This is a genomic window from Ruegeria sp. F11 (assembly GCF_056533855.1).
In genome coordinates, this window is the sequence record NZ_JBQFOW010000021.1 from 1 (window position 1) to 42,880 (window position 42,880).

35 protein-coding genes and 1 pseudogene are annotated in these 42,880 nt (G+C 56.9%); 21 read left to right on the forward strand and 15 right to left on the reverse strand.

The window, feature by feature from the left end:
• Positions 1 to 754: phage terminase large subunit (gene terL, locus ACR0NJ_RS19730; RefSeq protein WP_480818801.1), on the forward strand; the 754-nt coding region annotated here is incomplete at its 5' end.
• A gap of 310 nt (positions 755 to 1,064) precedes the next feature.
• On the opposite strand, the gene ACR0NJ_RS19735 is transcribed toward terL, so the two are convergent.
• A complete protein-coding gene (locus ACR0NJ_RS19735; RefSeq protein ID WP_480818802.1) occupies positions 1,065 to 1,718 on the reverse strand; it encodes a GntR family transcriptional regulator in 654 nt (217 codons plus the stop codon).
• On the opposite strand from ACR0NJ_RS19735, the gene ACR0NJ_RS19740 reads away from it, so the two are divergent.
• The 12 genes from ACR0NJ_RS19740 (at position 1,717) to ACR0NJ_RS19795 (ending at position 15,999) form a co-directional block, all read left to right on the forward strand.
• Positions 1,717 to 3,018 (forward strand): Gfo/Idh/MocA family protein, encoded by a 1,302-nt coding sequence (locus ACR0NJ_RS19740; protein WP_480818803.1) that lies wholly within the window; start codon positions 1,717 to 1,719, stop codon positions 3,016 to 3,018. The two genes, ACR0NJ_RS19735 and ACR0NJ_RS19740, sit on opposite strands and share 2 nt — an antisense overlap.
• Positions 3,019 to 3,110: 92 nt before the next feature.
• Positions 3,111 to 4,121 (forward strand): TRAP transporter substrate-binding protein DctP, encoded by a 1,011-nt coding sequence (gene dctP / locus ACR0NJ_RS19745; protein WP_170429695.1) that lies wholly within the window; start codon positions 3,111 to 3,113, stop codon positions 4,119 to 4,121.
• Between the two features lie 30 nt (positions 4,122 to 4,151).
• Positions 4,152 to 4,727, forward strand: coding sequence for a TRAP transporter small permease (locus tag ACR0NJ_RS19750; RefSeq protein ID WP_480818804.1), 576 nt, complete (start codon positions 4,152 to 4,154; stop codon positions 4,725 to 4,727).
• On the forward strand, positions 4,724 to 6,019 hold the full coding sequence (locus ACR0NJ_RS19755; RefSeq protein ID WP_170328647.1) for a TRAP transporter large permease: 1,296 nt from the start codon (positions 4,724 to 4,726) through the stop codon (positions 6,017 to 6,019). Before ACR0NJ_RS19750 ends, ACR0NJ_RS19755 begins: the two co-directional genes overlap by 4 nt.
• Positions 6,019 to 7,911, forward strand: a complete 1,893-nt coding sequence (locus ACR0NJ_RS19760; RefSeq protein ID WP_480818805.1) for a bifunctional sugar phosphate isomerase/epimerase/4-hydroxyphenylpyruvate dioxygenase family protein — start codon at positions 6,019 to 6,021, stop codon at positions 7,909 to 7,911. Before ACR0NJ_RS19755 ends, ACR0NJ_RS19760 begins: the two co-directional genes overlap by 1 nt.
• Before the next feature lie 8 nt (positions 7,912 to 7,919).
• Complete coding sequence (locus tag ACR0NJ_RS19765) at positions 7,920 to 8,735, forward strand: citryl-CoA lyase (RefSeq protein ID WP_480818833.1); 816 nt, start codon at positions 7,920 to 7,922, stop codon at positions 8,733 to 8,735.
• The gene (locus tag ACR0NJ_RS19770; RefSeq protein ID WP_480818806.1) at positions 8,725 to 9,912 is read left to right on the forward strand and encodes a Gfo/Idh/MocA family protein; all 1,188 of its coding nucleotides are present in this window, start codon (positions 8,725 to 8,727) and stop codon (positions 9,910 to 9,912) included. Before ACR0NJ_RS19765 ends, ACR0NJ_RS19770 begins: the two co-directional genes overlap by 11 nt.
• Entirely contained in the window at positions 9,902 to 10,576 is a 675-nt protein-coding gene (locus ACR0NJ_RS19775; protein WP_480818807.1) for a hypothetical protein, read from the forward strand. Before ACR0NJ_RS19770 ends, ACR0NJ_RS19775 begins: the two co-directional genes overlap by 11 nt.
• On the forward strand, positions 10,569 to 11,759 hold the full coding sequence (locus ACR0NJ_RS19780; RefSeq protein ID WP_480818808.1) for a Gfo/Idh/MocA family protein: 1,191 nt from the start codon (positions 10,569 to 10,571) through the stop codon (positions 11,757 to 11,759). Before ACR0NJ_RS19775 ends, ACR0NJ_RS19780 begins: the two co-directional genes overlap by 8 nt.
• 154 nt (positions 11,760 to 11,913) lie before the next feature.
• Entirely contained in the window at positions 11,914 to 12,828 is a 915-nt protein-coding gene (locus ACR0NJ_RS19785; protein ID WP_480818809.1) for a sugar phosphate isomerase/epimerase family protein, read from the forward strand.
• Positions 12,809 to 14,218, forward strand: coding sequence for an aldehyde dehydrogenase family protein (locus ACR0NJ_RS19790; protein WP_480818810.1), 1,410 nt, complete (start codon positions 12,809 to 12,811; stop codon positions 14,216 to 14,218). The genes ACR0NJ_RS19785 and ACR0NJ_RS19790 overlap by 20 nt, the downstream gene beginning before the upstream one ends.
• Complete coding sequence (locus ACR0NJ_RS19795; protein ID WP_480818811.1) at positions 14,218 to 15,999, forward strand: thiamine pyrophosphate-binding protein; 1,782 nt, start codon at positions 14,218 to 14,220, stop codon at positions 15,997 to 15,999. Before ACR0NJ_RS19790 ends, ACR0NJ_RS19795 begins: the two co-directional genes overlap by 1 nt.
• 636 nt (positions 16,000 to 16,635) lie before the next feature.
• Here the strand turns inward: ACR0NJ_RS19795 and ACR0NJ_RS19800 are convergent.
• Positions 16,636 to 18,042, reverse strand: a complete 1,407-nt coding sequence (locus tag ACR0NJ_RS19800; RefSeq protein WP_480818812.1) for an SLC13 family permease — start codon at positions 18,040 to 18,042, stop codon at positions 16,636 to 16,638.
• 502 nt (positions 18,043 to 18,544) lie between these two features.
• Entirely contained in the window at positions 18,545 to 20,563 is a 2,019-nt protein-coding gene (locus ACR0NJ_RS19805; RefSeq protein WP_480818813.1) for a S9 family peptidase, read from the reverse strand.
• A gap of 406 nt (positions 20,564 to 20,969) precedes the next feature.
• Between ACR0NJ_RS19805 and ACR0NJ_RS19810 the strand changes: the two genes are divergently transcribed.
• Positions 20,970 to 21,521, forward strand: coding sequence for a DUF2799 domain-containing protein (locus tag ACR0NJ_RS19810; RefSeq protein WP_480818814.1), 552 nt, complete (start codon positions 20,970 to 20,972; stop codon positions 21,519 to 21,521).
• Positions 21,522 to 21,580: 59 nt separating this feature from the next.
• Here ACR0NJ_RS19810 and ACR0NJ_RS19815 read toward each other — a convergent pair whose 3' ends face one another.
• Together ACR0NJ_RS19815 and secD are read right to left on the reverse strand one after the other, a co-directional pair.
• Positions 21,581 to 22,108: a DUF805 domain-containing protein gene (locus ACR0NJ_RS19815; RefSeq protein WP_480818815.1), complete on the reverse strand. Its 528-nt coding sequence runs from the start codon at positions 22,106 to 22,108 to the stop codon at positions 21,581 to 21,583.
• Positions 22,109 to 22,606: 498 nt separating this feature from the next.
• Complete coding sequence (secD, locus tag ACR0NJ_RS19820) at positions 22,607 to 25,180, reverse strand: protein translocase subunit SecD (RefSeq protein WP_480818816.1); 2,574 nt, start codon at positions 25,178 to 25,180, stop codon at positions 22,607 to 22,609.
• Between the two features lie 613 nt (positions 25,181 to 25,793).
• On the opposite strand from secD, the pseudogene ACR0NJ_RS19825 reads away from it, so the two are divergent.
• Positions 25,794 to 25,996 (forward strand): annotated as a pseudogene (locus tag ACR0NJ_RS19825) (IS6 family transposase); the annotation flags it as partial.
• Between the two features lie 65 nt (positions 25,997 to 26,061).
• Here ACR0NJ_RS19825 and ACR0NJ_RS19830 read toward each other — a convergent pair.
• Both ACR0NJ_RS19830 and ACR0NJ_RS19835 read right to left on the reverse strand, forming a co-directional pair.
• The gene (locus ACR0NJ_RS19830; RefSeq protein WP_480818817.1) at positions 26,062 to 26,370 is read right to left on the reverse strand and encodes a hypothetical protein; all 309 of its coding nucleotides are present in this window, start codon (positions 26,368 to 26,370) and stop codon (positions 26,062 to 26,064) included.
• Positions 26,371 to 26,533: 163 nt separating this feature from the next.
• Positions 26,534 to 27,427: an EamA family transporter gene (locus tag ACR0NJ_RS19835; protein ID WP_480818818.1), complete on the reverse strand. Its 894-nt coding sequence runs from the start codon at positions 27,425 to 27,427 to the stop codon at positions 26,534 to 26,536.
• 107 nt (positions 27,428 to 27,534) lie between these two features.
• Here ACR0NJ_RS19835 and ACR0NJ_RS19840 point away from each other — a divergent pair, with 107 nt between their 5' ends.
• A complete protein-coding gene (locus ACR0NJ_RS19840; protein ID WP_480818819.1) occupies positions 27,535 to 28,038 on the forward strand; it encodes an Lrp/AsnC family transcriptional regulator in 504 nt (167 codons plus the stop codon).
• A gap of 246 nt (positions 28,039 to 28,284) precedes the next feature.
• Here the strand turns inward: ACR0NJ_RS19840 and ACR0NJ_RS19845 are convergent, their stop codons facing one another.
• The 4 genes from ACR0NJ_RS19845 to ACR0NJ_RS19860 form a co-directional block, all read right to left on the reverse strand.
• Positions 28,285 to 28,599 carry a carboxymuconolactone decarboxylase family protein gene (locus ACR0NJ_RS19845; RefSeq protein ID WP_480818820.1) on the reverse strand — a complete coding sequence of 105 codons (315 nt, stop codon included), beginning with the start codon at positions 28,597 to 28,599 and terminating at the stop codon, positions 28,285 to 28,287.
• 18 nt (positions 28,600 to 28,617) lie between these two features.
• On the reverse strand, positions 28,618 to 29,052 hold the full coding sequence (locus tag ACR0NJ_RS19850; protein ID WP_480818821.1) for a pseudoazurin: 435 nt from the start codon (positions 29,050 to 29,052) through the stop codon (positions 28,618 to 28,620).
• 29 nt (positions 29,053 to 29,081) lie between these two features.
• Positions 29,082 to 30,179 carry a GTP 3',8-cyclase MoaA gene (gene moaA / locus ACR0NJ_RS19855; protein ID WP_480818822.1) on the reverse strand — a complete coding sequence of 366 codons (1,098 nt, stop codon included), beginning with the start codon at positions 30,177 to 30,179 and terminating at the stop codon, positions 29,082 to 29,084.
• An 82-nt stretch (positions 30,180 to 30,261) separates the two neighbouring features.
• Complete coding sequence (locus tag ACR0NJ_RS19860; RefSeq protein ID WP_480818823.1) at positions 30,262 to 32,931, reverse strand: molybdopterin-dependent oxidoreductase; 2,670 nt, start codon at positions 32,929 to 32,931, stop codon at positions 30,262 to 30,264.
• A gap of 114 nt (positions 32,932 to 33,045) precedes the next feature.
• On the opposite strand from ACR0NJ_RS19860, the gene ACR0NJ_RS19865 reads away from it, so the two are divergent.
• A complete protein-coding gene (locus tag ACR0NJ_RS19865; RefSeq protein WP_480818824.1) occupies positions 33,046 to 33,750 on the forward strand; it encodes a response regulator in 705 nt (234 codons plus the stop codon).
• Here the strand turns inward: ACR0NJ_RS19865 and ACR0NJ_RS19870 are convergent.
• Positions 33,723 to 36,503: an ATP-binding protein gene (locus ACR0NJ_RS19870; RefSeq protein WP_480818825.1), complete on the reverse strand. Its 2,781-nt coding sequence runs from the start codon at positions 36,501 to 36,503 to the stop codon at positions 33,723 to 33,725. The genes ACR0NJ_RS19865 and ACR0NJ_RS19870 overlap by 28 nt on opposite strands.
• Positions 36,504 to 36,540: 37 nt before the next feature.
• Between ACR0NJ_RS19870 and torT the strand changes: the two genes are divergently transcribed.
• Positions 36,541 to 37,482, forward strand: coding sequence for a TMAO reductase system periplasmic protein TorT (gene torT, locus ACR0NJ_RS19875; RefSeq protein WP_480818826.1), 942 nt, complete (start codon positions 36,541 to 36,543; stop codon positions 37,480 to 37,482).
• Positions 37,483 to 37,937: 455 nt separating this feature from the next.
• Here torT and ACR0NJ_RS19880 read toward each other — a convergent pair whose 3' ends face one another.
• The 3 genes from ACR0NJ_RS19880 to ACR0NJ_RS19890 form a co-directional block, all read right to left on the reverse strand.
• A complete protein-coding gene (locus ACR0NJ_RS19880) occupies positions 37,938 to 39,536 on the reverse strand; it encodes a hypothetical protein (RefSeq protein ID WP_480818827.1) in 1,599 nt (532 codons plus the stop codon).
• A 498-nt stretch (positions 39,537 to 40,034) separates the two neighbouring features.
• A complete protein-coding gene (locus ACR0NJ_RS19885; protein ID WP_480818828.1) occupies positions 40,035 to 40,337 on the reverse strand; it encodes a chorismate mutase in 303 nt (100 codons plus the stop codon).
• Complete coding sequence (locus tag ACR0NJ_RS19890) at positions 40,330 to 40,956, reverse strand: TetR/AcrR family transcriptional regulator (RefSeq protein ID WP_480818829.1); 627 nt, start codon at positions 40,954 to 40,956, stop codon at positions 40,330 to 40,332. Before ACR0NJ_RS19890 ends, ACR0NJ_RS19885 begins: the two co-directional genes overlap by 8 nt.
• A gap of 86 nt (positions 40,957 to 41,042) precedes the next feature.
• Between ACR0NJ_RS19890 and ACR0NJ_RS19895 the strand changes: the two genes are divergently transcribed.
• The 3 genes from ACR0NJ_RS19895 (at position 41,043) to ACR0NJ_RS19905 (ending at position 42,577) form a co-directional block, all read left to right on the forward strand.
• Positions 41,043 to 41,432: a hypothetical protein gene (locus ACR0NJ_RS19895; protein WP_480818830.1), complete on the forward strand. Its 390-nt coding sequence runs from the start codon at positions 41,043 to 41,045 to the stop codon at positions 41,430 to 41,432.
• Positions 41,433 to 41,579: 147 nt separating this feature from the next.
• Positions 41,580 to 41,903 (forward strand): anthrone oxygenase family protein, encoded by a 324-nt coding sequence (locus tag ACR0NJ_RS19900; protein WP_480818831.1) that lies wholly within the window; start codon positions 41,580 to 41,582, stop codon positions 41,901 to 41,903.
• A 32-nt stretch (positions 41,904 to 41,935) separates the two neighbouring features.
• A complete protein-coding gene (locus tag ACR0NJ_RS19905; RefSeq protein ID WP_480818832.1) occupies positions 41,936 to 42,577 on the forward strand; it encodes a LysE family translocator in 642 nt (213 codons plus the stop codon).
• The last annotated feature ends 303 nt before the right edge of the window (positions 42,578 to 42,880 follow it).

Sequence of the window (42,880 nt, forward strand, 5' to 3'; positions counted from 1 at the left end):
TCCACTTGGGCGCGGAAGGGTCATGCGCCGCAAACCGGGTGATCTCCTGTGCCCGTCCCGTTTGGATCAGGACACGCTGGATACCAAGCGTCGTGAAATGGGCGCAGCTGTGTTCAATTGCCAGTATCAGCAGAACCCGATTGCGCCAGACGGATCGCCGCTGCGCTGGGAGTGGTTCGGCACCTATGAGACCGTCGAAGATCGTCGCTGGTTCCAACTGGTTGTTCAAAGCTGGGATACGGGGATGTCTGCGGATCCCCGGTCCGACTTCTCGGTCTGTACGACCTGGGGGTTCCGAGAAAATGCGTGGTGCCTTCTCGACGTCTGGCGGGGGCAGGTGGACTACCCAGACCTGAAAGCCAAAGCACTGCAGCTTGTCGGTCGCTGGGATCCGGATCGTGTTCTGATCGAAGATGCCGCTTCTGGCAAACCGCTTCTGGACGAGTTATTTCGTGATGACCGTCGGCGCTATGAACGCATCAGACCTGACAAGGACAAGGAAACCCGGTTCCAGTCCGCGTGCGGTCCGGTCGAAGAGGGCAAGGTGTATCTGCCTGCAGACGCGCCCTGGCTGGCGGCGTTCAAACGGGAACTGCAGTCCTTTCCACGCGGTCGCAATGACGATCAGGTCGACAGCTTTGCCCACTTTCTGAACTGGTCCAAGGGATTGGGGTTCTATCGGGCGCTAGGTCATGATCATCAGATAAACATCGAACGTCGCGAGCGCCGTCACGAGCGGATCAGACGGCGGTAGAACATAAACCAAAGTTCGAGGCCGGTAGTCGGCCTTGAACCGCCCCGGCGAACCTTGGTCAGTGGGCACGAACGGCGGAAACCGGACCTTCTCTGCATCTGCAAACCCATCCATATATCGATGAGCGAGCAGACATTCGGACTGGCTCACGCTGCCGGTCGGTAATGATCGACGATCAGGACGGAAACGGACTTGGGCAATGTGGCATATCCGCTGCATCAGCCCCTAAGAAGCAGCCATTGAACCGAACTGCAGTAAGAAGTATCGTCAGCCCAGCCTTGAAGGTGAAGCACGCAATCAGCATGCCGCCTTACATAGCCTCCAACGTGTGGGTGAGGCCGTTACGGATGTGATCTTCCAACAGTTTCTTGGCAGTGCCCGCGTCTCTGGCCAGCGCGGCATCGAACATGCCCTTGTGCTCCTTGACCGCCTCTTCGCCGCGATAGGTCAGCACGAGCATCTGATACCGCAGATACTTGTCGTAGATGATCGAGTGCAGAGACAGAAGGTTCTTGGAGTTGCAGGCCGCGATCATCGCTTGGTGAAACTCCCAATCATATCGTTTCCAGGTTTCTTTCTCGGACTCGTCGCCCGTGAGAAGCTGCTGTTCCATCAGGTGCAGTTTGTGGTGTGCGGCAACGAGGTTGCCTTCCCAATCCGTGTCGCCATTCGCAATGGACAATTCCAACGCGTGGCATTCCAACAGGACTCGCAGCTCTGAAATCTCGGTCAGGTCTTCTCGTGAAACCGGCGTGACCAGGAAACCCCGTTGCTCGGGAGCTTCGACAAATCCGTCGCTGGCGAGCCTGTTCAGCGTTTCACGAAGTGTCGAAAGGCTTGCCGAGTAGCGTTCCTTCAAGGCGTCCAGCTTCAGTTTGGAGCCGGGCTGCAGCTCCCCAAAGATGATGTCCCGCTTGATGCGCTGATAGGTGCTTGCACCTATCGTAGACGGCTGTTTCGCCATGCGTTTCACCCGATATTATCAGTTTCCTCGTTCAATTAGCATTTTTCAGAGACATCAGCAATCCAATCTGATGTATGGTAAAAATAAAAATATCATACATTATTGCGGAATCGTGAAAACCCAAATACGGTCGTGGCCAAGTTGGGCAATGCAGCCCGGTCGCAAACATCGGGTTCGGGATTTTCCAGACCCTCCGGAAGGAAGCAAAGTGTCTCAGAACTTTCGCATCGCCATTGTCGGCATTGGCCTTGTTGGACGCCGCCACGCAGACGCTATCCGAGCTTTGCGCCACGTTGATCTTGTCGCGGTAGTTGATACCAGCGTCGAAGGACGTGCGTACGCAGTTGAACACGGGGTCGCATGTTACGAGACCCTCGAGGAAATGTTTGCAAATCAGACGCCGGACGGAACTGTTCTTGCGACCCCGACCACGCTTCATGTTGATCAAGGCTTAACCTGTGTTCGACATGGCTGTCCCGTTCTTGTCGAAAAACCGATCGCCGTGGAAGCCGCCGCTGCACTGGAGCTTGTCCAAGCAGCGGAGAAGGCCAATGTACCACTGATGGTCGGACATCATCGTCGACACAATCCTCTGATCCGGTCGGCTAAGGAAGCCATTGTCGATGGGAAGATTGGAGATGTGCGCGCTGTGCATGCGAATTGCTGGTTCTATAAGCCAGACGAGTATTTTGATGCTGCGCCTTGGAGAAAGAAACCCGGTGCAGGGCCCATCTCGGTCAATCTTGTCCACGATGTGGATCTGCTGCGGTACCTGGCCGGAGAAGTCGTGACCGTTCAGGCTCAGTCGGCTTCATCGCAGCGGGGTTACGACAACGAAGATGTCGCCGGCGCGCTTTTGACGTTTGAAAGTAGGGCGATTGGGACCATAAGTGTATCCGACAGCATCGTTGCTCCATGGAGCTGGGAGATGACGTCTCAGGAATATCCAATCTATCCTTCGACCACCGAGAGTAGTTACATGATCGGTGGTTCTCATGGTTCGTTGTCTGTTCCCGATCTTCGCCTGTGGAGCTACCAGAGAGAGCAAAGGGATTGGTGGACGCCAATCTCATCAACCGCGCTGAAGAAGGGTGCGTCTGACCCTCTGGTCAATCAGCTTAGGCACTTTGTTGATGTAGCTCGGAACGAAGCAGAGCCGATTGTATCTGGATGGGAAGGTTTCAGAACGCTTCAAGTTATTGAAGCTATTCAGAATTCTTGCAGAACTGGCGAGACCGTCAGGATAAGAAACCTTCAGGAAGCACAGCAACAGAGATTACAGGTAATGAAAAATATCTGATATTTTGTAAAACATCTTGCAAAAAGTCCAAAATAGGTCAAAACTCTGAATCGCAAAAAAAGAAGCATCATGATGTCTCAGGGAGGAGCAAAGTGATTACCAAACTTACCCGCCGGGCTGCTGTATCAGCCCTGGTCGCAACCGGTGTTCTGTTTAGCGCGACAAGTGGTGCGCTGGCGGAAGACAAAGTCCAACTTCGTCTTGCAACATCAGGATCGGAGACCGATCAGCGCTCGGTCGCCATGGCCGAGGTTTTCGCGCCCATGGTCGCTGATTTCGCAAGCTATGAGCCCAGTTATAACGGCACCATTTTTGCGCAGGGCACAGAGTTGGACGCGATCAGCCGCGGCAACCTGGAAATGTCGATCACCTCGGCGCAGGAACTGGCACAGTTCTTCCCCGAGTTTTCGATCTTTACCGCAGGCTATGTTCACCAGGACGCCGCGCATCAGGTTGCAGTGTTCAACGATCCCTTGATGGATGCCTTTAAGCAAAAGGCCGAAGAAGAACTGGGCGTCAAACTGCTGTCGGTCATGTATCTGGGTCGTCGCCAGGTGAACCTGCGCCAACCCAAGGATGAACTGACCGTCAGCACTCCGGCTGATCTGGAGGGTGTGAACCTGCGGATGCCGGGCACAGATGCGTGGCAGTTCCTTGGCAAAGCGTTGGGTGCCGCCCCGACACCAATGGCGTTCTCTGAGGTTTACACAGCTCTGTCGACCGGTGCCGTTGACGGGCAGGACAACCCGTTGCCGACTGTCGTTGACGCCAAATTCTACGAAGTGACCAATCAGATCATCCTGACATCGCACTTGGTCGACTTGAACTATATCGCCATCGGCAAAGAGGTTTGGGACGGGCTGACGCCGGAACAGCAGGCCAAGGTGCAGGAAGCAGCCGACGCCGCAGCTGAGTCTGGTCGCCAGAAGCAGCTTCAGAAAGAAGAAGATCTTGTCAGCTTCCTGAAAGAGCAAGGCATGGAGATCTATGAGCCCGATCTCGCGGCGTTCCGCGATCAGGTACAGTCTATGTATCTGGACAGCGAGTTCGCAGGTTCATGGCCCGAAGGCGTTCTGGATCAGATCAACGCTCTGGGCAACTGAGCCCAGTAAGACAAGGTAGGGAGAACCATAATGAAAGCCTTTGTGAAGGGGTTCTCCCGACTGACCGAAGCGATTGCCGGCGGGATGCTGGCGGCAATCTTCCTGATCTTCCTTCTCCAAATTCTTCTGCGGTACTTCTTTACCCCCGCTGGCTGGACGCTTGAACTCATCGGCATCCTCTGGGTCTGGGTGATCTTTTTTAGCTGCGCCTTCATCGTGCGCGAGAGAGATCACGTGAAGTTCGACATCATCTACCTTTCGGTGCCGATGCGCGTGCGGCAGGTCTTTGCGATGCTGGCGGCCGCAGCGATCGTGGTCGGTATGCTCTACAGTTTCCTACCGACGTGGGACTACATCGACTGGATGAAAATCCGCAAAACCTCGACTGTGCGCAATCCGTTCTCGGGTGAAAAGATACCGCTGCGCACCGTGTTCTCAATTTATGCGGTGTTCATGCTGGTCGTGGCCGCGCGGTATGGATGGCTGTTCTTTGACATCCTGCGCAATGGCCCACCTAAAACCGAGCTGGAACTGGTCGTTGGGTACAACGTGGTTGACGATCATCCCCGCGTCGACGGTGAAGACGACGAGGAAGCAAACAAATGAGTTTTGAACTTCTTTCCTGCCTGCTCGCTCTCTTTCTTCTGGCAGGCATCGGGACACCTATTGGCTATTCCATCCTTTTGGCCTCATTGGTGTATCTGGGCACGGCCGGATTGGACGTCGCCCTCGCGGGCGAGAAGATCCTGCAGGGCTTCTACAAAAGCACGATCCTGCTTGCCGTGCCTTTGTTCATCGTCGCCGCCAATATCATGAACGCGGGGTCGATCACCGACCGCTTGCTGAACTTCTGCGTCGCTGCCGTCGGGCGTTTCAAGGGCGGCCTCGGGCACGTAAACGTGGTAGCGTCTCTGATCTTTTCAGGTATGTCCGGCTCTGCCGTCGCGGATGCTGCAGGGATCGGCAAGATCATCATTGAGATGATGACCAAGGATGGCCGTTACAGCCGAGGCTACGCAGCCGCAATCACGGCGGCATCGGCGACGATTGGCCCGATCATTCCGCCCTCGATCCCGATGGTCCTTTATGCGCTGGTGTCGAAAGCCTCTATTGGGTCCTTGTTCCTGGCCGGTATTCTGCCGGGACTGATCATGGGCGTCGTCCTCATGGCGATGAACTACTATCTGGCCGGAAAGCGGAACTTTGCATTGGAAGAACCTGTTCCACTGCGCGAACTGCCGGCTAAAACCGCCAACGCGTTCCCGGCACTGCTGATGCCCGCAATCCTGCTTTACGGCATATATGGCGGCGTCACCACTCCAACCGAGGCCGCAGCGGTTGCTGCATTCTATGCGCTGCTACTGGCAGCGTTGTTCTACCGCGCACTGACCTTCCGTGGCCTCTACCAAGTGTTCGTCGACAGCGCGCGTTCTTCCGCAGCCGTCGGGGTGGTCATTGGTGGCGCGTTCATTCTGAACTTTATCGTCATTCAGGAACAGATTCCACAGTCGATCTCGGCACTCCTGGAGGGTTCGGATGTTAGCCCGATTGTATTCCTGATCCTCGTAAACCTGCTGATCCTCGCGCTGGGATGCGTGTTAGACGCAACAACGATCATCCTGGTGATCGTGCCCCTGTTCATTCCAACCTGCGAAGCGCTCGGGATTGATCTGGTGCATTTCGGAGTGCTGGTCGTCGTGAACTCAATGATCGGTTTGATCACGCCGCCCTATGGCATTCTACTCTTTGTGATCAACGCCGTGACGGACATTCCGCTGCGCGAAATCATCTCCGAAATCTGGGCCTTCCTCGCGGTTCTCATCTTCGCCTTGGTGATAATGATGCTGATGCCGGATCTGGTCCTGTGGTTGCCGCGTATGTTTGGATATCAGGGATAATGTGCCTGTCGGTTTCGACAACGTCGATCCCCGGTGATCTGGCCGAAAAACTGAGTGCCATCGCTGACGCGGGATTCGGGGGTGTCGAATTACACGAACCGGATTTGACCGCTTTTGACGGACCGCCATCGCAGATCCGGAACATTGCATCAGATCTCGGCCTGAAGATTTGCCTGCTGCAACCCTTTCATAACCTCGAAGGCCAGTCCGACGGTGGGCGAGCGCGCGCCTTTGATCGGCTGAAGCGCAAACTCGATCTGATGAGCGAGCTTGGTACCGATCTGCTACTAATCGGGTCTGCGTTCGAGGTCGATGCCGCTGCAACCGAAGAACAGGTAATCGCAGATCTTGGCCAGGCGGCCGAGATAGCAAAGGCAATGGGGCTGCGTCTGGCCTATATGGGCTTGCCATGGTCGGATATTGTTCACTCGGATGAGCAGGCGTTAGGCGTCGTTGAAGCCATCGACAGCCCTCATTTGGGGCTGGCCTTGAACTCATTCTTCTCGCTTGCCGACGGGTCCAAACCCGCCCGTCTTCGGGACATTCCCGGAGAGCGGCTGTTCCATGTACAACTGTCCGATGCACCCCGGCTTGAGATGGATATACGTCGGCTCAAACGGCACTTTGGGCTTCTGCCAGGGCTTGGGTCGCTGAACCTTGCTGGCTTCGTGCGCGTGTTGTCCCGTGCCGGGTACAAGGGGCCTTGGTCCATTGCGCGCGTCAACGAAGCAGCTCCTCAACCCGGCGGCCGAACACTGGCCCGAGACAGCTACAGGTCGCTGGTGAACCTGTTAGATGAGGTTGCCCGGACCGAGCCGGGAACCGGTTTTGACATCCAGGGCCTGCCGGAACGCGTCTATGCGTCAGGCTTTGAGTTCGTCGAATTTACAGCCGATGAAACAAGCGGCGCGCAGCTGGCAGATATGCTGTCAGCTATGTGTTTTCGAATGGAAAGAAAGCATGTCAGCAAGTCCGTCGAGCTGTGGCGGCAGGGCGCGATAAACATCGTTGTAAATACCGAAAACGAAGGTTTTGCCCATTCGGCGTTCCTGGGCCATGGTCCCTCGGTTTGTGACATGGGATTGCGCGTCAAGGACGCGGATCAGACGGTTCAGCGCGCGACCGCGCTGGGCGCTCCTGATTTCTCTCAGCCGGTGGGGACCGGAGAGTTGGATATCCCAGCCATCCGAGGTGTCGGTGGCAATGTCGTTCATTTCATCGATGAGAAATCCGATCTGCATCGAGTTTGGGACATCGAGTTTGAGCCGGTTGCCAAAACCAAAGCGACCCAGCCTGCCGGTCTGCGCCGCATCGACCATCTGGCCCAGACGATGCGTCACGATGAGATGCAAAGCTGGCTGCTCTATTACATCTCGACTTTTGAGATGGCGAAGTCGCCTATCGTGAACGTCGCCGACCCGTCCGGCGTCGTGCAAAGTCAGGCTATCGAAAGTCCAGAAGGCGAAGTGCGCCTGAACCTGAACGGGGCCGTTGGGCGTCGAACACTGGCGGCGTCATTCCTTGAAGACGGTTTTGGTGCCGGTGTTCAGCACATCGCCTTCCAGTCGGATGATATTTTTGAAACTTCAGCCCAGTTGCTCAAGTCTGGCTTTCCCAGCCTGTCCATCCCGGAGAACTACTACGCTGATCTGCAAGCGATATTCGGATTGGATGACGATTTGGTCGCTCAACTGCACCGGGGTAACATACTCTACGATCGGGCGGCGGGTGCTGAGTATTTTCAGATATACAGCCGTCCCATCTTTAACGGCTTCTTTTTCGAAATTGTTGAACGCCGCATGGGCTATGCCGGTTACGGTGCGCGTAACGCGCCCATTCGCCTTGCTGCACAAAGCAAAACCCAAGCGGTGAAAGAGGTGCAGACGCAATGACCGGACAGATGACAAGCGATGAGCGCGCTGTTCGCCAATGGTGGCGTACCTCCATCATCGACATGAAGCCCGGACAGATCGCTTTTCGTGGCAACGCCATAGAGGGCCTGATCGGGAACGTATCTTTCCCACAGATGATCTGGCTGATGGTGCGGGGTGATCTGCCCAGCGACGCTCAAGCGCGCCTGTTCGAGGCCGCATTGGTCGCAGGCGTGGATCACGGCCCGCAAGCCCCCTCAATCGCGGCTGCGCGTATGGCCGCCACCTGCGGGGTAGGTCTCAATAACGCGATGGCGACTGCGGTGAACATGCTGGGCGACGTGCACGGCGGGGCAGGAGAGCAGTGTGCAGAGCTGTACTATGATATCGCAGTCCGTATGGATGCAGGAGCTTCGCTGAATGACGCTGTTCGGGAGGGCTTGGACAGCTGGCGCGAGACCTACGGCAAGATCGTATCGGGCTTTGGTCACAGGTTTCACAAGCCCGTCGATCCACGCGCGCCACGATTGATGCAACTTGTTCGTGATGCGGCGGCAGAAGGCACAGTTTCTGGCCGGTTTGCCGATATCGGAGAAGAGGTTCAGGCCGAACTCGGTCGTCAAAGAGGCGGTCGGCCAATTGCCATGAATATCGACGGCGCGACAGCTGTGATCTTCTGCGAACTTGGCTTTCCTGCGCCCTTGTCGCGAGGGCTGTTCTGCCTGTCCCGCTCAGTCGGAATACTCGCCCACGCCTGGGAGCAGATGGGGCAGGGCGGTCGGAACAAAGGGCCGATGCCTCCAAATTACTTACCCCTCTACGAAGACAGGAATGATGACAGGTGAGACATCGAAATCCTTCCGGGTCGGCCTTATTGGCTGTGGTCGTATCAGCGATATCTATCTAAAAACACTATCCAAATTCTCGAACATCGAGGTCGTGGCTTGCGCAAGCCTCGATCCTTTGGAAAGCCGCGCGAAGGCGGAAAAATACGGCATCGCCAAGGCCTACACACCAGATGAAGTGTTTGACGATCCGACAATTGACTGCGTTTTGAATCTGACAATTCCAGCCGCCCATGCTGAAATCAGCCTGCGTGCGTTGGCGGCGGGCAAGCACGTCTATTCCGAGAAGCCATTGGTCATGAACCGCACGGATGGTAAGGCGATCCTCCACATGGCATCTGAAAAGGGATTGCTGGTCGGTTGCGCACCCGACACATTTCTGGGTGGTCGTTGGCAAACCGTTCGGCGCTTGATCGACGAGGGTGCCATTGGCAAACCGACAGGGGTTTTTGCCCATGTCGGTACCCACGGGACGGAGCGCCACCATCCCAACCCGGATTTCTACTATCAGGCGGGTGGCGGGCCCTTGCTGGACCTTGGGCCATACTACCTGACCGCCATGGTTTGCTGCCTTGGTCCGATTGACCGAGTCGCCGGAATGGCTCGGCGCACGTTCGACAAAAGGATGATCGAAAACGGCCCTCGCAATGGTGAATGGATGGATGTCGAGGTCGACACGCACTCCCTAAGCCTGCTTCAGTTCTCATCCGGAGCTATAGGGTCGATGACCATGAGCTTCGACGTCTGGGACAGCGAAGCGCCGCGGTTCGAGATCTACGGTGAAAACGGCACCATCAGCATCCCTGACCCTGACCCTGTTCATGGGGCCAATATCTTTCAAGGGGATGTCTGGCTGAAATCGTGGGAGACCTCGCGCTGGTCTCATCAGCCTCGTCCAACCGGTCGCGAAGACTGGCAGGTGGTCGAAAACAAACACGGGTTCAATGAAGACAGCCGCGGGCTCGGCCTTTTGGATCTGGCCCTGGCGGCGCAAGAAGGACGCCAACCCCGTGCAAGTGGAGCGCTTGCCTACCACGTTTTCGAGGTCATGGACGCGATCGAACGGGCACCGAAATTTGGCGCCTATCAGACGATAGAAAGCCGTTGCGCGGCTCCGGAGCCTTTGTCGGTCGATTTCCTTAACGATGAGAGGAAGGAATTGGTTCATGCCGATTGAGACACTCGACTTTGCTCAGCCATTCTTTCGCGTCCAGCACATCACCGATGAAGACAGAATATCTGTCGAGGGTCGCGCCATTGTTCTGAACCTTGGGGAGCGGGACCTTTCGGTCGAGGATCAGGCCGTTGAACCGCTTTCGTCTGTTATCGTGCAAGACAGCACGCTTAGCGGCGCGGAACGTGCAGTCATTGTCCACGATTTCGACGCCCATGCCGATGACAACGAGCTGTTCGCATGGGTGAAAGATACATGGCCATCTGCTTTTGATGTTCGCCAAGAGGAGCGTTTACGCGGTGTCAGCCACTACATGTCGCCAAAGGTCTTTGTGGGTAACGTTGGGCTGACCATGTACCATTCCGGCTCGGTGCCGCTGAATGTCGGATTGCACAAGGATCACCCGTTCTGCCCGGTACCGGGGTTCCGCGAAGTGCATACGCAAATCGTAGGCTTTGGCAAAATGCAGCAATGCCGTGAGCGGGATGTTGAAACCCTTTACCTCGAAGAATTCCTGGCCCCCGGCACGACGCACAAGCCGATGTATGACGCTGAAGGCAACTATCCCTGGCATCAATACGAGACGATTACACCCAGCATTTTCATGGCGGTGGAAATGCTGCCAGAAGGCGTACGGGTCCCGGACATGGAGGTTCAGAATGGCTGAGAGACTTTTACCCGAAGACCTGAACTTTGACGGACCTTTCCCCCGGTTGTCTCGCCGTTTGCGGCTGGGCGTTGTTGGCGGAGGACGGATCTCTGTCACGCAGGCAACGGCCGCGCGGATGACCGACCGGTGGGAGGTCGTCGCAGGAGCGCTCAGTTCAGATGCCGCGCGCAGCAAGGTGCGCGGAGCTGAGTGGTTCTTGCCAGCAGACAGGTGCTATGCGTCCTTCGACGAGATGGCAAAGGCCGAGGCGGCGCGCCCGGATGGCGTAGATGCCGTCATGGTCACTACCCCGAACCACGTTCATTTTGAAGCCGCCAAAGCGTTTCTGGAGGCGGGCATTGACGTGCTGTGCGACAAGCCCCTGACCAACGAAGTCGAGGAGGCCGAGGGGCTCGAAGAGATCACCGCGCGCACGGGGCAGGTCTTTGCCGTCGGCTATGCGATGTCGTGTTTTCCAGTAATCCGTCAGGCCAAACAAATTGTGGCGGAAGGCGGCATCGGTAAGATCAACCAAATCCATGTCGAGTTCCTGCAAGACTGGATGACGCCCGATGATGTGGCAGATGCGCCCCATGTCAAATGGCGGCTGGACCCAAAGATTTCTGGACCGACCAGTTGTGTCGGCGATATCGGTACCCATGCCGCGCATCTTGCAAGTTTTGTCGCGGGCCTGCCGATGACCGATCTGAGGGCCGAGTTTCATGTCTGCGGCGCACCAAAGCCTTTGGAAGACACAGTTTTCATGTTCACCCGTTACAAAAATGAAGTTCCGGGAACCCTGATGGCAACACGCCTTGCCCCGGGAAACCGGGGTGGGTTGCGGTTGCGGATATTCGGGAGCGAAGGAGGTCTCGAGTGGGACTTGGAGAATTCGGAGCAGCTGAAGTTCAATCGGTTTGGTGAACCGGATCGTATCCTCAGCCGCGGTCACGGGCACGGCATCGGCCCCGGTGTGGAACGTCTGGTACATACCGCGCGCGGCTTCCCTGAAGGGATTATCGAAGCCTGGGCGAATCTCTATACGGAATTTGCCATGGCCGTAGCCGTGCGCCGGGATAGCGTCGCGATTCCGGCCGATTGGTTGACCTATCCCGGTGTCAGTCAAGGCGCAGACGGTGTCCGATTCATTGATGCCTCCGTGCGCTCTCACCAGTCCGGAGGTGACTGGGTCACTCTCTAAGGCTCTGCCAACACGATTGAAAAACACGCCCGGGCCGTTGCCCGGGCGTTTTCATTTCCTTCCAAGCAATAAAAGTTGATATTTTATAATATATCAGATATTTTTTACTACGTATGATGAAATTGAGATTCGCAGACGCCCGGAGCTGTCGTTCATGGTGAAACCCGAAGAGGCTGGCGCAAGCCCCTCTCTCTATTCCTTGGCGCATCTGACGCTGATTGGCTGTACGCCGCCCGAGTTGGTCTATATCGCCGCGCGGGCCGGTTACGATGCCGTCAGCCCCCGCTTCATTCCGATGCATGTGCCCGGTGAATTCACCCAATCCCCGATCGACAAGGCACAGGTGCAAGCCACCAAAACTGCACTATCTACCACCGGCTTGAAAGTCCTTGATGTCGAACTTGCGCGCATCACCGAAGATGTTGATCCGCGTAGCTTTGAGCCCTCGTTGGAAATTGGCGGGGAACTCGGCGCCAAGCGTATGATCATGAGTGCGTGGACCAACACCCGCGATGATCGTGACTTTCTGATCGACGTCTATTCTGAGACCTGCGAACTGGCCGCACCTTACGGGATATCTGTGGACCTTGAGTTCCCAAGCTTTTCCCGCTTGCGCACTCTGGATGAGGCGCTTGATATCGTGCGTGCTTCCGATCAGCCTAACGGCGGTATTCTGGTCGATACGCTTTATCTGCACCTCAGTCGCGTTGATCTCGGAGAGCTTCTGCACGTCCCCTCGGAGTTGTTTCACTTCCTGCATATCTCCGATTGCCTTCCCGGGATCGCCGATACGCGAGAGGGTATGATCCAACTGGCCCGCGATGCGCGGCTCTATCCCGGCGAAGGCTGGATTGACTTCACTGGCATCATCGAACGGATGCCGCCCGTCGACTACTCCATTGAATTACCCAGCCAAAGCCGCGTTGCCGAGTTGGGATATGAAGAACACGCGCGTCGCTGTCTCAGCCACGCCAAGCGAACTTTCGGCGAGGCGCGGTCACAGCGCCGTATGCCCGATGCAGCCATTCTAAAACACCAAGAGGATCATCATGGGCAAAGAGCTCACTGAAAACGACCGACAACTCGCGACCGATATGCTGGCACGCGCCCGCGCTGCCATGGCCGAGATCGAGGATTGGGATCAGGACAGGCTGGACCGCCTGTCTCAGGCAGTTGCGTGGTATGCTGGGAACGAGAAGACCTTCACGCGTCTGGCCCAGCAAGGCGTGGACGAAAGCGGTATAGGAGATCGCGAAGGGCGTCCTGCGAAGCGCTTCAAGATTCACATGGTGCTGCGTGATGTCTTGCGCACACCTTCGACCGGTATCGTCGAGGTGGATGAGGAAAAAGGTCTGGTGAAATATGCCAAACCTGCCGGTGTGATCGCGTCTCTGATCCCGATGACCAATCCAGCAATGACACCACCGGTGACCGGTGTTTCCGCCGCAAACGCCCGGAATGCGGTCATCTTCAGCCCCCATCCGCGAACCGCCCATACCACCTTCGAAATGGTCAAGGTCATGCGCGCAGCCTGCCGTGCCGCCGGTGCCCCCGAAGACCTATTCCAGTCGATCCGCAAACCATCGATCCCGTTAACACAGCACCTCATGGAGATTTGTGACCTGACTCTGGCAACGGGTGGCAAGCCGATGGTCAAAGCGGCCTACAGTTCTGGGCGCCCAGCCTATGGTGTTGGCGCGGGCAATTCGTCCATCGTCATCGATGAAACCGCCGACCTGGACATCGCCGCGCAGAACACTCGCATTTCAAAGACGTCCGACTTTGGGTCTGGCTGTTCGGCCGATGGAAATATCATCATCCAGCGCTCTGTTTACGACGATATGGTCAAGGCGCTTCAAGCCGAGGGCGGCTACCTGTGTACGGATGAAGAGAAGGCCATGCTCCAGGCGGCCATGTGGGATGAAAAGGGAAACCGTACGTTTCCGACCATCGCCTGCCCGCCGCAGCAAACGGCCAAAGTCGCCGGTTTTAGCATCCCCGAAGATCGCAAGTTTCTGATGGTTGAAAATCAGGGGCAAATCGGCCCGCAGTACAAGTTTTCCAAGGAAAAGCTGACCACGCTGATGGCGCTTTATCATTTCGACACGTTCGATGACGCGTTGGAAACGGTCAGCCAAATCTACGACACCGGGGGCAAGGGCCATTCCTGCGGCATCTACAGCCACAATGAAGATCATATCGACCGGCTCGCGCGCTTGGCCCCGGTCAGCCGCATGATGGTGCGACAGCCACAATCGAAGGCCAACGCAGGTGCCTGGACCAACGGCATGCCCATGACCAGCAGCCTGGGCTGCGGCATCTGGGGCGGCAACATCACCAATGAAAACGTCACTATGAAACATATGATGAACTACACCTGGGTCAGCCGTCCGATCCCCGAGGATCGCCCCTCGGAGCCGGACCTGTTCGGTGAGTTCTACGGGCAGGAGGTCGCGTGATGGACGGGGCAAAACTGGACGGCAAAACAGTCGCGGAACATATCGTCGACTTTCTCGAACGCCGTGACGTTAAGCATGTGTTCGGGCTTTGTGGCCATACAAACATCGCAGTTCTGGCCGCGTTGGCCGAAAGCCCAATTGATTTCGTCACGGTGCGGCACGAACAAATCGCCAGCCACGCGGCAGACGCTTACGCCCGCGTGACGGGCAAGGCCTCGGTGGTCTTGTCTCACCTCTCCCCAGGTTTGACAAACTGCGCCACCGGGGTCGCCAACGCGGCGCTGGACTGTATCCCCATGGTCGTGATCGCAGGTGACATTCCCACGCATTACTACGGCAAGCATCCGCATCAGGAGGTGAACCTGCACGCGGACGCCGCCCAGTGGGAGATCTATCGCCCCTTCGTCAAACGTGCTTGGCGGGTAGATCGTGCCGACCTGATGGCCGAAATCTTGGAAAAGGCGTTTCATCTGGCTGAAAGCGGTCAACCCGGGCCGGTGCTGGTCAATGTGCCGATGGACATCTTCTCCGAGGTGATCCCTTCGGACAGCTTCGATCGTATCCGCGATAACACGCGCGCGCTCAAGAAACCATCGATTGACGACGAGACAGCGCGAGAGATTGTCGAAGCGCTGGCGAAGGCCGAAAACCCGGTTGCCTATGTCGGCGGCGGTATCCTGTTGGCGCAGGCCAGTGAGGAGTTGCGCGAGTTTGTTGAACATATGGGCCTGCCCGTAGCGCATTCCCTGATGGGCAAGGGCGCGCTGCGGGATGACCATCCGCTCGTGCTGGGAATGACCGGGTTCTGGGGCACCGAGCTGGTCAACCAGTCCTGCCTGAATGCCGACTATATCTTTGCTGTAGGCACCCGGTTCAAAGAGGCCGATTGTTCCAGCTGGTATCCCGGCTATACGTTCAACATTCCCGGCTCAAAGGTCATTCATATCGACATCGAACCGCAGGAAATCGGCCGGAACTATCCCACCGAGATCGGCGTCGTTGCTGACGCAAAGGCCGCGTTGCGCGTCCTCAACCGAGGCGCCCACGAGATGTATCCTGAAGGCTTCAAACGCCCCGCGCTGGAACAGAAGATCGCTGGCTTCCGGACGGATTTCAAAGCGCGCAACGTGGAAATGGCGACCTCGTCGGCTTTTCCTATGATGCCCGAGCGTATTCTGGCAGATACCCGCAAGGCACTGCCTGAGGATGCCATCATCACCACGGACGTCGGGTGGAACAAGAACGGTGTCGGGCAACAGTTCGACATTTTGACGCCGGGTTCAATCCTGACCCCAGGCGGGTTCGCGACGATGGGTTTTGGCCCTCCAGGCGCGATCGGCGCGAAACTGGCAGCACCTGATCGAGTCGTACTAAGTTTGGTTGGCGATGGAGGATTCGGTCAAAATCCGTCGATGCTGGCAACAGCAGTCGAACTTGATCTGGGCATAATCTGGCTAGTCATGAATAATAACGCTTTCGGAACTATCGCAGGGCTGCAAAAGGCGCATTACGGTCTGACATACGGGACCACATTCCCTGGATCAGCCGCAGTTCCCGCAAACGGACCGGGTTATGCAGACATAGCGCGAGCCTACGGAGCGGAAGGGCACAGACTCAGCGCTGCCGACGAACTGTTGCCCGCACTGGAAGCGGCAATCGCCAGTTGCAAGCCAACCGTGCTCGATGTGCCAATGATCAACAACCCAACACCAACGACCGGACACTGGAACATCTTGGACATATACTCGCCGGACAAAGAGGTATCTCACGTCGCGACTTGACGAAACTGGGCGCGTTCAGACGCGCCCAGTTTATTGTGTCAATGCTCATCCTTGTTCCAGCAAATATCAACAGCTTCGTCGCGGCGTAGTCTTCGTTGTTTTGTGTCTGAACTTTTTTGTTGGTGAGTTACTTTCACCGAAGCACGTGAGATAATTTCAAATTGCGATAACACCGAAGTATGTGAGTTCTTAGCGTTCAAGTTTTCGCTCCCTCAGCGATGGCAGGTTCGACGGGATGAGTCGCAGCATCACCAACAGGCAGCCAAAGGTCCGCTTCTCTAATTGGGCGTTTGGGTCAAGCTCGATTTCCTTCTTTGGTCGGTATCATTGTCGCTCATCCGTGTCACGCTTCTCTTCGCAGTCTGGGTGATACTGGGTGGGGCATCACTGCACGCATGTGTCGGATTGGTTGTGGAGAACCTCACTTAGGCGATTTGGCTGGTTCGACAAAATTCCAATACCAACGGTCGCGCCTCACGTCGCAGGGTCACTTAGTGCGCGATCTGTGAGTTCGAACCAGACCAGATTTTGCGGCTGCGGCGAATGGCGGCAATGCGGGAGCCGGTGCGGCATCCGAGCGGTGCGCTGGATGTCCGCAATGGGCCGGATACTGCCTTCCGAGATTTGCCGACCGGGCTACCATCCCCAAATAGACTGGTAGACGAAGTGAATCATAAGCGTACAAAGAGCAATGCCGCACAGGTTGAGCCAGAGACCCGTTCGTGCCATGTCGATGATCTTCATATCCGGATTTGAAAACACAATTGCGTTTGGCGCCGTTGCGACTGGCATCATGAAAGACATGTTTGCAGCAAGCGCAGCCGGAACCGCCAGCAAAAGCGGGTTCCAGCCGAAACCGACGGCAAATGCGGAAACGACCGGCAGTATTGTTGCGGCGGAAGCCGGGTTCGACATGATCTCGATCAAGAAAACCATCATCGCAATGACCAGAAACACCATTGCAAGAACCGTGATATCTATTGCTGAAACCTGTTCCCCGATCCAGTCTGCCAGCCCGGCACTCTGATATCCCAACGCCACGGCCAGCCCGCCTCCGATCAGGATCAGCACATTCCAGGGCAGTTTCACGGCTGTTTTCCAATCCAGTGCGAAATCTGTCATATCCGCGTTCACCGGGGTCGCAAAAAGCAACAAGGCGGCGATCAGGGCCACACCGGTATCTGTGACTGGCAAACCGGTGAATTCTGCGATCTGGTCCCCGAAGATCCAACCGGTTGCGGCCAGAACAAAGACTGCCGCAACAGTTTTTTCAGCCCGCCCCATTGCTGGAAGACGGTCTTGTTCAATGCGACCCGCGTCAGCCAGGTCGTTATCCGCCAAGCTTTCGCACCGAAACAGCACAAAGCTGAGCATAAGCCAGGCAATGATCAACATAACCACGGTGATTAGAAGGCCGATTATCAGCCAGTCAATGAACTCGACCGTAATTCCATACTCACCGGACAGGATCGTTGCCAGCAACGCATTGACGGGTGAGCCGATCAATGTGGCCATTCCTCCGATGGATGCGCTGTAGGCCACGGCAAGCATCAGGCCAACGGAAAAGCGGCGCAACTCATCCGAGGTCGCGACCTTGCTTTTGATGAAATCGACGACCGACTGTGCAACGACATACATCATGATCGTTGCCGCCGTATTGGTGATCCACATCGACAGGAATGCGGTTGCAATCATGAAGCCCAGGGCCAGATTGCGCGGCCCCGTGCCTGCCCTTGAAAAAATCGCAAGCGCGTTGCGCCGATGAAGGCCGGCGGCCTCAATCGCCATGGCCAGCATGAAGCCACCCAGAAACAGGAATATTAGAGGGTGGCCATAGGCCTGTGTGACCGTGCCGATCTCGGCAATTCCATCGAGCGGCATGACGACGACCGGTAGCAACGCAGTGGCGGCCAGAGGTATGGCCTCACTGAGCCACCATGCAACCATCCAAACCAGCAAGGCAAGCAACGTCCAACTCGCCTTGGACATATCAGACGGTGGATCAAGCGAACGGACAAGGAAAAACAGGATCGGGCCCGACAATAGTCACAGGAACACACGCCCTCGGGAACGGGCTGACTGGACTTGAAGCTCCTGCATAATACCAACCTTCGGCGCAACAAATCACCGACGATGTTCCTGCGCCGTACTCAAGACCGCGCATTTCTTCAGACTAGGGCAAACATCTGGGTTATGTCATCTACAAGTTTCTTGTTCGGGCTTTGTGGTGACAGGTTAAATCGCTTAAGCGTTTCAAGGTTTTGCGTTTTCCAATCCGGATAGGCTTGTTTCGAGCAGTGTTTTCAACTTTGGGCGCCATATTGCAGTCCAGACATCTTCGCGCGTCACTAGTGAGATGTTGCGAAGCAACGGCAGTGGCTCACAGGTCAGAGTAGGAACCTGATCTGCACCATACCGCAGTATCGAACCTCTGTCTTTCGGTCCCTGGTTTGGCGTTTTTCTAATACGTCTTGCGGCACTGTTGGAATAAAGGGCCTATGGTCACCGGCGGTTTATGATCTCCTCTCGCAGGGATGAGCCGGTGCTATCTGGCGATGCGGGCTCGATGTTTCTCGGTCCAGTCCAGGCAGGATCGCAGCAGGTCCAAATAGAGCCGGGGGCTATAGCTGTCGTGATCCGCGCCGCGATAGCCGACCAGATGCGCATTCGCACCTACGCGTTTCAGCGCGCGGTAGAATTCCTGCAACTGGGTGAAAGGCACGTTGTCATCCAACAGCCCGCCCTGAATCAGGATCGGGGTGGTGACACTTTTGACGTGAAAGATCGGTGAGCGGTCGAGGAACATCTGCAGATTGTCGATGAAGCTGCCGCCAAGATACCAACTGGTCTGAAAATACCCGTTTGTGCCTTCGAGGCTGATATAGTCAGTCTCACCCGCGATGGGGCAGGCTGACTTGAACCGGTCGGTCTGGGTCACGATCCAGCTGGTCAGGGTCCCGCCGTTGCTTTGCCCCATGACGAAAAGCTGCTCGGGGTCGGCAAGCCCTGCGTTGATGACGTGATCGACGCCGCTCATGACGTCCTGATAATCGGGCCCGCCGAAATGGCCAATCAGATCCTCGCGGAATGTGCGGCCATATCCCAAAGTGCCGCGATAGTTCACACGCAGCACGAAATAGCCCCGCGCAGTATAGGCGGGCGTTGCAAAGAACTTGATCAGCGGCAGGTATTCATTGAAATCGGCCCCGTTCGGCCCGCCATGGAGTTGCACCACAAGGGGATAGGTCTGGCCGGGTTGATAGGTCTCGGGATAGCTCAAAACGCCCTCAACCTCGGTGCCATCCAGCGAGGTCCATTGCACAAGCTCGGTCTTGCCCAGCGGGATTGACAGAGAGTCATCATTAACGCCGCTGATCTTTTGAGGGGCGAAGGTCCGAATGTCGCTCAGGTAGATCTCGGGCGGTGTGGCCGAGGTTTGGCCGATAAAGGCGACTTTGTCGTTGTCCGGGCTGACATCCACATAAGACGAAGTCAGATAGGTGTTCAGCCCCGGTACCGCGATATCCTCGGGCGCGCCGAACACTTTGGTGAAACCGGCACCATCCACCGGCATCCGATAGAAGGAATAGCTGACCCGGTCGTTTTCGATGTAATAAATGCCCTGGGCATCCTGCGCCCATTGCCATATGAAGGGCAGCCGGTTTTTCGAGGCAGGTAGTTCGACCACCTTGGCACCGTCCGTGGGCCACAGTTTGATGTCCCACAGAAAGGACCACATGAATGCGCCGGGGGCGTTTATAAAGGCGATCCACTTGCCATCGGGCGCGTAGCGCGGGAAATATTTCCAGTTGTCATTATCCGTGGCGATTGGTGTAATCTTGTGGCTGGTGGTGTCCACGACCGAAAGCTGCGCTTTTGTCCAATAGTCCAGCCCGGGGCGTTCCTGATGGGCAAACACCAGCGCCGAGCTGTCTGGGGCCCAGTCGTAGGCCCAGTTCCCGCCCCATGCGCTGACCGAAAACGCGGCCTTTTGTGTCAGGTTCACGGGCGCGGTGCCTTCTCCATCTTCCCAAAGCCGCGTCAGCCACAGATGGTTTTTGACATAGTCATCCGCATCATCCAGCGGTGGTACAACATAGGTCGGATCGGCCATCACAAAAGCGATCGATCCGCCATCGGGGGACCATTTGAAACTTTGAATATCGGTCTTTTGGTCGGTGACAGGTTGGCCGTTGCTGCCTCCTGTCGGCACTATCCAGATGTTGTTCGTACCCGACTCTGATGAAAGATAGGCAACATACCCGCCATCCGGCGACCATTGCGCGCTCGAGATATGGGGCGACGCCGATAACAGCGTCCGGATGTCCTGGCCCGACAGATCAGAGATGACGAACTCGGTCAAATACGCGTCATCCGGCAGCGAAACACTGTTTATCCCGTAAAGCAGATGCTGGCCGTCCGGTGAAAAAGACAGGTCCGACAAACGCTTGACCTTCAGGCTTTGCTCGGGCGTCCAGTGATGCTGGGCCTCGGCGGTCAACACGGACCATAGGGTAGCACCGACTGCAAAAGCCAGCACGCGTGTCAGTCGGAATAATGCCATTGCGATCTCCATGGGGTTTCACGGCGGATAAGCGACAGTTCGATGGGTCTGCTGCCGCGCAAACCAGCATCGCGCGTTGTTTTGGATGCGCGGCCACCAAACAGTTGCATTTAACAAAATCCAAAATACTATTCGGAACGGTATATTTGTCCGAGTCTTATTTATGAGCAACAGATACTTGCTTCTATCCACATCGCGGGATCTGCCGGTGTCGATGGCTTCACAACCCGTCTGGACGCCTCCGATGTCATTGGCCGCATAGGTGCGGGTGTCGAGGTCTTTAACGACGGTTCGCTAAGCGTAAGGGCACAATACAAGGCTGATCTGGCATCAGACTATCGCTCGCAAAGCGCCGAGTTGCGGCTTAGCATGCGGTTTTGAAGCCGTGCAAAGGAAAGGATCAAGTATGAAGGTTCGGGCAATCATCGCATTCCTGTTTCTGAGTTTCGGACTGTCATTCTGCACCCCGATTGACTCGGTTTCACCTGAACAATGTGCAGGCGGCGATTGGGCGGGAATTGGCTATTCCGACGGCAAAGCCGGTCGGTCCGAGGGCTATTTTGCACGTCACCAAGAAGCTTGCGCCAAGGTCGGCATCACGCCGGACCTGACCGCCTGGCGGTCCGGCAGAGAGCGCGGGTTGCGGGAATACTGCTCACCTCAGAACGCCTATGAGGTCGGGCGCAGCGGGTCCGAGCTGTCGAATGTCTGCCCCGCATCCGCAGTTACAGACCTGAACCGCGCCAATGCCAAGGGCCGAAAATACCACGCGATCGGGCGCGAGATCAGCAGCCTGCGCACGCAGTCAAGCGACATTGACACTAAGCTGTTTTTCCTGGGCACGCCGCAGAACAAAGAACAACGGCGCGAGCGTCAGGAATTGCTGAGACAGCAAGAGCAGATCAAGACCCGGATAAGCACGCTGGAACTGGAACGGATCGATTATTCGGTTCTGTGACCGCTTTGGTTCTGGTGCGATCCGGTAGCAGTCCGGGGGTTTCCCCCGGGCGCTGCGCATCAGGTAAAGGGCGGCGGCACCGGACCGTAGCGGTTTTCGTCCCCTTGCGTCGGACGGCTGAGCCACCAGACCATGAGAATTCCAAGCACCAGTTGGACAACGAACGCAAAGAAGAGCCCGCCCAGCCCCAAAATCGCAACTGACGCGTCTGGGCTGCCTGTATCGCCGGCTGAGTTTACCGATGCTCCGAAGGCCAATATCCCTAGCACCAGCCCAAGCGTTATGAACAATGCGGTTCCCATTGGCAGCAAAAGATACCAACCTGGACGGCCTGTGTCGTGTAATCGCCGCCATCCTGCTGCCATTACCGGCAAGAAGATCAGTAGTGAGAACAGGGTGGAAATCGGCTGACTGCCAATGCCTGTTTCAGTGCCCTTGCCAAAAAATACGCCGTCCAGGATGGAAAACAGGATGCTGACCAACAGAACGAACAGAGCAAACCACCAATATTCCGGACGGCGTGCACGACCGGAGAATGTCACGTATTTTCGGATACAGGTCGTCACCGCGTTTGTAAATGCAGTCATCTTTCAGCCTCGCAATTCAGTTTTGCTTCCGGGAAAAAGTGTCAGGTTCGACCGGGAAGCAAGTTAAAGATTTTTTAGCTAAGCACCATGTGGGCAAAGCCGACTTTGGGACCTCTGTTCCATCACCTAGTGTCTTCGCATTCCGGCTCGTTATCTTCGGCGTGACGGGCCCGAGGGGCGCAACATGTTGGTTCTCATCGGGCTGGGCGTTTTCGCGATCATGTGCGAAACGTGGGTGAGGATGTTCAGTCAACAAGCGTGGATGTTCGGTTCCCGGCGCAGACAGTCTGGGATGTTCTGTGCCTTTCAACTGGTCTCGCGGGTGTCCGCACGTGTGCCGGAACCACCGGGGATGGGCGCGGGCTGCGCCTGACCATACGGGGTGGGATTTTGCAGTGAAACGGGGGTGATGGCGCATGGAAAAACCGGCTTTCAAGATTGATTTGAGAAGGATGATCCTGCCCGACCGTGCCTGCGGACCGGGCAGGGCATATGGCGCTATGCTTCGATGTGATCGAATTGCCCCTTGGGCCGCCGCTGCTTGACCGGTCGTCGGTCGACCCCAAGAAAGAGGACTATGTTTTTGGCCACGAAGATCGAGGAATAGGTGCCCACGACGACGCCAAAGGCGATCGCCAGCGCGAACCCGCGGATCACGTCCCCTCCGAACACCAGCAGCGAAAGCACGGCCGCCAACGTGGTGACCGACGTCAGGACCGTGCGCGTCAGCGTCTGGTTCGCCGACAGGTTCAGCACCTCGCGCAGCGGCATGCCGATATGACGTTTCAGATTCTCGCGGACCCGGTCAAAGACGACCACCGTGTCGTTGATCGAATAGCCCAAGATCGTCAGCAACGCGGCGACAAAGGCCAGATCGATCTTCAGCCCCAAAATCGCAAACAATGCCAGCGTCAGCAGCACGTCATGTGCAAGAGCGACGACAGCACCCACCGCGAACTGCCACTCGAACCGCATCCAGACATAGCCGAGGATGGACAGCACACCGCCCCCGATTGCCAAAAGCGCTGCCCGGACCAGTTCGGGCGAGACCTTTCCACCAATACTTTCGCTGGCCGTAAAGCTGAGGCCGGGGTCGACCTGCCACAGCGCATCGCGCACCTGTTGCATCTGGTCCGAGGACAGTGCCGCCCCGCCGTCATTTATGGCGGCAAGACGAATGCTGGCGGCATTCATATCAGCGTTGCCAACGCCAAAAATCTCGGACACGGCCACATCGGCGAGGTTCAGGTTACCGAGCGCCGCCCGGTACTCGTCCAGCAGCAGGACATTGGGCGTTTCGACCCGCAGGCTGGTTCCTCCGGTGAAATCGATCCCAAGGTTCAAGCCAAGCGTCGCAATGATCAGAACCGCCGAGATCACGGTCGCGGCTGACGCTCCGAATGTCGCGCATTGCCAGCGAAAGAAATCAAACGCCGGTCGCCGCCCAAGAAATCTGAACAGCCCCGTCATCGGTAGCCGCTTTGGGTGTCGCCATTCCAGCCAGTTTTGCAGGATGAGTTTGGTGATCACCAAGGCCGTAAACATCGAGGTCAGGATGCCCAGCCCAAGCGTAAGGGCAAAGCCGCGCACCGGCCCTGCGCCCAGCCAGAACATCAGCGCGGCTGTCAGTAATCCGGTCAGGTTTGCGTCGAGGATCGACGAAAACGCTTTGTCAAAACCTTTCCCGACGGCGCTCCACAGGTTGCGTTCGTTGCGCAGTTCCTCGCGAATGCGTTCGAAGATCAGTACATTTGCGTCCACCGCCATACCCAGCGTTAGCACGATACCGGCAACGCCCGGCAGGGTGAGGGTCGCGCCCACAAATGTCAGCACGGCCGCGAGGATGACCATGTTCATCGCCAGCGCGGCCACCGCCACAAGGCCCAGCCTGCCATAGCTGGCCACCATAAGCGCGCAAACCGCGATCAATCCGATCACCGCCGCCTTTAGCCCTGCCGCGATACTGTCGCTGCCAAGCTCGGGCCCAACCGTCTTTTCTTCGAGGAAGGTCAGCTCGGCAGGCAAAGAGCCGGATCTAAGCAAGGTGGCCAGATCGGTGCTGTCCTCGACAGTGAACTGCCCGGTGATGATGCCGCTGCCACCGGATATATGCGACTGGATGATCGGCGCAGATAGCACTTCGCCATCCAGCACGATGGCAAAGGGGTTGCCGATATTGGCGGCGGTAAAATCGCCGAACGCGCGCGCTCCGGCGGGATCAAATCGGAACGAAACCGCAGGACGCCCGTTTTCGTCAAAGCTCGGCTGCGCGTCCGTCAGATGTTCGCCCGACACAATTGGCCTTGGGTCAAGTGGGTAGGCGACCTCGGGCGTTCCGGCCAAGGGCAGGGTTAGGGTGTCACCATAAGCCCCGCCGCTGCCCGGCACGACAGCATGGAAAGAAAGCTGGGCGGTGGTGCCGACCAGCGTCTTGAGCGCCTCGGCATCTTCAAACCCGGGCACCTGGATCAAAATACGATCCTCGCCCTGGCGCAGGATCGTTGGCTCGCGCGTTCCGGCCTCGTCGATCCTCTGGCGCACGGTTTCGAGGCTTTGGTTCACAAGCTGATTGGTCAGCGCCGCTTGATCCGTTGCGGAATACCGCAGGTCAAGGAAACGGTCTTTGGACGACACGTCCAGATCGGGTGCCGCCAAGCCTTTGCTGTCCACGACAATGGTGGCCAGCCCCTGCGCAATCTCAAGCGCCTGATCCGATGCTTCCGCAGGGGATATAGCGATGCGCAGCACACCCGAGGGGGCCTGAACCTGTCTGACTTGTATCCCCTGGTCCCGCAGGGCATCTCGCAGAACCGGCCACAATCCGGCAAGGCGCTGGTCGATTGCGCCCGGCACGTCCACTTCGGCCAGCAGATGAGCGCCGCCGCGCAGATCAAGACCCAGATTGATCAGACCCGATGGCAGCCAACCCGGCCAGCTTCCCTCGGTACTATGCTCGGGTATTGAGTTACGCGCGTCAACGCGCTGATAGAATACGTTGGGCAGGGCCAGCCAGATGCACAGCAGGCAAATGCCCCAAACGCCAATGCGTTTCAGGAGTGTTGGTCGTTCCATGATCTCACTGTGGCGAAGCCGGGCGTACAGCCCGCGCTTTCACCGGTTCCATTTTGTTGTTCTGGAAAGGCAAACGCCGACACGCGCCGAAAAACGGCGCGGTCAGGCGGGCTGTCAGATCATGTCAAACGGGGGTGCGCGCGAACGATACGCGTCGGCAAGGCCTTGCCGCAAAGAAGGAGGCGCACGGGGTGAAGCCAGATGCCAAGTGTGCCGCTCCGGCATTGTCCGAGGCTGAGGCAAGAGCCACACGGTGTCTTCCAACACGGCGCCACCGATTGCGGCAGTTGGTTCCGCCCGCTGTACCTTGGTCTGATTCGTGATGATTGCCCTTGCGAGGTGATTGGTAGTCGTTTGCAGATGTTCGACCCTCGAAACGGTCGGCATCTGATATTGTCGCAGTGTCTCGCCAAATGCCCCGACGACCATAAAGACCAGAACCAAAGCGGTCCTGATCATGGCAAATGGAAGTTGGGCGCGGTTCCTCATCGTCGATAGTTGGGTTCCCACGCCCGAGTTTTCAATCTAGCGGGCTCGTCCTTATTAAGCTTAAGAGGGCCTTGTCAGAAGAACTTGGCTTGAGGCGAGCAGGGTGTTCTCGTAGCCTTTGCGGATGATTAAACGATCGCCCTTCAAGTACATCAAAACCAGTCCCGAGGTCATTCGTCTGGCAGTCATGCTGTATTTTCGGTTCCCATTGTCGCTTCGACAAGTGGAAGAGTTATTGCACAAACGGGAATTGAGGTGAGCCACGAAACCCTTCGCTATTGGTGGAACCGCTTTGGCCCGATGTTTGCCTCCGGGACTAGACAAAGGAGAGTCAAGCAACTCCGAGCTCAATCCCATCATTATCTCGGCGATGATGCCCTGTTCGTAGCTTCTCACACACCAATGGCGTTCAGCCACTCGCTTCCAACGATTGTATAGCCGACAGCCAGCCCCAACCCCATAGTAAGGATCGGCAGAAGAAAACGGCGCTCCGGTGGGGCACGCTGATCTGTCAGAAACAGGAACGCAGCACCCAGACCGCCCGCCATGACGATCCGGGCGCAGGTAATGTCGAGTGGCGTGAAATCGACAACGGCCACGCGGGTCGTAACCAAAGTACCGCTGAAACCCAACTTACCGAGTATGCCGAGAGCGACACCGGCAGACCGGTTCGGGATGGACACGCTAGTGCCCAAAGCCATCCGGCGTAGTCACTATCTGTGCTTTTGGTGCCTTGTGCAGTGTTTCACTATCGACCCGGCTCAGGGCGCAGGACAGTCGCAGAAACCATAGACGCAGCGAATACATATGTCAGTCTCCGTTGAAGCTGAGGGGTTAACTTGAAGTGAATGCCTTCAGTTCGACTCACCTTGAGCCGCCACCGGGACTGGCATCGGTGCGGGGCTTGTGGATGGCCACTCCGATCATGACGAGGACCACGCCTAGAACATCCACTGCACTCGGTATCTGGCGCAGAACGATGACGCCGATGATCGTGGCGGTTGCAGGCAAGAGGGCGAGCAGGAAGGCGAAGCTGGCGCGCGGCAGGCGGGCCATTGCAAGCTGATCGCAGACATAGGGGATAACAGACGAGCAAATGCCGACCGCAATCCCGGCCAGAACCAGAAGCGGTGCGCCGAAGGCGTCGAGAGCTTGCAGGAAGCCGATGGGCATCACGAAGATGAACGCAGCCGTCATGGCCGCCCCGAGACGTTCTACACCACCAGAAGCGCCGCCTTCGGAAATCTTGTGACCGAGGATGATGTAGAGGACGAACAGAGACCCGTTCAGCACCGCCCAGAACAGGCCCAGAAGGTCAGACGTGAGGGCAGGTCCATCCGCAGCCAGGAGCGATGGCACGTCTATCAGGAGCGCCACGCCGATGATAGCGAAGGCGAAGGCCAGATAGTTTCGCCCCGTGCGCAGGCCCCAAAGAGCGATCCCGATGGTCCCGACGAACTCGATTGCAGCGACAAGTGAGATCGGCAATCGGTCGAGGGCCAAGTAGAATGAACTGTTCATGATGGCGAGGCAGCCCCCGAGCGCAATAAGAAGCAGACGCTCGCGGGGCGACGATTCCTTGAACGTGCGCCAAGGCTTCGTGATGGGTGCAAAGACCAAAGCAGCCGACGCGATACGGAACCAGGCAACGCCAAGCACACCAACGACCGGAAAGAGCAGAACCGCGAAAGCCGGGCCGAGATAGTGGAAGACAGCCGATATGCCGAACCATGCGTGAGGGGGAACGGCCTCGGACATGCGCGACATGGCTCCTGTGGCGTTGGCGACGGCGGGGTTTGCGGGGGCTTGATTTGACATGCATCTATAATGCAAGGTGAAAACAGATCACCATATGGGAAACTTATATGTCAGTAACCGAATTTCATGCCAGAAAGAAGGAAAGGTCACTCGATAACCTTCGATCCGGAGAAATCGGTCTCGACAGCATCGACGCTGCGATTCTGCGCGAACTTTGCGCGGATGCCCGTATTCCCCGTGCCGAACTCTCGCGCCGCGTTGGTCTGTCCGCCCCCAGCGTGGCGGACCGCGTGCGTCGTCTTGAAGATGTCGGCGTCATCACTGGATACGGCGCGCGCATCGATCCCGCGCGCCTTGGCTATGGCCTGACGATCCTGATCCGCGCCCGCCCGCTGCCCGGTGAGATGAAAAACATGATCGAAGCCATCCGGGAAACGACCCAGATCGTCGCTTGTGATCGTGTATCCGGCGAGGATTGCTTCGTTGCGCGGGCGCATGTCCGCGACGTAGCCGAGATGGAGGCCGTGATCGACCGGATCGTGCCTTTCGGCGCAACCAACTCTTCAATCGTCCAGTCGTCACCCGTCGAAGAGCGATTGGTCGAACTCTAAGTCCGGGACTGAAAGCGGACCTTAGTCAAGTGGCAGGTTTGTCCGCGCTTCTGACCATAGGCATTACGCCGATCTAGTGGTGGTGGCGAACGTCCGGTTCGGTGACGCTGCACTGCTGCGATGATTGGCAGGATGAAGGTCTGGAAAGGGCCGGAAAACGTTGATTGTGATTTTGTTGGAAAATCACCGTCCCAGCCCTTCAGCAGCCCGAAAGTGTGGTGCCGGAAAGTTGGCACCACGTTGATACTACTTGTCGGTCACGTCCGATATCCATGTTCCTGCGGCGACAGCGCGCGGCAAGCCCAGAGGGCCGATCGCCAGAAGCGCAACCTGCTCCATATCTTCGGCCGAGATGCCTTCGGCCACCCCTCGGCGGCTATGCGAGTGCACGGCACCTTCGGATGCGGCACCAATTGCAAGCGCGAGTTTGACGAGGCGGCGTTCCCGGTCGGTCAGTGAACCCGCCTGTGCGGTTGCTGATCCAAGCGCGGCATATGCATCCCAAATCGTCGGATGTTTTGCGGCAAGCGCCCCTGCGGCGCCGGGCAGATCTTTCGTCATCTCAGTCTCTCCATCCTGTTAGTTTGTCCCTGCAGCGATAATGTCTTCAAACGCATTCTTGGCTTTCTTGGGCATTTTCGCGTCAAGGAACCCATCGGGCATGTCACCAGCGCCGACTTGAATGACCATTACCATACCCATGCCAAGATGTGGTTTGCATTTCACTCCGATCATGCCTTCGGCGGTCAGTTCGACCTCGATCTCTTCATTGATCTTACCGACAAAAGGCTCTTGGCCTTCGGGGACCATGCCCTTGACGGTCTCAGCATTGTGACCTTTGTCCGCCGCGCGGAAGACCACAACGTCACCAACCTGGGCCGAGACAAATCGCGGCTCGAATACCATAGCACCCGCTTCGCCGCGATTCAGCATCTGGACCTCGATGGTTTCGGCAAGCGCCGAAATCGGGGCAAGCGCCAGCAGGGTGGCGGTGGTCAGGGATTTGAGTTTCATTGTACGTTTCCTTGTCAGGTTCTAAAGTTTCATCCACCAAGCGCGGACATATGGCGCGTCACAGCAGGTTTGGACATTTGCGAAAGATCGAAGCGGTGGCGCTCTGGCTTCATCAACAGCGCACTTCGAATGGTGGACGATGCCTCGCCCTCGGATCGGCGCAGGGGCGCGCGCAGATCAACCGATCCTTGGTCGCCCATGCAGGTGTAAAGGCGTCCGGTGCAACTGACCCGCACCCGATTGCAGAGCGCGCAGAAATTGCATGACATCGGGGAAATGAATCCAAGCTGACCGCCTGTCTCTGCAACCTGCACGTAACGCGCCGGACCGCCAGAGCTGCGGTTTAGCGGACTCAGTGTCCATCGGCGCGCCAAGTCCGATTGCAGATCGCGTAGGGACAACGCGCTGTCACTTCGATCCAGACCAGTATCGCCCAGTGGCATTTCCTCAATCAGCGTCAGGCCCATGCCGCGCCCATGGGCAAAGCGGATCAGATCGTCGACTTCGTCTTCGAACGCGCCACGACTGGCAACTGCGTTCAGCTTGACCTTCAGACCCGCGTCCTGCGCGGCATCCAGCCCGGCCAGAACCATGCGAATATCACCAAGCCGGGTCAGGCTGCGGTATCGATCCGGGTTCAGCGTGTCGAGCGAAACGTTGACTCGCTTTACCCCGCACGCCGCCAAATCATCTGCGAGGCGCGCCAGCAATGTGCCGTTGGTGGTGAGTGTCAGTTCATCCAGCGCGCCAGACCGCAGATGCCGCGATATATCTCGAAACAAATCCATCACATCGCGACGCACCAGAGGTTCGCCTCCGGTAATGCACAGCTTGCGGACACCGCGTCGGATGAAAATATCGCTGAGGCGGGCCATCTCCTCGAGGCTCAGAAGGTCGTGCTTGGGAAGAAATGACATCTTCTCGGCCATGCAATAGGTGCAGCGCAGGTCGCAGCGGTCGTTCACGGACAGACGCAGATAGGTAACGGTTCGGCCATAGCCATCGACCAGCGGATCGCGCGCTTTGCTTCGGGCCGTCGACAATGCACCGATGTGCGCAGTTTGGTTGTGGGTCGGGTCAGAAGGGTCGGCATTCGCGCCGAAGCCGCTGCTCGTATTGTCCAGCATCAGACCCTCCTGCATGTAAATGGGAGACTCGTAACGTGTAGCGCGGCCGGGTATTAACCCGGCCACGCTGATCTTGGGTGTTTTAGTTTGCGTCGGCTGCGTTCATCATCAGGTATTCCATGATGAGTTCGCGCTCGCCGTCATCAAGACCGGCCCGTTCGAACATGGACGGTACGATGCCTCTCCATTGTTGTTGCGTATAGTGGGTCACTTCCCTTGGGGCGTGACAGACGGTGCAACGCTGGAAGAACATCTTTTCACCCGGTGTCATGTCGGCATAAAGAGACGCAGTCAAAGCTTCGAGCCGGTCCAGACCAAGCTTGTCGTCGTCAATCGCAGCAAGCTCCATGTCTTCGATGATCGCAGGCTTTTCATAAGCCATATTCGGGCCTTCCGGGTCTTCGCATTTGCGCATTTCGATCAAGACCGTGTTGGCGGACGTGGCCTCGCTGAGACCCGAGGCGCGCTGCGTAGAGGTCAGGAAGTTCACCAGACCCGAATTACAACGCCCCTTGCTGTCCAGCGACGGCCAACACCCTTCGTAGATCGAGACGACGCCCGGCATGATCTCGTCGCTGACAACGGCCCCGGCGATCACGGTGCCCCGGTCGTTGTAAAGTTCGACCAGATCGCCATCGGCGATGCCGCGTTTTGCGGCGTCATCGGCGTTGATCCGAACCGGTTCGCGGCCCTGTACCTTGTAGATACCCCGCAGCGATTCGGACTGGTCCATCTGGCTGTGAAGGCGATACCACGGGTGGGGCGACACGACATGCAGCTGGCCTTCTTTGGCGTTGCCGAGATACTCGTGTTTCTCCATCCACATTGGCATGCCGGGGCAATCCTCGATCTCCATCTTCGCGATATTTTCGCAGAACATTTCGATCTTGCCCGATGCGGTGTGCAACGGGTTTGCGTCCGGGTCAGAATAGAAATCACCGTGGCGCACCCATTTCCGGGCCTCTGCAGGAACCGGCATCCGGGCGTAGCCCTTTTCCCAGAACTCCTCGAACGGAGTTTCCTTGGCCGCATCCGATGCCTCGTAGGCCAGCTTGATGTGATACATTTTGTCTTCACTGTCAGTGAACTGTGCCCACAGTCCCAGCTTGTCGGCCAGACCTTCGAAAATCTCGTAATCGGGCAGACTTTCGCCAACGGGCTCGATCACCTTCTTCATCGCGTAGACCCGGTCGTTCGAATAGGTGCCGCCCGAAGTAATATCGTCCTGTTCCAGCGTCGAGGCTGCAGGCATGACGATATCAGCCCAGCGGGTTGCCGCTGTCCACCACACATCGACCGAGACGATGGTCTCGACCTTCTCAAGCGCGCGGATCAGCCGGTTGGTATCCTGCTGGTGCGACATGAAGTTGTTGCCAGCGTTGAAGATCATCTTAATGTCGGGGTAGGTGTTGGTCTGCCCGTTATAGAAGAAATCCACGCCCGGGCTTTCCAGCGCCTCGGTAATGCGCGAGGCCGGTACGATCTTCTTGACGAAGTTCCGGCCCTGACTCATGCCGACCGGTGTGGCGTTGCCGCCCTGCGGCATACCGCCGTTACCGTAGTGCCACGAGAACCCGACACCCTCGCCCGGTTTGCCGATCTTACCAAGCAAGGCCGCAAAGTTGACCAGCGACCAATAGGCCATTTCGCCATGCTGGGCACGCTGGATGGCCCAGGAACCAGCCATGCTGGTTTTCGAGGACGCGATGAGTTCGGCGAGATCCTTGATCTCCTGCTCGTCGATGCCGGTGATTGCCGAGGCCCAGGCGGGTGTTTTTGGCGTGCCGTCGGTTTCACCTTTCACATAGGCAATCCACTTGTCGCTGCCGACCGTGTACTTGTCCATATAGGCTTGATCTTGCAGCCCATTTTCCAGGGCATGATAAGCCATCGACAGGAACAGGGCGGTATCGGTGTTCGGTATGATCCGCTTCCATTCCGCGTTCAGATAGTCGTCGCTGGCGGTGCGCTGCGGGTTGATTGAGATGAACTTGACGCCCGCGTCGCGGATTTCTTCCCAATGAGCATACATGCCGTGGTCGGCTACGCGGTATTCGATCCGGTTGTTCTTGATCGGGTCACAGCCGACAAGCACGAACAGTTCGGTATTGTCACGGATGGTTTCCCAGGCGGATTGTGCGGAATAGACTTCCATGTCGCCGATGATATGCGGCAGGCAGACCTGACCCGCGCCGGCCGACCAGTCGCCTGCGGTGTTCGTGCAGCCGCCCATGAGGTTGATCAGACGTCCTTGCAGAACATTCGGACGGAATACACCGGCGTTCGACCAGCCGCCATAGGACGAGCTGAAGATCGACTCGTTGCCGTGATTGGTCGCGGTATCCAGCAGCGCCTTGGCGGTCAGGCTCCAGGCGGTATCCCAATCGACGCGGACATATTCTTCCTTGCCACGCAGTTCGGGCTTGATGTCGCCACTTTCCCAACCTTCCAGATAGGATTTACGTACCATCGGATAGTTGATCCGGCTCTTGTCATAGGTCCGGTCCATGACGCCGTAGGCCAGCATTTCAGTGGGACGGGCGTCAAGCTCCATGATTTTGTTGATGCCGATCAGTTTGCCATCGCGGACCACGGCCTCAAACGGACCAAAGTGGGTCGCGTGGAACGTGCGCCCCCCGAACGAGTTGGGGTCAAGCGCTGCAAGCGCCGTGGAATTCATCAGAGCGGTTGCGCCAAAGGTGGCGATACCCCCTTGCAAAAAGGCGCGGCGTGTTGGCGTTGAGAAAGACATATCGGACCTCCTGTGGCTGGCGTCTGGGTGCACATTATTCTTTGGGTGAAGCTGTCACCTTGATTGCGCACAACTGCGGTTGTCCGAATATGTAAAGAAATGTAAAAGCGGCCTATGGCGCAGCATATCCTTATCGTCGAAGACGATCGCACAACCCGAATGCGACTTGCCGCTTATCTGCAGGAGCAGGGGCATCGCGTTAGCATGGCCGAAGATGCGGACGCGATGGAAAGCATCATCGAATACGATCCGCCGGACCTGTTGCTCGTCGATATCAATATGGATGGAAAGGATGGTCTGACGATCACCCGTGAACAGCGGGCGAAGTCCCGGGTCGGTATCATCCTGCTGACAGCCCGCGATGATCAGGTTGACAAGATCGTCGGCTTGGAAATGGGTGCCGACGACTATGTGACCAAACCCTTCGACAAACGCGAGTTGGCGGCCCGTGTGAAAAATCTGCTGGCTCGGATTGCGGATATCGGGCAGGCTCCCGAGGGCCCTCCGCCGGTCGAATTGTTTGGTGTTTGGTGTTTTGACCGCATTCGGCACAGGTTGGTCTCGGCCGCAAGAACAGAAACGCTCACACCGCAAGAATTTGCCATCCTGACGGCGTTGGCCGATCATCCCGGGCAGACGCTCAGCCGTGCGCGGCTGTCCGAGCTGATCGGCCGCAGCTCAAGCCGCGCCAATGACCGGATGATCGATGTGGTGGTCGGACGGCTGCGCAAGAAGCTGGAAAAAGACCCGGCCAATCCCGAATGGATTCTGACCCAACATGGTCAGGGCTATCACTTCGTTGACCCGGCCTCGACCTGAAGCCCCGCCGCTGCTGCAGCCGCTTCAAGGGTAGCCGCCGCAGTCTTGGCACTGGCGCAAACCCGATCCAACAGGGCTTCGCTGGCAGCACCGTCTTGGGCCTCCAACTCGGCAAGTAGCGTGCACAGGGCTTCAAGCCGGAAGTTCGAGGCAGCGCCTTTCAACCGATGGGCAGCCTTGCGTTGCTGCTCGGGCCGTGCGGATTTGATCACTTCGACCGCCTCGGGCAATGCGTGCAGAAACTCGGATACGATCAGCCCGGTTGTTTCGGGGCCAAGATCTGAAATATCGCTGCGCAGACTGTCCAGAACTGCGGTTTCATGCCGGGGCGGTTCGGTCGGGCTGTCGGGCGAAAGAACTTCCGTCAAAGCTCGGGGCGAGATCGGCTTGGCCAGAATGCGTGCAACACCCAGCCGAGCCCGGTTCTGTTCCGTGTCGTCAATCAGATGCGCCGTCAACGCGACCAGCATGGGCACGTATTCCCCGGTGCCGATCCGTGCGGCCACCTCCTCGCCCCGCATGTCCGGCAAATCAAGATCGATCAGGACCAAATCGAAGCGATTGTCATGGCAGCACTTCCATCCTGCCATTCCGGTTTCGGCTTCCTGCACCTGACAGCCCAGCCGCTCCAGATACCCCCGTGCCACCATACGGTTCACGGCATGGTCGTCGATCACCAGCACGTTGCTATTGATATCAGCTTCGGACAAGTGGGCTTCGTCTTCGGCCACGCGATCGGCATCGCCCGGCATCAACGGGACGGTCAGAGTAAATCGGGTGCCGACGCCGGGTTCACTTTCGACACTCAGCACGCCACCGAGCGCTTCGGTCAGATTACGCGAGATGGCAAGACCCAAGCCAAGCCCCTCAATACCTGCGCGCTTTACGGCTGCTGTCCGCATATAGGCATCAAACGCCTGGGCGATCGCCTCGCGTGTCATACCAATTCCGGTGTCGGCCACCGTGAAACTGACAACGGGCTGTCCAGTGTCATCCGCCATCGCATGGTCCACAGTAAGCGTGACGGTCCCACGCTTGGTATACTTGACCGCGTTCGAAATCAGGTTGCCCAAAATCTGGCGGATCTTCACAACATCGCCGAACAGCACCGGGGGCGCGGGCTCTGTGAGTTCGACAACGGTTTCCAGCCCTGTCTTTGCGGCCAGCGACTGCAACTGGTGACCAAGCTGGCCAACCAGATCGCGCAGGTGAAAATGCAAAGGGTTCGTGCGATTGCCGCTGTCTTCACTGCTCGCATAGTTCAGAATGTCATTGGTGATCTCGAGCAATTCGCGGGCCGAGCGGTGTGCCGTTCGCACCCGGTCTTGCCAGGCCTTGTCCGTCACTTCGGTCTCCAGCAACCCCAGCATCCCGATAATACCGTTCAGGGGGGTGCGGATTTCATGACTCATCCGGGCGAGAAACTCGGTCTTGCTGCGGTTTGCTGCTTCGGCTTCGGTGCGCGCCGCATCCGAGGCCTGCATCTCGGCAACGACATCGCCGGTACGTGCGATCACCGCCTCTTCCAGGTATTCGCGCAGTTCGGCAGCTTCGCTTGCACGGCGCCGCAGGATGTTGAGGGCTTTTTCCATACGCCCGATCTCATCATGGCCACTGATCTGCATCGGAGCGCCGTAGTCCCCTTCCGCCACGGCTACTATGCGTCGGGCCAGCTCTCCCAGACGGGCGACTAGCTGCCGCCGGGCGTAAAGCCACAAGATCGAACCTGTGATCACCGCAGCAGCGACCACCACAAGCAGTGCGATGTTCATCACCGACGACTGCCGTTCCGCAGCTGCAATCTGAGCGACCCCCTGGGCCTGCACGGCGTCACGAGCCTGTCGGGCTTGCGACGACAGACTGGCGATCATGGATTGCAGGCGTTGGCTGTCATCTGCAATCGCCATCTGCAAAGTGATCCTGTCCCGCTGCAGATCGACCAACCCATCCTGTGCAATGGCCTCGTGCAGCTGGTGCAGCGCAACCTGTGCTGCCTCCCGCGCCGTAGGGGTCGGTAGGTAACGGATCCGGCGATCGGCCAAAGTCAGACGATCAGAGAGCTCGGCGCGCAGATCCGCCAGCGCATCCGATGCGGAAATCATCTGTACCTGCTGCAGCTTCAGCCGGATCGCATCAACCACGTTTGCAAGTTCGGTCAACCGTTCGAAGGCAAAGAAATGGCGATCCGCAAGCTCGTCGAGCGCCGGGCGCGGGTCGCCGTCAGACTCGGTATAGATCCCTACGATGCCCGCTGTTATCCTCAGACGCGCCAGATCGGTCTCGTCGCTGATGAGCGAATCCAGTTGGCCCGCTAGTTGGATGATCTCGTTTGTTTGTTCCGCGGTCCGGGTGGCAAGTCGCAACTCCTGCTGACCGTTCTCGGCCATTTGGGCGACAATTTCGCTGGCACGAGATTCTGGCCCTGTGCCCGCCATAGCGAGGGTCATGCCTTGCAAGGCCTGAACCCCCCGTTCGATGCCTTCGACGGTCTGGCCAAGCGCAACTGAAATGCGATCAAGATCATCGCTGGTATCCGCCTGCGTGAATGCCGTGGCGAGCGTTCCGACAACTTCGGCAGAGGCACCGATCCGACTGGCCAGCTCAATCGCGGGCAGGTTGGTTTCGATTAGCTCGTTCTGCGTGCGTATGAGATATCGGTTGACGGCAATCGCGACGATACCCACCATAATGGCAAGCGCCCCCATTGCTGAAAGGATCTGGATCAGCCGCGTGTCAAATCTCGTCCGTCGCATTGTCAGACACTACGGGGCCATCTGGGTTGGTTCAATCTTGGCGACCGGACTTTGTGTCGCGTTCTGGTCCATCGCCACGGCAGGTCCGCGGCCACTGGTTTGTGTGCTTGTTCCCCATTTCAAGGATGAATACTGGTTAAGCGTCGGCTATGGCCTGGAACAGCAGGCTGAGCGGTTGGGATTGGACCTGCTGTTCTACGAGGCGGGCGGCTACCGCGCCCGGTCCCGGCAGATCGGTCAGATTGATACCTGCATCGAGCAGGGCGTAGATGCGATCCTCATCGGTGCGGTGACATCCGATCACGCGGATCTGATCGCCGCAATAGAACAGGCAGCGCAGAGGACCCCTGTTCTTGGTCTGGTCAACGAGCTTCATGCGGATGCGTTGAGCGGACGCATTGGTGTCGACTGGCAGGATATGGGACACGCCGTTGGGCGTCATTTATCCAAGCTGCATCCGGACGGATCGCCACCCAAAACCGCGATCTTCATTTCGGGCCCGTCAGAAGCCGGTTGGACGGGTCCGCTGGAGGCCGGGCTACGCGACGGCTTGAGCGGCAGCGAGGTAACAATCCTTGAAGTCTTTGGTGCTGACACCGGCCTTAGTCAGCAATTGGCGCAGGTCGAAACGGCTTTGGAACGCTATCCTGATGCAGATTATCTGATCGGCAGCGCCCCCGCGATCGAAGCGGCGATTGGCAGTGTAATGCACTCCAACAACCCGAGCCCACCCCGGTTGATTGCGACCTATATCAGCCACACAGTCATTCGAGGTCTCATGAATGGCAAAGTTCTGGTAGCTCCCTTTGATGATCCGGCCCAACAGGGGATTATGGCGCTTGATCAGGTTGTGGCTGTTTTGCATTCCGGAGAGCGAGCAGGGCTGATCGGGCCTGACATCGTTCTTCTAAATCGTTCAGACACAGATTTGGCCGAAATACGTATTTCGCCTGCGGAGTACTTTCCGAGCATTCATTGAGCCTGCGGAAAGATGGCCATCATACATCAGTGAGGTCGCTCGGGAAAATCCGGCGGCATGTTCGGCAGGGCCTGCATGCAAAAACCGTCTAACAGAATCCACTACTACAAAGCTCAGTTCTGTCGGCGGTCGTATTTCGACGCCAGTGCTTTCGCTCATTCACACACGATCCGTGTCGACGAGGCTGCATCTGGATGCGGTATGTCTTGCCCATCAGACTCCTACTTTCGTAAATCAAAGTCATTGCATTCGAACAAAACTCATCAGTTCAACTCTGTTTCTCAGATGCAGTATACGGTAGCTATGTGGGCTGCAACACAGGATCTGAAGACCAGATCAAAGGTCGTCTATGGGCCAACACCATCAGACTGACAAGATCCGCCGCTTTCGTAGCATCGCGATCTTTGTGGCGGGCAAAGGAGGGCCTCGCCGCAATTCCTGAGGTTGCCGAAAATTCATCTGACTGCACCTCGAGGTGCACTTGCGGTCATCAAGTGATCAGCCAGGTTTTGTACGTCCGTGCTGGTTTGATCGCTGACAGCATAAATTTTTGCTTCCGGATCGACCAGGTTCAGGTTGGGCGAACCCTGCCTTAGATGTTCCCACCTCTGGAAAATCAAATCTCTGGTTTCGTCGACCGCCTTTGAACCTGCTGCGGCATCCACGACAAAAACAATCCGGTCAATTGAGATTGAGTCAAACAGGAAGTCGACCTCGTATTCACACCCTTTCCGTTCGGCTGAAAACCCCCGCAAATCCATCAAAACAACATCCGCCCCGGTCACAAATTCAGCGACGGCGATGCGCCAGGTGTTATCAAGACAATAGATGTGCAAATCCTTGAATGTCCGGTCGAACTTTCGCGGGTGCCGCATTAGAGTACTTATGCGTTCTTCAATTTGTTCACTGGATTTGGCGAACTGAGCGGGAGCACGATGATAAACCACGGCGAATGCAATGAGATAGCCGACAATTACCGCAACAATTGCAAACGGCATAGCTACGATGAAACCCATGATCGGAACGCGATCGACCAGATCAAAAACCCTAGTCAGGAACATAAACGTATCAACATCCACATAGTAGATGAGTGAGGCACCGAATAACGCCCAGGAAATACCCAGAAAAGCCTGAATTCCGTAAAGTGTCCAAAACGTAACAGCTACATTCCGACTCGAAACGCCTCGGTACTGATAGCGCAGATAGGCTGGGTCAATAACGGTAAAGCTGCTTCCGAAATGACGCCAGTAACTCAGTAGAAAATCAAATGTCAGGAATGCACTGCGATCAATGTCAAAAACACGCAAAATCAGCAATCGCCTGTTCTTTGCCGCATCCTGCGTGCGATACAGTTTCCTGATCAGAACTACATGGCCAGCCATCGCAAGAAAGAGGGCAGCGAATTGCAGCCCGCTGATGATTTGCGCATCGTACAAAAGGATGCCGTAAGTCACTATGGCAACGCAAAGCGCGACAAGGCCGTAAACCGGATGCAAGACGACGACGAACCAACCAAACAGGATAAGCCAAACAGACCTGCGGGTTCGATCCAATCGCCTTACACCACGTGGTTTCCGATAGGTCGATTTGCGGTAAAGCCCTAAAAGGAATGTGACAAGCAGCCGTGCCGAAGAAACTGCCCAAATTGTAACAACCGGCAGACTCAAGGCGACCAGCACTTCCACGTAGGGAGGCGTTGCTTGACTGCCGACCAGTCCGGCGATCGTCGGAAAAAGAATGTACCCCAGGCTGGCCAGCACATCTTGCCGCAACATTTTTGTGAAAAACGAATTGGTGGATCTGCGGGTCTCTGCCACGATGGCGCGCCGTGTGTCACCAACCTTTTGCAATCCAGTTTCAAGACTCACTACGTTGATTTTGGGCTGTGTCGAGGCCGGAACTGCCTCACGTTCGTCCAAAAGCGCTGGCAACTCACCAACATCCTGGGACTCCGACAGCATTAGTTTTTGGATGCGGGCTGACATCACTACCTTCATCCATGCCAGAATCGGTAGTGTCGCGAGAAGCGTTATGCCGAATGCAATAAAATCCAAAATTTGACCTTAAGCTAAAGCTATAATCTGCGGCGCTTCTGATTATATGGCAAGTTTTATATCCTCTCCGGACCGTGCGGTTACGTTCGCAGGCGGTCGGCTTAGAAATAGTGCCATTCTGGTAAATGATCCGAGGCGTGCCTTGCTAGGATGAAACTATAGCAGCGTTTCTATCCCAATGTCTCAGGGCAGTGCTTTAGACCAATTAATTGAGAACATGGATTGTAAATCAAGGTCCGCTTTCGGCCCGCTTGCGTGGCGTCTGAGTGAAAGGGCCAATGGCAGCATTGGGCCGTCCAGTTCTAAAACGGGTCCGCTTGCTGCGAAGATTCCGCGCTTGCTCTAAGCTCGGCAAGGAGTCCATTTTGACAAATTCTGCACTTCGCGCTAACGCGTGCTCTTCCGAGGACCGCTAAAAATGTTACAACACCAAAGGCAGTTCGATGATGTTTCTCAGGTTGGATTCTAAGCCGCTGTATTGTTTGGCCATATTTCTCGCTAGGCCCCAAGCTCTTTAATCTCGCGCTGAATAGACCACTCGATGAGTTCGCCCCAGAGTCTTCGGGCCAGTTCGGGGTCCAGTCGCTTCCCGGACGCAATCTTGCTAACTTTTTCAAGCACTTCGGCCACGCGATCCGTCGTCCTTGCAGGCAAGCTTTCGATCTTCTTCAAATCGACAGCACGGTCGATGTAGCCGGTGCGGGTGGCCAGAAGGATTATCAATTCGACGTCAATGGCGTCGATCTGAGCGCGAAGCTCTGCCATGGTTTTGCAGGCCTCGGGCGGAATAAGTTCACTCATGATTTTCCTCAGTAGTAACTTGGTTGCTAAGGAGCTGGCGAAGAAGGCTCACAGCCCTCTGAGCGCGCGCCACACAAAATTCCGCTGTTGGAGCTGGGAGTCGCCCGATCACACGCCGGATTTGCTGGTCGCCGATCAACAGGTCCAGATAGAGGCCAACAGCTTCTCCTGATGTCTCAAAGTGCAGTTGACCCTCGCGACGTGCACGAAGCAGCACCTGCTCTAACAAGGGAAACACGGATTCGCGCCCGGCCTTTGAAAGCGTCGCACCAAGCTCACCGCTGCTATCAGCCGCCGCGGCTCGATTGAGGGCAACAGCGCGATCACCTGTCAGCAGATCCAAAAGCTTCGGGCCCAACGTTCCCAGAATTGAAAGCGCGTCATGGTCGGTTTCCAATTCAGCTTCCAGATGGGACTTCACTTCTTCAGCATTGCGCGTGACGAGGGCACGAAATAGTCCCTGCTTATCCCCATACCAGTTGTACAACGTCTCATTCGAGGCGCGGGCCTGTTTGGCGATGCCTTGCATGGATGTTCCACTGTACCCCTTTGCCTCCAGAACCTCGTAGGCAGCCGCCTCGATCTGTTGCTGACGCAGGGATCGTTTCTCTTCTCTCAAAATTACTCTCCAGCCCGTTGACAGAAACCGTAACTAACATTACGGATTTATACAACCGTAATCAAAATTACGCTTTGGAGAAGCAAATGGAACAATCAAGTCGTCACGTCATCGCCGCCCTGGCAACGCTCATTGTTTTGCAAGGGATTATGCTGTCCGCCTTATATGCCGGGGTCAGGCCCCACCCGCCCGTCGCCACGCCTTTGTTCGGTATTGCTCCTTTTCTTGGAGTCGCGATGTCTGTCGCTCTGGCGGCTATCATCGTGCAACCGCTGGGCAGTCGGGCAGGGCGCACTTTGAGCGTTCTCGCCGCGCTCTTGGCCCTGGTTTCGTTCGGACCGCAGAAGTACTTTGACTCACATTTCGGTCTGATTTACCCGGCGGTATTGCTTGGCCAATTGGCTGCGCTGGTCATATTTGCATCGGTTGTAAAAGTTGCGCGCCCACAACAGGAAACCGTTGCGGAGCAGGTCTGATGGCTCAGTTGCTTATGCCTATGTCGATGCTCTCACTCCTAAGCGTCGGTGCTATCTTCGGGTTCTTCTATGCCTGGGTCTGTTCAACGATGTGGGGTCTGGACGCGACGGACCCACGAACAGCCATTGCAGCGATGCAAGCGATGAATGCTTCGGTCCGAAACGCGGTTTTTCTTCCCGGCCTTCTTCCTGACACCGGTCGTTCTGGGCACAACGGCCATCATCGCCGCCCGGCAGACCAGAAAAAAATTTGCCGTGCTCTTTGGACTGGCTGCCATTCTGTACATCGTCGGAGCCTTTTTCGTCACAGCGTCGGTGAATGTGCCGATGAATGAAGCCCTGACAGACGTCGTTGTGCCAGCCGATATCGGGGCCGCCCAAAATATCTGGCAAAGCTACTCGGCCTCCTGGCAGGTCTGGAACTTTCTTCGCACCATTGTGAGCGGGGTTTGCCTAATCCTGACCGGCTAGGCCATTTTCTTTCTAAACCTGGAGTCCGCGTGATGGAATTGTCTCTTCTGACATTTGCCCTTCTGGCACTTATTGTCGTCATGACACCCGGTCCGACTGTTCTGCTTGCCTTGTCCAATGGATCACGGTTCGGTATCGCTACGGCAGGTTACGGTATCGCCGGGGCTGCTATCTCTGATGCTGTTCTGATCACGGCAGCCGGATTAGGGCTCGGAGCTGTTCTTGCCGCGTCAGCGTTTTGGTTCAGCATCGTCAAATGGATCGGCGTTGTTTATCTCGTTTGGCTGGGCGTAGAGATGATGCGATCATCCGGTCAGTTGGGACCGGTCGCAAATCCATCCGAGAACAAGAGACCGTGTGCGCTTCGCAACAACACTGCAGTCTTAAGAAAAAGCTTTCTTGTCGCGGTCACAAACCCCAAGGGCTACCTGTTCTTCACGGCATTCCTACCGCAGTTCCTTATGCCAACAGAACCTATGTTTCGGCAGTATGTGACGCTGGCACTGATCTTCATCGCAGTCGATGTGATCGTCATGGCCGCCTATGCGGGCCTGGGCGTGAATGCAGTTCAGTTTCTCAACCATCGCGGGGCGCTCTGGATCGACAGGGTATGTGGCAGTCTTCTCGTCGCCCTGGGTCTTGCGTTGACTTTCTTAAAGCGCGCCAATGTGTAGGTCTCAATCGCAAAAAAACCAGAAGGTTGGTAGCCGAGAAGACGATCGCTGTCGACCAGCCCAAATAAGTGAAGCGGACCTTGGCGTAGCTGCAGTGAAATGGCGCTTTGTCCCGTGGATTGTGAGTTTGGAAGTTGCCAAATTTCGCCACTACAGCGAACGTCTCTTCTGACTGGATGCATTGCAGCATCACCAACGGGCTCCCAACGGCATGTGTGGATGGCTCCTGCATTGCAAGAGATTTCTGTAGTTGCGATGGTCTGTCAGTACAGTCGTGTGTCCGGCCTGTTTGCGTGGCGGTTG

Excerpts from the sequence above, each read along its gene's own strand:
- ACR0NJ_RS19775 (WP_480818807.1), top strand. The coding sequence starts at position 9,902 with ATGCCGATTGAGACACTCGACTTTGCTCAGCCATTCTTTCGCGTCCAG.
- ACR0NJ_RS19830 (WP_480818817.1), bottom strand. The coding sequence starts at position 26,370 with ATGGCTTTGGGCACTAGCGTGTCCATCCCGAACCGGTCTGCCGGTGTC.
- ACR0NJ_RS19885 (WP_480818828.1), bottom strand. The coding sequence starts at position 40,337 with ATGAGTGAACTTATTCCGCCCGAGGCCTGCAAAACCATGGCAGAGCTT.
- ACR0NJ_RS19810 (WP_480818814.1), top strand. The coding sequence starts at position 20,970 with ATGAAGGTTCGGGCAATCATCGCATTCCTGTTTCTGAGTTTCGGACTG.
- ACR0NJ_RS19835 (WP_480818818.1), bottom strand. The coding sequence starts at position 27,427 with ATGTCCGAGGCCGTTCCCCCTCACGCATGGTTCGGCATATCGGCTGTC.
- ACR0NJ_RS19895 (WP_480818830.1), top strand. The coding sequence starts at position 41,043 with ATGGAACAATCAAGTCGTCACGTCATCGCCGCCCTGGCAACGCTCATT.
- ACR0NJ_RS19795 (WP_480818811.1), top strand. The coding sequence starts at position 14,218 with ATGGACGGGGCAAAACTGGACGGCAAAACAGTCGCGGAACATATCGTC.
- ACR0NJ_RS19845 (WP_480818820.1), bottom strand. The coding sequence starts at position 28,599 with ATGACGAAAGATCTGCCCGGCGCCGCAGGGGCGCTTGCCGCAAAACAT.
- ACR0NJ_RS19750 (WP_480818804.1), top strand. The coding sequence starts at position 4,152 with ATGAAAGCCTTTGTGAAGGGGTTCTCCCGACTGACCGAAGCGATTGCC.
- ACR0NJ_RS19790 (WP_480818810.1), top strand. The coding sequence starts at position 12,809 with ATGGGCAAAGAGCTCACTGAAAACGACCGACAACTCGCGACCGATATG.
- ACR0NJ_RS19735 (WP_480818802.1), bottom strand. The coding sequence starts at position 1,718 with ATGGCGAAACAGCCGTCTACGATAGGTGCAAGCACCTATCAGCGCATC.
- ACR0NJ_RS19865 (WP_480818824.1), top strand. The coding sequence starts at position 33,046 with ATGGCGCAGCATATCCTTATCGTCGAAGACGATCGCACAACCCGAATG.
- ACR0NJ_RS19815 (WP_480818815.1), bottom strand. The coding sequence starts at position 22,108 with ATGACTGCATTTACAAACGCGGTGACGACCTGTATCCGAAAATACGTG.
- ACR0NJ_RS19850 (WP_480818821.1), bottom strand. The coding sequence starts at position 29,052 with ATGAAACTCAAATCCCTGACCACCGCCACCCTGCTGGCGCTTGCCCCG.
- ACR0NJ_RS19870 (WP_480818825.1), bottom strand. The coding sequence starts at position 36,503 with ATGCGACGGACGAGATTTGACACGCGGCTGATCCAGATCCTTTCAGCA.
- moaA (WP_480818822.1), bottom strand. The coding sequence starts at position 30,179 with ATGCTGGACAATACGAGCAGCGGCTTCGGCGCGAATGCCGACCCTTCT.
- ACR0NJ_RS19840 (WP_480818819.1), top strand. The coding sequence starts at position 27,535 with ATGTCAGTAACCGAATTTCATGCCAGAAAGAAGGAAAGGTCACTCGAT.
- ACR0NJ_RS19905 (WP_480818832.1), top strand. The coding sequence starts at position 41,936 with ATGGAATTGTCTCTTCTGACATTTGCCCTTCTGGCACTTATTGTCGTC.
- ACR0NJ_RS19760 (WP_480818805.1), top strand. The coding sequence starts at position 6,019 with ATGTGCCTGTCGGTTTCGACAACGTCGATCCCCGGTGATCTGGCCGAA.
- ACR0NJ_RS19755 (WP_170328647.1), top strand. The coding sequence starts at position 4,724 with ATGAGTTTTGAACTTCTTTCCTGCCTGCTCGCTCTCTTTCTTCTGGCA.
- ACR0NJ_RS19765 (WP_480818833.1), top strand. The coding sequence starts at position 7,920 with ATGACAAGCGATGAGCGCGCTGTTCGCCAATGGTGGCGTACCTCCATC.
- ACR0NJ_RS19785 (WP_480818809.1), top strand. The coding sequence starts at position 11,914 with ATGGTGAAACCCGAAGAGGCTGGCGCAAGCCCCTCTCTCTATTCCTTG.
- ACR0NJ_RS19900 (WP_480818831.1), top strand. The coding sequence starts at position 41,580 with ATGCTTCGGTCCGAAACGCGGTTTTTCTTCCCGGCCTTCTTCCTGACA.
- ACR0NJ_RS19770 (WP_480818806.1), top strand. The coding sequence starts at position 8,725 with ATGACAGGTGAGACATCGAAATCCTTCCGGGTCGGCCTTATTGGCTGT.
- ACR0NJ_RS19860 (WP_480818823.1), bottom strand. The coding sequence starts at position 32,931 with ATGTCTTTCTCAACGCCAACACGCCGCGCCTTTTTGCAAGGGGGTATC.
- ACR0NJ_RS19740 (WP_480818803.1), top strand. The coding sequence starts at position 1,717 with ATGCGTTTCACCCGATATTATCAGTTTCCTCGTTCAATTAGCATTTTT.
- ACR0NJ_RS19805 (WP_480818813.1), bottom strand. The coding sequence starts at position 20,563 with ATGGCATTATTCCGACTGACACGCGTGCTGGCTTTTGCAGTCGGTGCT.
- secD (WP_480818816.1), bottom strand. The coding sequence starts at position 25,180 with ATGGAACGACCAACACTCCTGAAACGCATTGGCGTTTGGGGCATTTGC.
- ACR0NJ_RS19780 (WP_480818808.1), top strand. The coding sequence starts at position 10,569 with ATGGCTGAGAGACTTTTACCCGAAGACCTGAACTTTGACGGACCTTTC.